45 protein-coding genes and 1 other RNA gene (2 of these 46 only partly in view) are annotated in these 57,671 nt (G+C 68.0%); 22 read left to right on the top strand and 24 right to left on the bottom strand.

Features of this window, described 5'->3' with window-relative positions:
- Nucleotides 1-387: the 3' portion of a Crp/Fnr family transcriptional regulator gene (locus tag PFX98_RS23195; protein WP_285232841.1), read on the top strand. It extends 300 nt beyond the left edge of the window; the window shows 387 of its 687 coding nt (coding positions 301-687); the start codon falls outside the window, past its left edge; its stop codon occupies nt 385-387.
- A gap of 20 nt (nt 388-407) precedes the next feature.
- Here the strand turns inward: PFX98_RS23195 and PFX98_RS23200 are convergent, their stop codons facing one another.
- The 5 genes from PFX98_RS23200 to PFX98_RS23220 all read right to left on the bottom strand — a co-directional run bounded on the left by PFX98_RS23200 (nt 408) and on the right by PFX98_RS23220 (nt 7,651).
- Nucleotides 408-1,949, bottom strand: a complete 1,542-nt coding sequence (locus tag PFX98_RS23200; protein ID WP_285232842.1) for an ABC transporter substrate-binding protein — start codon at nt 1,947-1,949, stop codon at nt 408-410.
- A 32-nt stretch (nt 1,950-1,981) separates the two neighbouring features.
- A complete protein-coding gene (locus tag PFX98_RS23205; protein WP_285232843.1) occupies nt 1,982-5,041 on the bottom strand; it encodes an efflux RND transporter permease subunit in 3,060 nt (1,019 codons plus the stop codon).
- 12 nt (nt 5,042-5,053) lie between these two features.
- Nucleotides 5,054-6,214, bottom strand: a complete 1,161-nt coding sequence (locus PFX98_RS23210) for an efflux RND transporter periplasmic adaptor subunit (protein WP_285232844.1) — start codon at nt 6,212-6,214, stop codon at nt 5,054-5,056.
- A gap of 133 nt (nt 6,215-6,347) precedes the next feature.
- Nucleotides 6,348-6,821, bottom strand: coding sequence for a ribonuclease HI (rnhA, locus tag PFX98_RS23215; protein ID WP_285232845.1), 474 nt, complete (start codon nt 6,819-6,821; stop codon nt 6,348-6,350).
- Complete coding sequence (locus PFX98_RS23220) at nt 6,818-7,651, bottom strand: class I SAM-dependent methyltransferase (RefSeq protein WP_285232846.1); 834 nt, start codon at nt 7,649-7,651, stop codon at nt 6,818-6,820. The genes rnhA and PFX98_RS23220 overlap by 4 nt, the downstream gene beginning before the upstream one ends.
- A gap of 46 nt (nt 7,652-7,697) precedes the next feature.
- Between PFX98_RS23220 and gloB the strand changes: the two genes are divergently transcribed.
- Complete coding sequence (gloB, locus tag PFX98_RS23225; RefSeq protein ID WP_285235680.1) at nt 7,698-8,498, top strand: hydroxyacylglutathione hydrolase; 801 nt, start codon at nt 7,698-7,700, stop codon at nt 8,496-8,498.
- Nucleotides 8,495-10,126: a transglycosylase SLT domain-containing protein gene (locus PFX98_RS23230; RefSeq protein ID WP_285232847.1), complete on the top strand. Its 1,632-nt coding sequence runs from the start codon at nt 8,495-8,497 to the stop codon at nt 10,124-10,126. Before gloB ends, PFX98_RS23230 begins: the two co-directional genes overlap by 4 nt.
- On the opposite strand, the gene PFX98_RS23235 is transcribed toward PFX98_RS23230, so the two are convergent.
- Genes PFX98_RS23235 through dnaX form a run of 4 tightly spaced genes read right to left on the bottom strand, consistent with a single transcriptional unit; the run spans nt 10,110 to nt 13,417 of the window.
- Nucleotides 10,110-10,508, bottom strand: coding sequence for an MAPEG family protein (locus PFX98_RS23235; RefSeq protein WP_285232848.1), 399 nt, complete (start codon nt 10,506-10,508; stop codon nt 10,110-10,112). The two genes, PFX98_RS23230 and PFX98_RS23235, sit on opposite strands and share 17 nt — an antisense overlap.
- Nucleotides 10,509-10,529: 21 nt before the next feature.
- The gene (recR, locus tag PFX98_RS23240) at nt 10,530-11,111 is read right to left on the bottom strand and encodes a recombination mediator RecR (RefSeq protein WP_285232849.1); all 582 of its coding nucleotides are present in this window, start codon (nt 11,109-11,111) and stop codon (nt 10,530-10,532) included.
- 7 nt (nt 11,112-11,118) lie between these two features.
- Nucleotides 11,119-11,445 carry a YbaB/EbfC family nucleoid-associated protein gene (locus tag PFX98_RS23245; protein WP_285232850.1) on the bottom strand — a complete coding sequence of 109 codons (327 nt, stop codon included), beginning with the start codon at nt 11,443-11,445 and terminating at the stop codon, nt 11,119-11,121.
- Between the two features lie 19 nt (nt 11,446-11,464).
- Nucleotides 11,465-13,417, bottom strand: coding sequence for a DNA polymerase III subunit gamma/tau (gene dnaX / locus PFX98_RS23250; RefSeq protein ID WP_285232851.1), 1,953 nt, complete (start codon nt 13,415-13,417; stop codon nt 11,465-11,467).
- A gap of 76 nt (nt 13,418-13,493) precedes the next feature.
- On the opposite strand from dnaX, the gene PFX98_RS23255 reads away from it, so the two are divergent.
- The gene (locus PFX98_RS23255) at nt 13,494-14,618 is read left to right on the top strand and encodes an AIR synthase-related protein (RefSeq protein WP_285232852.1); all 1,125 of its coding nucleotides are present in this window, start codon (nt 13,494-13,496) and stop codon (nt 14,616-14,618) included.
- Between the two features lie 32 nt (nt 14,619-14,650).
- Nucleotides 14,651-14,748: signal recognition particle sRNA small type (gene ffs, locus PFX98_RS23260), an RNA gene on the top strand.
- 26 nt (nt 14,749-14,774) lie between these two features.
- Here ffs and PFX98_RS23265 read toward each other — a convergent pair.
- The 4 genes from PFX98_RS23265 to PFX98_RS23280 form a co-directional block, all read right to left on the bottom strand.
- Nucleotides 14,775-17,189 (bottom strand): serine/threonine protein kinase, encoded by a 2,415-nt coding sequence (locus PFX98_RS23265; protein WP_285232853.1) that lies wholly within the window; start codon nt 17,187-17,189, stop codon nt 14,775-14,777.
- A 47-nt stretch (nt 17,190-17,236) separates the two neighbouring features.
- Nucleotides 17,237-19,096 (bottom strand): serine/threonine protein kinase, encoded by a 1,860-nt coding sequence (locus PFX98_RS23270; protein ID WP_285232854.1) that lies wholly within the window; start codon nt 19,094-19,096, stop codon nt 17,237-17,239.
- A gap of 267 nt (nt 19,097-19,363) precedes the next feature.
- Nucleotides 19,364-23,182, bottom strand: coding sequence for an ATP-dependent RNA helicase HrpA (gene hrpA, locus PFX98_RS23275; RefSeq protein ID WP_285235681.1), 3,819 nt, complete (start codon nt 23,180-23,182; stop codon nt 19,364-19,366).
- Between the two features lie 127 nt (nt 23,183-23,309).
- On the bottom strand, nt 23,310-23,699 hold the full coding sequence (locus PFX98_RS23280) for a VOC family protein (protein ID WP_285232855.1): 390 nt from the start codon (nt 23,697-23,699) through the stop codon (nt 23,310-23,312).
- A 95-nt stretch (nt 23,700-23,794) separates the two neighbouring features.
- Between PFX98_RS23280 and argA the strand changes: the two genes are divergently transcribed.
- From argA to hemH, 9 genes are all read left to right on the top strand, one after another.
- The gene (gene argA / locus PFX98_RS23285) at nt 23,795-25,135 is read left to right on the top strand and encodes an amino-acid N-acetyltransferase (RefSeq protein ID WP_285232856.1); all 1,341 of its coding nucleotides are present in this window, start codon (nt 23,795-23,797) and stop codon (nt 25,133-25,135) included.
- A 79-nt stretch (nt 25,136-25,214) separates the two neighbouring features.
- A complete protein-coding gene (locus PFX98_RS23290) occupies nt 25,215-25,487 on the top strand; it encodes an oxidative damage protection protein (protein WP_285232857.1) in 273 nt (90 codons plus the stop codon).
- A gap of 144 nt (nt 25,488-25,631) precedes the next feature.
- Complete coding sequence (locus tag PFX98_RS23295) at nt 25,632-26,633, top strand: extracellular solute-binding protein (protein WP_285232858.1); 1,002 nt, start codon at nt 25,632-25,634, stop codon at nt 26,631-26,633.
- Between the two features lie 164 nt (nt 26,634-26,797).
- Nucleotides 26,798-27,094, top strand: coding sequence for an H-NS histone family protein (locus PFX98_RS23300; protein WP_285232859.1), 297 nt, complete (start codon nt 26,798-26,800; stop codon nt 27,092-27,094).
- 215 nt (nt 27,095-27,309) lie between these two features.
- Nucleotides 27,310-30,324, top strand: a complete 3,015-nt coding sequence (locus PFX98_RS23305; protein ID WP_285232860.1) for a bifunctional diguanylate cyclase/phosphodiesterase — start codon at nt 27,310-27,312, stop codon at nt 30,322-30,324.
- Nucleotides 30,325-30,333: 9 nt separating this feature from the next.
- Nucleotides 30,334-32,283 (top strand): DNA primase, encoded by a 1,950-nt coding sequence (gene dnaG, locus PFX98_RS23310; protein WP_285232861.1) that lies wholly within the window; start codon nt 30,334-30,336, stop codon nt 32,281-32,283.
- 350 nt (nt 32,284-32,633) lie between these two features.
- Entirely contained in the window at nt 32,634-34,859 is a 2,226-nt protein-coding gene (rpoD, locus tag PFX98_RS23315) for an RNA polymerase sigma factor RpoD (protein ID WP_285232862.1), read from the top strand.
- A 145-nt stretch (nt 34,860-35,004) separates the two neighbouring features.
- Nucleotides 35,005-35,970, top strand: coding sequence for an adenylate/guanylate cyclase domain-containing protein (locus PFX98_RS23320; RefSeq protein ID WP_285232863.1), 966 nt, complete (start codon nt 35,005-35,007; stop codon nt 35,968-35,970).
- Between the two features lie 12 nt (nt 35,971-35,982).
- On the top strand, nt 35,983-37,074 hold the full coding sequence (gene hemH, locus PFX98_RS23325; RefSeq protein WP_285232864.1) for a ferrochelatase: 1,092 nt from the start codon (nt 35,983-35,985) through the stop codon (nt 37,072-37,074).
- 3 nt (nt 37,075-37,077) lie between these two features.
- On the opposite strand, the gene PFX98_RS23330 is transcribed toward hemH, so the two are convergent.
- From PFX98_RS23330 to PFX98_RS23345, 4 genes are read right to left on the bottom strand one after another with little or no spacing between them, the layout of a single operon-like run.
- Nucleotides 37,078-38,571, bottom strand: a complete 1,494-nt coding sequence (locus tag PFX98_RS23330; protein ID WP_285232865.1) for a tripartite tricarboxylate transporter permease — start codon at nt 38,569-38,571, stop codon at nt 37,078-37,080.
- Between the two features lie 15 nt (nt 38,572-38,586).
- Nucleotides 38,587-39,114 carry a tripartite tricarboxylate transporter TctB family protein gene (locus tag PFX98_RS23335; RefSeq protein WP_285232866.1) on the bottom strand — a complete coding sequence of 176 codons (528 nt, stop codon included), beginning with the start codon at nt 39,112-39,114 and terminating at the stop codon, nt 38,587-38,589.
- Between the two features lie 10 nt (nt 39,115-39,124).
- Nucleotides 39,125-40,087, bottom strand: coding sequence for a Bug family tripartite tricarboxylate transporter substrate binding protein (locus tag PFX98_RS23340; protein WP_285232867.1), 963 nt, complete (start codon nt 40,085-40,087; stop codon nt 39,125-39,127).
- Nucleotides 40,088-40,120: 33 nt separating this feature from the next.
- Nucleotides 40,121-41,149, bottom strand: coding sequence for a porin (locus tag PFX98_RS23345; RefSeq protein WP_285232868.1), 1,029 nt, complete (start codon nt 41,147-41,149; stop codon nt 40,121-40,123).
- 137 nt (nt 41,150-41,286) lie between these two features.
- On the opposite strand from PFX98_RS23345, the gene PFX98_RS23350 reads away from it, so the two are divergent.
- From PFX98_RS23350 to PFX98_RS23385, 8 genes are all read left to right on the top strand, one after another.
- Nucleotides 41,287-41,961, top strand: a complete 675-nt coding sequence (locus PFX98_RS23350; protein WP_285232869.1) for a response regulator transcription factor — start codon at nt 41,287-41,289, stop codon at nt 41,959-41,961.
- Nucleotides 41,958-43,388, top strand: a complete 1,431-nt coding sequence (locus PFX98_RS23355; protein ID WP_285232870.1) for a sensor histidine kinase — start codon at nt 41,958-41,960, stop codon at nt 43,386-43,388. Before PFX98_RS23350 ends, PFX98_RS23355 begins: the two co-directional genes overlap by 4 nt.
- A 26-nt stretch (nt 43,389-43,414) precedes the next feature.
- Nucleotides 43,415-43,828, top strand: coding sequence for an RNA-binding S4 domain-containing protein (locus PFX98_RS23360; RefSeq protein WP_285232871.1), 414 nt, complete (start codon nt 43,415-43,417; stop codon nt 43,826-43,828).
- Between the two features lie 143 nt (nt 43,829-43,971).
- Entirely contained in the window at nt 43,972-44,502 is a 531-nt protein-coding gene (grpE, locus tag PFX98_RS23365) for a nucleotide exchange factor GrpE (RefSeq protein ID WP_285232872.1), read from the top strand.
- A gap of 79 nt (nt 44,503-44,581) precedes the next feature.
- Nucleotides 44,582-46,543 (top strand): molecular chaperone DnaK, encoded by a 1,962-nt coding sequence (gene dnaK, locus PFX98_RS23370; RefSeq protein ID WP_285232873.1) that lies wholly within the window; start codon nt 44,582-44,584, stop codon nt 46,541-46,543.
- A 102-nt stretch (nt 46,544-46,645) separates the two neighbouring features.
- Nucleotides 46,646-47,791: a molecular chaperone DnaJ gene (dnaJ, locus tag PFX98_RS23375; protein WP_285232874.1), complete on the top strand. Its 1,146-nt coding sequence runs from the start codon at nt 46,646-46,648 to the stop codon at nt 47,789-47,791.
- A 128-nt stretch (nt 47,792-47,919) separates the two neighbouring features.
- The gene (locus tag PFX98_RS23380; RefSeq protein ID WP_285232875.1) at nt 47,920-49,545 is read left to right on the top strand and encodes a response regulator; all 1,626 of its coding nucleotides are present in this window, start codon (nt 47,920-47,922) and stop codon (nt 49,543-49,545) included.
- 36 nt (nt 49,546-49,581) lie between these two features.
- Entirely contained in the window at nt 49,582-51,246 is a 1,665-nt protein-coding gene (locus tag PFX98_RS23385; protein ID WP_285232876.1) for a phosphoethanolamine transferase, read from the top strand.
- A gap of 2 nt (nt 51,247-51,248) precedes the next feature.
- Here the strand turns inward: PFX98_RS23385 and PFX98_RS23390 are convergent, their stop codons facing one another.
- From PFX98_RS23390 to PFX98_RS23420, 7 genes are all read right to left on the bottom strand, one after another.
- The gene (locus PFX98_RS23390) at nt 51,249-52,346 is read right to left on the bottom strand and encodes a PA0069 family radical SAM protein (protein ID WP_285232877.1); all 1,098 of its coding nucleotides are present in this window, start codon (nt 52,344-52,346) and stop codon (nt 51,249-51,251) included.
- A 47-nt stretch (nt 52,347-52,393) separates the two neighbouring features.
- Entirely contained in the window at nt 52,394-53,815 is a 1,422-nt protein-coding gene (dnaB, locus tag PFX98_RS23395; protein ID WP_285232878.1) for a replicative DNA helicase, read from the bottom strand.
- A gap of 168 nt (nt 53,816-53,983) precedes the next feature.
- Nucleotides 53,984-54,436, bottom strand: coding sequence for a 50S ribosomal protein L9 (gene rplI / locus PFX98_RS23400; protein ID WP_285232879.1), 453 nt, complete (start codon nt 54,434-54,436; stop codon nt 53,984-53,986).
- A 13-nt stretch (nt 54,437-54,449) separates the two neighbouring features.
- On the bottom strand, nt 54,450-54,740 hold the full coding sequence (gene rpsR, locus PFX98_RS23405) for a 30S ribosomal protein S18 (protein WP_285232880.1): 291 nt from the start codon (nt 54,738-54,740) through the stop codon (nt 54,450-54,452).
- Nucleotides 54,741-54,751: 11 nt separating this feature from the next.
- Nucleotides 54,752-55,084: a primosomal replication protein N gene (gene priB, locus PFX98_RS23410; protein WP_285232881.1), complete on the bottom strand. Its 333-nt coding sequence runs from the start codon at nt 55,082-55,084 to the stop codon at nt 54,752-54,754.
- Between the two features lie 42 nt (nt 55,085-55,126).
- Nucleotides 55,127-55,489 carry a 30S ribosomal protein S6 gene (rpsF, locus tag PFX98_RS23415; protein WP_285235683.1) on the bottom strand — a complete coding sequence of 121 codons (363 nt, stop codon included), beginning with the start codon at nt 55,487-55,489 and terminating at the stop codon, nt 55,127-55,129.
- A 168-nt stretch (nt 55,490-55,657) separates the two neighbouring features.
- Nucleotides 55,658-57,671 carry the 3' portion of a sodium:solute symporter family protein gene (locus PFX98_RS23420; protein WP_285232882.1) on the bottom strand. 68 nt of this gene lie beyond the right edge of the window, so 2,014 of the gene's 2,082 nt are visible here — the last part of the coding sequence; its start codon lies off the right edge, out of view — the gene reads right to left on this strand; the stop codon is at nt 55,658-55,660.

Here is a 57,671-nt window from a genome sequence, read left to right on the forward strand (position 1 = left end):
CTGCGCGATTGCCGCATCGCCCTGATGCCGCGCGAGACCTTCGAATGGCTGCGCGCCACCAGCCTGCCCTTCAACCACTATCTGCAGCAGCTGATGAGCGCGCGCATGGGCAGCTTCATCGCCCGGCTCAGCCACGACCGCCTGCTCAACTCCACCGAACGGGTGGCGCGCTGCCTGGCCAGCTTCTTCAACCCCGAGCTCTATCCGGAGCCGGGCCAGTTCCTGGAACTGAGCCAGTCCGAGCTGGGCCAACTGGCCGGCGTGTCGCGCCAGCGCGCCAACATCGCCCTGCACCAGCTGGAGGAAGCCGGCCTGCTCAGCACCGAGCGGCGCGGCATCAAGGTGCTGCATCTCGACGGCCTGCGCAGCTACACCTCGCCGGCCTGAGCCGCTTTCTTCAGTTCAGCTCAGCGCAGCGTCACACCGTCGAAGCGCATGCGGCCATCAGGCCCCAGCTTGAAGCCCTGCACGTTCTTGCGCACCGCCACGGTCAGCTCGCCATGGGCGATCACGCTCCAGGGCAGCTGGGCCATCGCGATGCGCTGCGCCTTGGCATAGAGCTGCTGGCGCTGGCCCTGGTCGAGCGTCTGCCTGGCCTGCTGGATCGCCTCGTCATAGGCCTTGTCGCAGAAGAAGCTGGCGCTGGCGGCGCCGCAGGCCAGCTGGCCGGCGGTGTCGGCCGGCTCGGTATCGCCGTTCCAGCCCAGCAGCGCGGTGTCGTGCTCGCCGGCATCGACGCGCTTCAGGTACTCGCCCCATTCATAGCTGACGATGCGCGCCTGCACGCCGATCTTGGCCCAGTCGGCCTGGATCATCTGCGCCATCAGCTGCGCATTCGGGTTGTAGAAGCGCTGCACCGGCATGGCCCAGAGCGTCACATTCAGGCCGCTGACACCGGCGCGCTTGAGCAACTCGCGCGCCTGCTCGGGCGCATAGGGCACGGGCTTGAGCGTGGCGTCATGCGCCCAGCTGGCGCGCGGCATGGTCGAGACCGCCAGCTCGCCGGCCGGGCCGAACACCGTCTTCAACAGCGTGGGCTTGTCGATCGCCATGTCCAGCGCCTGCCGCACCGCCAGCTTGTCCAACGGCGGCTTCTTCAGATTGAAGGCCAGGAAGCCCACGTTCAGGCCCGGCGCGCTGGCAAAGCCGATCGCCGCGTCCTTGGCCAGCTCCTGCACATCGGCGGCGCTGGTGAGCGCGGCGATGTCGCATTCATTGCGGCGCAGGCGCTGGGTGCGCACATTGCGGTCCACCGTGATCGCATAGACGAGCTGGTCGACCAGCGCGGTATCGCGGCGGAAATAGTCGGGGTGGCGCGTGTAGCGCAGCACGCTGTCGGACTGGAAGCTCTTGAACACGAAGGGTCCGGTGCCCACCGGCAGCTGCGCGATCTGCGCGGCCTTGCCGGCCTTCAGCAGCTGGGCGCCGTATTCGGCCGACTGCATGGCGGCGAAGGCAAAGCTCAGCATGCTGAGGAAGGAGGCGTCGACGCTGCTGAGCGTGATCGCCACCTCGTCGTCGGCCAGCCGCTCCACCTTGCTGATCAGCTTGCTCCAGCCCAGCGAGAGCACATAGGGCGAGATGGTCGGATAGGCCTGCTGGAAGGGATGCTTGGGGTCGAGCAGACGGCCGAAGGTGAACAGCACGTCGTCGGCATTGAAGTCGCGCGTGGGCGTGAACCACGGCGTGCGATGGAACTTCACGCCATGGCGCAGCTTGAAGCGCAGCTGGCGCCCATCGGCGCTGATGTGCCAGCTTTCGGCCAGGCCCGGGATCAGCTTGCCACTGCCGCGCTCGGCCTCCAGCAGGCCGTCGAAGACCGGCTGGGTCGCCACATGGTCGATGCCCGAATCGGTGTTGGCCGGATCAAAGGTCTTGGGGCTGCCGCTGGCGCAGAAGCGCAGCGTGCTGGCCTGGGCCAGCGTGGTGGCGAGGAGAGAAACCAGCAACAGCTTGCAAATCCGCGCCATCACAGCTCCTGTCAATGTTGCAGGGCCGGCACGGTGATCTCGCCCGGCACCGCCTTGCGTGCAAACAAGGTGTACATGGTGGGCACCACGAAGATCGTCAACAGCGTGCCCAGGCTCATGCCACCGACGATCACCCAGCCGATCTGCTGCCGGCTCTCGGCGCCGGCGCCGGAGGCCAGCGCCAGCGGCAGCGCGCCCAGCACCATCGCGCCGGTGGTCATCAGGATCGGGCGCAGGCGCAGCGCCGCGGCCTCCACCACCGCATCCATGGTAGCGCGGCCCTGCTGGCGCAGCTGGTTGCTGAACTCGACGATCAGGATGCCGTGCTTGGTGATCAGCCCCACCAGCGTGATCAGGCCGATCTGCGAATAGACGTTGAGCGTGCCACCCGACCATTGCAGCGCCAGCAGCGCGCCCACCATCGACAGCGGCACCGAGAGCAGGATCACGAAGGGGTCGACAAAGCTCTCGAACTGCGCCGACAGCACCAGGAAGATGAACAGCAGGGCCAGCACGAACACCAGGCCCAGCGCGCCCGAGGAGGACTTGTACTCGCGCGACACGCCGTTCAGCTCGGTGGCATAGCCCACCGGCAGCTGCTGCTGCGCGATCTCATCCATCTTCACCAGCGCCTCGCCCAGCGCATAGCCGGGCGCCAGGCCCGCGGTGATGGAGACCGAGCGGCGCTGGTTGAAATGGTTCAGTTCCTTGGGGCTGACCGCCTCGCTGACCTTCACCAGCGACGACAGCGGCACCAGCGCATCGCCCTTGCCGCGCACGAACAGGCGCTCGATCTGCTGCGGCGTGCTGCGGTGCTGCGACTCGGTCTGCACCAGCACGTCGTACTGCTCGGCATCGCGCTTGTAGCGCGTCACCGCGCGGCTGCCCAGCATGGTCTCGACGGTGCGCGCCACCTGGTCCACCTGCACGCCCAGGTCGGCGGCGCGCTCGCGGTCCACCTCCAGATAGATCTCGGGCTTGTTGAGGCGCAGGTCGTTGTCGATCTGCACAAAGCCCGGGTACTTGCCCATCTCGGCGGTGAACTGGGCCGCCACCTTGGCGAGGTTCTGGTAGCTGTCGCCGGTGACGATGACGAAGTTGATGGGCCGCGAGTTGAAGCCCTGCCCCAGGCTGGGCGGCGTGATCGGGAAGGCGTTCACGCCCGGCAGCTGGCTGACCTGCGGGATCAGGCTGCGCGCCAGCTGCTGCGTGCTCTTCTTGCGCTCGTCCCAGTCCACGGTGCGCAGGATGGCGATGCCCTGCGACACGGTGGCGCCGCCGGCGAACACGAAGCGCTTGTCGAACTCGGGGTACTGCGCGCCGATGCGCTCGACCGCATCGAGGTAGCGCGCGGTGAATTCCATGGTGGCGCCATCCGGCGCGGTGATGGGCATCACCACCACGCCGCGGTCCTCCATCGGCGAGAGCTCGGACTTGGCGTTGACGAACAGCCACCAGCTGCCCGCACCCGAGGCCAGCATCAGCATCACCACCAGCCAACGCTGGCGCAGCGCCAGGCGCAGCAGGGCGGCGTAGCGCTCGCTGATCCACACCAGCACGCGCTCCATGCCGGCGTCGAAACGCGTCGGCCGGGCGTTGTGGCGCAGCAGCTTGGAGCACATCATGGGCGTGAGCGTGAGCGCCACGAAGCCCGACACCAGCACCGCGCCGGCCAGCGTGAGCGCGAACTCGACGAACAGGCGCCCGGTGCGGCCGGGCGTGAAGGCCAGCGGCGCGAACACCGCCACCAGGGTCAGCGTCATCGCCACCACCGCGAAACCGATCTCGCGCGCGCCCTGGAAGGCGGCCTGCAGCGGCGCCAGGCCCTCCTCGATATGGCGGAAGATGTTCTCCAGCACCACGATGGCATCGTCCACCACCAGGCCGATCGCCAGCACCAGGGCCAGCAGCGTCATGGTGTTCACGGTGAAGCCGGCCGCCGCCATGATGGCGAAGGAGCCGATCAGGCTGACCGGAATCGTCACCAGCGGGATGATGGAGGCGCGCAGGGTGCGCAGGAACACGAACACCACCAGGGCCACCAGCACCACCGCCTCGGCAATGGTGTGGTAGACCGACTGGATCGAGCGGTCGATGAAGATGGCGTTGTCGCTGGCCGGGCGCACCACGATGCCCGCCGGCAGGTCCTGCTGCAGGCGCGGCAGCATCGCGTTGACGGCCGCCGAGACCTCCAGCGGATTGGCGGTGGCCTGCTTGATCACCCCCACCGAGACCGCGGGCAGGCCGTTCAGGCGCACGCGCGAGCGCTCGCTGGCGGCGGCCTCGGCGATGCGCGCCACGTCCTTGAGGCGGATCACGCTGCCGTTCACCTGGCGCAGCGCGACCTCGGCAAACTCGGCCGCGCTGTTGAGATCGGTGCGCGCGGTAACGTTGAACTCGCGCTGCTGGCTCTCGATGCGGCCGGCCGGCACCTCCAGGTTCTGGCGGCGCAGCGCGTCCTCCACGTCCTGCACGGTGAGCTTGTAGGCGGCCAGGCGGTCGGCGTCGAGCCAGACGCGCATCGCATAGCGGCGGTCGCCGCCGGTCTCCACATCGGCCACGCCGGGGATGGTCTGCAGGCGCGGCTTGACGATGCGGTTCACCACATCGGTGACCTGCAGCGGGTCCAGGGTCTCGCTGGTGAACACCATGCGCAGCGTCGGCTGGGCATCGGCCTCGACCTTGGCGATCACCGGCTCGTCCACCGCGGTGGGCAGGCGAAAGCGCACGCGCGCGACGCGATCGCGCACATCGGCGGCGGCGTTGTCGGGGTTCTTCTCGAGCTTGAAGCGCACCGTGATCTGGCTCGACTCGGAGCGCGAGATCGAGGTCACGATATCGACGCCCTCGATGCCGGAGATCGAATCCTCCAGCGGCTTGGTGACCTGGCTCTCGATCACCTCCGAGGAGGCGCCGGTGAGGCGGGTGCTGACCGTCACCACCGGCTCGTCGATGCGCGGGTATTCGCGCAGCGAGAGCTTGCTGAAGGAGACAAAGCCCACCAGCACCAGCAGCAGTGACATCACCGTCGCGAAGACGGGGCGGCGGATCGCAATTTCGGACAAGCGCATGCGATCTGCCCCTTAGCGGCTGGCTGCAGAGGCCGCGGCTGGATTCACGGCATTGGCGGCGGCGCCGCCCTGCTTGTCCACATCGACCAGCTTGACCGCCTGCTGCTCGCCGCGCGTCAGGCGCGACTGGCCGGCGGTGACCACCCAGTCGCCGGCCTTGAAGCCGTCCAGCACCTCGACCTTGCCCGGCACGCGCAGGCCCAGGCGCGCCTCCAGCCGCTGCGCCTGCTTGCCGCCCGCGCCATCCACCAGCTTGAACAGATATTGCTTGCCGCCCAGCGGCACCAGCGCCTCCTCGGGCACCACCAGGGCCTGGGCACGCGTGGCGAACACCACGCGCACGCGGGCGAACAGGCCCGAGCGCAGCTCGCTGCCGGGTTTGTCCAGGCGCGCGCGCACCAGCATGGCGCGGCCGCCGGCATCCAGCTGGGTATCGAGCGCCTCGACCTTGGCCGTGAAGCTGCGGCCCGGCAGCGCATCCAGCAAGAGCTCCACCGGCTGGCCGAGCCTCAAGCTGGGCACATAGCGCTCGGGCAGGCGGAAGTCCACCCACATCGAGGAGGCGTCCTCCACGCTCACCAGTTCGGCGCCGTCCTTGACGTACTCGCCGAGGTTGACATTGCGGATGCCGGCCACGCCGTCAAACGGCGCCAGCACCTGCATGCGGCCGAGCTGGGCGCGGCTCAGCGCCACCTGGGCCTCGGCCACCTGCAGCGCCGCCACGGCCTGATCCACCACGCTGGCGGAGACGAAGTTCTGCGCCAGCAGCTCGCGATTGCGCTGCAGCTGGGTGCGGGCGATGCCGGCCTGGGCCTCGGCCTGCTGCAACTGCGCGGCCTGCAAGGCATCGTCCAGCTGTATCAAGACCTGACCCCGGCGCACGCGCTGGCCATCGGTAAAGCCGAGCTTGACGACGCGGCCGCTGACCTCGGGCTTGAGCACCACCGACTGGCGCGCGCGCAGGCTGCCCACCGCCTGGGCGTCGTCGGTGAGCGTCAGCAGTTCGACGGCGCGGCCCTCCACCAGGGCGGGGCCGCTGGCGCCCGCGGCCTTGGGCGCAATGGCGGCAGCCGCGCTGCCCTCGGGGCGGTGTTGCCACCAATAGGCCAGGCCACTCAGGCCCGCCAGGGCAAGCAGGGCTACAACGGTGTGGGTCTTCTTGATCAAGCTCATGCGCGCGGGTCTCCGAGCGCGCACTGTAGCGGCGAATGGCGGATTTCAGCGCCCGGCCCGGGCACCGCTGCGACCGGAGCCGGTTTTCTGGGTGCCAGTTGGGCGCACCGGGCGCCCTGCGCACGCGCGCGGCTCAGCGGCCCACTGAGGCCGCGCCCTTGTTGGCGAGCGCGTCGGCGCGCTCGTTGCCCGGATCGCCGGCATGGCCCTTGACCCAGCGCCACTCCACCTGGTGCAGCTTGCGCAGCGCGTCCAGGCGCTGCCAGAGCTCGACGTTCTTCACCGGCTTGCCGTCGGCGGTCTTCCAGCCGCGGCGCTGCCAACCGGCAATCCATTCGGTCATGCCCTTGCGCACGTATTCGCTGTCGGTGTAGATGACGATCTGGCAGCTGCGCTTGAGCGAGGCCAGTGCCTCGATCACGGCGGTGAGTTCCATGCGGTTGTTGGTGGTGTTGGCCTCGCCGCCGCACATTTCCTTCTCGTGGCCGCCGGCGCTCAACCAGGCACCCCAGCCGCCCGGGCCGGGGTTGCCCTTGCAAGCACCATCGGTGTAGATGACGACGCTGGGCTTGGCAATCTGGGCCGCGGCCGCTTTGGGTTCTGTCATGGATCTCGTATCGAAGAGGAAGAAGAAGAAAACTGATGCGGGTGCGAATTCAGGGCCACCGCCGAGGCGCCGCGCGCCTGCCGGCGCTGCTGCCGCGCCAAGCCGACCAGGCGCATGCCATGCACGCGCTTGACCGCCACCACGAAGTAGACCGCGCCCAGCACGGTCCACCAGCGAGGCCCCAGGCGTTCCAGCCATTGCCAGCGCGCCAGCCAGGCGGCGCTGCGCAGCGGCGGCCGGTAGCAGCCGAACTGCGCCTGCTCGACCTCGAAGCTCAGCAGGCGCAGCCAATCGCGCAAGCGCCAGTAGCCGATGAAATCACCGGCGCGCGGCAGGAACAGGGGTGGCTCGCCGCGCAGGCGGAAACGGCTGCGCAAGCGCCCCAGATTCTGCCTCAAGCCCCACAGGCTGGCCGGGTTCAGGCCCAGGATCACCAGCCGCCCCTCCGGCCGCAGCACGCGCTCGACCTCGCGCAGCGTCAGGTGCGGGTCCAGCGCCAGCTCCAGCGCATGCGGCAGCACCACCAGGTCCAGGCTGTTGGACTCGAAGGGCAAGGCATCGAACTCGCAGTGCAGCGACACCGCCGCCGGGCGCTCGTCCAGGGGCCAGTCGAGCAGGGGCTGCTCGAGCGAATCGAGCGCCAGCCAGCGGTGCGGCATGCGGTTGCTGCGCAGGCCCTGCAGCTCGGGCAGGCCCAGCTGCAGGGCGTGAAAGCCGAACAGATCGGCCACCGCCTCGTCCAGCCGCGCCTGCTCCCAGGCCAGCAGATAGCGCCCGGGCGGCGTCTGCAGCCAGGCGGCGAGCTCTACAATTTGGGATTCGCGTGTCATCGCCCTCGCCGCACTAACTCTTGCTCACTGCATGAATCTGGTCGCCCTGCATCTGGTCGCCATCAGCGCCTTCAACGACAACTACATCTGGATGCTGCATGACGGCGTTCAAGCCCTGGTGGTTGATCCAGGCGATGCCGCGCCGGTGCTGCAGACCTTGCGCTCCTTGTCGCTGCGCCTCGCGGGCATTCTAGTGACCCATCACCACGCCGATCACGTGGGCGGCCTGGCCGAGCTGCGCCCGGTGCTGCAGGGCCAGGTCTGGGGCCCGGCCGGCGAGGCCATCCCGGGCCCCTATGAACCGCTCAGCGGCGGCGCTAGCCTGACGCTGCTGGGCCAGCGCCTGCGCGTGCTGGACGTGCCCGGCCACACCGCCGGCCATATCGCCTTCGTGCTGGACGCGCCCAGCGACGGCTCGGCACCGCTGCTGTTCTGCGGCGACACCCTGTTCTCCGGCGGCTGCGGCCGGCTGTTCGAGGGCAGCCCGGCGCAGATGCTGGCCTCGCTGCAGCAGCTGGCGGCGCTGCCGGGCGACACGCGGGTTTGCTGCGCGCATGAATACACCTTGTCTAATCTGCGCTTTGCGCGGACCATAGAGCCCGCCAACCAGGCCCTGCAGCAGTACCAGGCCTGGTGCGAGGCGCAGCGTGCGGCCGGCCTGCCCACCCTGCCCTCCAGCCTGGCACGCGAACTTGAGATCAACCCGTTCCTGCGTTGCACGGCCGCCGACGTGATCGCGTCGGCGATGCAGTGGCGCAGCGAACACCAGCAGGTCCCCATCGCCGCCGACGGTTCGCCGCTCGCGGTATTCGCCAGCTTGCGGCAATGGAAGAACGACTATCGATGAGCATGCATTTGAGCCCCCCCAGGCAAGTCCTGACCCTCGCGAGCCTGGCGGCCGCCCTGCTGCTGGGCGCCTGCGCCACCACCGCCCCCGATGCGGGCCCGCCGCCCGCCGCCGCCCCGCTCGAACGCGAGGCCGCGGCCCCGCCGCCCAAGACCACCGACACCGCGCAGCAGGGCTTCCGCCAGGCCGAGAGCGAATCGATGGCCCTGCTGGAAGACAGCCTCAACCCCGGCGCCAAGATCGACCTCAACGACGCCGCCGCCCAGGCCGACCTGTGGGCGCGCATCCGCCGCGGCTTTGCCATGCCCGAGCTCGACAACGAGGGCGTGCGCCGCGCCGAGGCCTGGTACAGCGCCCGCCCGGACTATGTGCAGCGCATGACCGAGCGCGGCAGCCGCTATCTGTTCCACATCGTCGAGGAAGTTGAAAAGCGCGGCATGCCCACCGAGCTGGCCCTGCTGCCCTTCGTCGAAAGCGCCTTCGTCACCGACGCCACCTCGCGCGTCAAGGCCTCCGGCATGTGGCAGTTCATGCCCGCCACCGGCCGCGATTTCGCGCTCAAGCAGAACGTCTTTCGCGACGACCGGCGCGACGTGCTGGCCTCCACGCGCGCCGCGCTCGACTATCTCGGCCGCCTCGGCAAGATGTTCGATGGCGACTGGCAGCTGGCGCTGGCCGCCTACAACTGGGGCCAGGGCAATGTGAGCAAGGCGATCGCGCGCAACCAGAAGGCCGGCCTGCCGACCGACTACGACAGCATCAAGATGCCGGACGAGACGCGCTACTACCTGCCCAAGCTGCAGGCGGTAAAGAACATCGTGCTACGCCCGGACGCCTATGCCCTGAGCCTGCCGCCGGTGGCCAACCACCCCTACTTCCTGTCGGTGAAGATCGAGCGCGACATGGACGTGGCCCTGGCCGCCAATCTGGCCGGCATGAGCGAGGAGCATTTCCGCCAGTTCAACCCGCAGATGAACCAGCCGGTGATCCTGGCCAAGGCCGGCGGCGAGGCTGGGGGCCAGGTCTTGCTGCCCTACGACAACGCCGCCGTCTTCATCGGCCAGCTGGCCGCGCACCAGGCCGTCAACCGCGGCCCGCTGGCGAGCTGGACCGCCTGGGTGGTGCCCAAGACCATGAAGCCGGCCGAGGCGGCCAAGCAGCTGGGCATGAGCGAGGCGCAGCTGCGCGAGCTCAACAAGATCCCGGCGCGCATGCTGGTCAAGCAGGGCTCGACCCTGCTGGTGCCGCGCACCGCGCACCGCGACCAGGATGTCTCCGAGCACCTGGCCGACAACGCCAGCATGAGCCTGGCGCCCGATGTGCCGCCGCTGCGGCGCGTCGCGCTCAAGGCCGGCAAGGGCGATACGGTGGCCTCGCTGGCCAAGCGCTGGCGCGTCAGCGCCGGCCAGGTGGCGCAGTGGAACAAGGTGGGCGTGAAGGCGAGCTTCAAGCCCGGCCAGCCGCTGGTGATCTACACCGCCCAGGCCGAGCCGGCCCCCACGCGCGTGGCGCAGGCTGGCAAGCCCAGGCCCGCCAGCAAGCCGGCGGCCCGCGTGGGCGGCCGCACCGTCACCGCCATGAACAACAGCGCGCCGGTGCTGTCGCGTCAGCTCACGCAGCGCCGCTGAAGAACAGCGCGATGCTGAAGCCCATGCCGACGAACCAGGTGATGGAGCGCGCCGAGGCCTTGTCGCTCACATAGAGCGCGATGTAGACGACGCGGGCGGCGATGAAGCCCAGCGCCAGCAGGTCCACGCGCTCCTGCGGCGCATGCATCTGCTGCGCCGCCAGCACGCCGGCAATGAACAGCGGCAGGGCCTCGAAGCTGTTGGACTGCGCCGCATTGGCGCGCGCCTGCCGGCCGGTGAGCTGGGCCAGCCAGGCACGCGGCTGGTGGTTGTCATAGCCGCCGGCGCTGCGCCGCTTGCCGATGCCGGGCGACTTGGCGATGCCGGCACAGACGATGGGCAGCAGGGCCGCGATGATGATGCAGTAGTTGGCAAAGGTCATGAGACAAGAGGCCCCGCGGGTTCAACGTCGATCCACCAGGGCATGCGCGATGGTGCCCAGGTCCACATACTCGAGTTCGCTGCCCACCGGCACGCCGCGCGCCAGGCGGGTGGAACGCAGGCCGCGCGCGCGCAGCACCTCGCCCACCACATGGGCGGTGGCCTCGCCCTCGGCGGTGAAGCTGGTGGCGAGGATGACCTCCTCCACCAGGCCGTCGGACGCCCGCTCCAGCAGCTCGGCCACGCCGATGTCCTTGGTGCTGATGCCGTCCAATGGGCTGACGCGCCCCTGCAGCACGAAGTAATAGCCGCGGTAGGAGCCGGTGCGCTCCAGCGCCGCCTGGTCGGCCGGCGTCTCCACCACGCACAGCAGCTTGGCGTCGCGCGTGGCATCCAGGCAGACCGGGCACAGCGCCGCCTCGCTGAAGGTATGGCAGCGCTGGCAATGCTGCACCTGCTGGGCCGCCGCGGCGAGCGCGGCGGACAGGCGCTGCGCACCCTCGCGGTCATGCTGCAGCAGGTGGTAGGCCATGCGCTGCGCCGACTTCTGACCCACGCCGGGCAGGCGCCGCAGCGCCTCGATCAATTGCTCAAGCGCGCTCAACGGCCGCTCAGAACGGGAACTTCATGCCGGGAGGCAGCGGCATGCCGGCCGTCAGCTTGCCCATCTTCTCCTGGCTCACCGCCTCGGCACGGCGCAGGCCGTCGTTGAAGGCGGCGGCCACCAGGTCCTCCAGCATGTCCTTGTCGTCCGCCAGCAGGCTGGGGTCGATGCTGACGCGCTTGACATCGTGCTTGCAGGTCATCGTGACCTTCACCAGGCCGGCGCCCGACTGGCCCTCGACCTCGATGGTGCCGAGCTCGTCCTGCGCCTTCTTCAGGTTGTCCTGCATCGCCTGGGCCTGCTTCATCAGACCGGCCAGTTGACCCTTCATCATGGTGTGTTCTCCGTATGGTTCAGTGTGGTTTGATGGACCCGGGCACGATGCGTGCCGTCCGGAACTGCGTCAGCAGTTGCTGGACGAAGGGGTCCTCGAGAATGATTTGCTCGGCGCGGCGCTGGCGCGCGCGCACCTCGGTGGCGTCGCGCAGCGCGGGCGAGTCCTGGGCCAGGCCGGGCTCCAGCTCGATCACGGCGGCGGCCTGCAAATGCGCGGCGAGCGCCGCCTCCAGCTTGTCTTTCAAGGCCGGCTGGCGCAACGACTCGCGCTCCACGCGCAAGCGCCAGACCTGCGGCTGGGCCTGCGCGTCGATGCCGACGCATTCGGCCTGCATGCCCAGTTCGCGCACCAGGGCGGTGACGCCCAGTTGCCGGATCAGGCCGGCCCAGCGCTCGCCCAGGGGGGTGGGCACGAGCGGAATCTCGGCCCCAGCGGTGGAGGCATAGCCGCCCTCGCCGCCGGGCGCAGCGGCAGCGCCCGCGCTATCGCTAGGCATATCGCCGACATCCAACGAGGCCTCCGCCAGCGCCACACCGTCGTCATCGGCGGGCGGCACATCCAGCCAGGGCGGCGGCTCGTCGCCGAGCTCGGGCTCGGGCGCACGCTCCACCGGCTTGGGGCGCAGGCGCGCGCTCATGGGGCTGTCGGCGCTGGGGCGCTCGCGGCTCGCCTGCACCGGCGCGGGGGCCGGAGCCGGCGGCGCGGGCTTGGACGCCGGCTCGCTGGCCACCGTGGCCACCGGCTTCACGGCCATGCTGGGCGCCGCGGTGCGCAGCAGCGGCGCGGCGGCAGCAGGCGCGGCCGACGCCACGGGGGCAGGTCTTGCCAGCGGCCTGGCCGCCGGTGCTACGCCGCGTTCCCCGCCCGCCGCGGCGGGGCGAAAGCTGAGCATGCGCAGCAGCACCATCACCAGGCCGGCGTAGTCGTCCGGCGCCAGCGAGAGTTCGGCGCGGCCGTGCAGGGCCATGCTGTACATCACCTGCACCTCGTCGGCGGGCAGCAGGGCCGCCAGGCGTTGCGCCTCGGCGGTCTCGGGGTCCTGCTCGTCCAGCGCGCCCGGTGCGGCCTGGGCCACCGCCATCTGCTGCAGGGTGCTGGCCAGGTCTTCCAGCGTCCCCGCGGCCGACAGGCCCAGGTTGCGCAGGCCATCGGCCTGGGCCACCACGGCCGGGCCGTCGCTGGCAATGAGGGCATCGAGGATGGCGATCACATGACCGCGATCCACCGTGCCCAGCATCTGGCGTACGCCGGCCTCCTGCAGTTGGCCGGCGCCGAAGGCGATCGCCTGGTCGGTGAGCGAGAGCGCGTCGCGCATCGAGCCGCGCGCGGCGCGCGCGAGCAGGCGCAGCGCGCCGGGCTCGGCCGGCACCTGCTCGGCCTGCAACACCTGGGTCAGGTGCGAGAGCACGTTCTGCGGCGCCATCGGGCGCAGATTGAACTGCAGGCAGCGCGACAGCACCGTCACCGGCACCTTCTGCGGGTCGGTGGTGGCGAGCACGAACTTGAGGTAGTCGGGCGGCTCCTCCAGTGTCTTCAGCATGGCGTTGAAGGCGGTGTTGGAGAGCATGTGCACTTCGTCGATCATGTAGACCTTGAAGCGCCCCACCACCGGCTTGTAGACCGATTGGTCCAGCAGCTGCGAGATCTCCTCGACGCCGCGGTTGGAGGCCGCGTCGAGCTCCACATAGTCCACGAAGCGGCCGGCATCGATGTCGCGGCAGGCGTCGCAGACGCCGCAGGGCGTGGCGGTGATGGTGCCATTGCCGTCCGGGCCGGTGCAGTTCAGGCTCTTGGCGAGGATGCGCGAGACCGTGGTCTTGCCCACGCCACGCGTGCCGGTGAACAGATAGGCATGGTGCAGGCGCTGCTGGGTGAGTGCATTGGCCAGGGCCTGCACCACATGCTCCTGGCCCACCAGCTCTTCGAAGCTGTGGGGGCGATATTTGCGCGCGAGGACCTGGTAACTCATGGCCGGCATTCTATGGGCGCTTGCCCCGTCGCCCCAGCGGCGTCGGCCAAGGCAGGGTGAACGATAATGCCACCCCATGAGCACGCATGCCCCCTCCTCCCCGGACACCCTGAGCTACGAGCAAGCCGGGGTCAATTACGACCTGATCGACCCCCTCAAGGTGAGCGCCCAGCGCGCTGCCGCCGCCACCGCCGTCCATATGGGCGAGCATGGTTTCAGCGAGGTCAAGGCCTCGCGCGGCGAATCCGCCTATGTGCTGGACGTGGGGCCTTTCTACCTCGCCTCCATCGTCGAATGCCTGGGTTCCAAGACCCTGGTGGCCGACGAGATGAACAAGCTCACCGGCAAGAACTATTACGACGGCATCGCCCAGGACACCATCGCGATGGCGGTGAACGACCTCATCACGGTGGGCGCCACGCCGCTGGTGGTGCAGGCCTACTGGGCCGCCGGCGGCTCCGACTGGTTCGGCAATGCCGAGCGCGCCCAGACCCTGGTGGCCGGCTGGAAGAAGGCCTGCGACATCTGCCAGGTTTCATGGGGCGGCGGTGAGACCCCGGCGCTGGCCGGCATCGTCGAGGAGGGCCGCATCGACCTGGCGGCCTCCTGCACCGGCATCATCAATCCCAAGAGCCGCCTCTCGGTGGGTGACGCGCTGGCCGCCGGCGACGCCATCGTGCTGCTGGCCTCCAGTGGCATCCATGCCAACGGCCTGTCGCTCGCGCGCAAGCTGGTGGAGCGCCTGCCCCAGGGCTACCTCACCGAGGTGGAGCCCGGCCTCAGCTACGGCGAGGCGCTGCTGGCGCCCACGGTGCTGTACTCGCCCGTCACCGAGGCGCTCTTCAAGGCCGGCATCCAGCCGCATTACTGCGCCAACATCACCGGCCATGGCTGGCGCAAGCTGCTGCGCCATCCGGCCCAGTTCACCTACCGCATCCACACGGTGCCGCCGGTGACGCCGGTGCTGAAGTTCATGCAGGAACACGCCAAGCAGGACGACCGCGAAGCCTATTCGACGCTGAACATGGGGGCAGGTTTCGCCATCTTCGTGGCGGCCGAGGACGCCGAGCGCACCGTGGCCGTGGCCAAGGCCTGCGGCATCGAGGCCTGGGTGGCGGGCGCGCTGGAGGAAGGCCCCAAGCAGCTGCTGATCGAGCCGCTCAACATCCGCTTCAGCGACGACGACCTGCAGCTTCGCTGAGGGCCGCGCAATCCTCGCTTACAATCCGCGCTGACGGGCCTCCTCGCATGGAAGCGCGGCCAACCGGGTCAGGTGGGGAACCAAGCAGCCCTAGTCGTTGTGACCAGTGCCGGGGGTAAGGCTCGTCAACCCCCCTCTTTTTTCTGATCGGTGTTCTCAGCTCGCCTGCTTGAACGCCATCACCGCCTGGTTGCGCAGCGTGCGCAACAGCGACAGCTCCTTCTCCCCCAGATCGATGCCGCCCGGCGTGGCCTTGTCGGCATAGATCATCGCGAAGGGCGCGCCCTTCATGGCCATCGGCAGGATCAGGAAGCTGGGGGCCTTGGGCGCCCCCATGAACCAGGCCGGCAGGCGCTCGGCAATCTTGGCCACGGTGGCGTCGGCAATCAAGGTGTCGACCCCCTTCTGACAGACCGCGGCGAACAGATCGACATGCGCCCCGGGCGCATGCCGCAGCGGCACACGGAACAGCGGCGCCACCAGTTCCACGCCCTCGCCCAGGCCAAAGCGCCCGGTGAGCGTTTCGGTCTTGGGGTCGCGCAGGCAGAACACCACGCGCCGGAAACCCAGGCCGCGGTAAATCGTCTCCAGGATCATGCGCAACACTTCGTTGAGCTTGAAGTTCTCCACCATCGCGTTGGTGATGTCCTGGATGCCCGCGGCCAGGGTCTCGGACGCCTGTTCCAGCGAGACCTGGCGCTCGTCCAGCACCATGGTGGGCTCGTACATCACGGTGGTGGCGTGCAGCTCGTGCGGCGACAGGCTGTCGCCCGGCGCGGGCGTCAGCGGTGCCAGCAGGCGCTGGCCGGGCGAGCTCTTGGGCAGGCGGATCTCCATCGCCTCGGCCATCTGCGAGAGGTTGCGGCGCGCCAGGTCGGCGGCGGTATCGAAGTCCTGCGCGGAAATGCCCAGCGCGCGCGAGTAGCGCTGCGCCATCGCCTTGACCTTGGCATGGGCCTCGCTCGGGTCGGAATGCAGGATCACGTCGGCCACGTCGTTGGCGGCACGCGCCAGCCAGCGCTGGCGCTCGGCCGGCGCATCCACCGCCCGGTTCGGCGCCTCGCCGTCGGGGCGGCGCATGGCGCGTTGCAACTGCTCGGGCAGGCCCCATTGCCGCGCCACTCCCAGGCCCATCTGCTCGTAGCTCAGGCCCAGCACCTGGGCCGATGCGGCGGCCTCGCTGAGCGGGGCCGCGGCGCCCTCGCGGCGCTCCGGCCGGGTGATGCGGCGCACCTGCTCCGCTTCCTCGGGAAAGTAGAACTCGGTCAGCAAGCGCCCCAGGTTCTGCAGCATGGCGGAGAGGAAGGCCTCCTCGTTCTCGCGCGTGGCGCTGCAGAGTTCGCGCGCCAGCGAGCCCGCCATCAGCGAGCGCAGAAACTCCACCCGCAGCTGCTGCGCATGCGCCTTGTTCTCCATGCGTTCGAGCAGGATCAGCGACATGGCCAGATTGCGTATGCCCGCAAAGCCGATCAGGGCCGCGGCGCGCGACACGGTGGTGATGCCGCCGCCCCCGGCATGGCTGAACTGGGCCGTGTTCACCAAGCGCAGCAGCTTGTGGGTGAGCGCCACGTCCTTGAGGATTTCGTTCGAAATGCTGGCCAGGCTCTCGTTCTCCGACTGCGTGAGCCGCTGGATGCGGCCCATCGCGTCGGACATGGCCGGGAAGTCGGTCTTGTGCCGCATGCGGCGCAGCAGGAATTCCAGCGTCGCGTTCTCGGTGGCATCCACCGGCTCGGCCTGCACCGTCGGGTGCAGCCATTCGGCCAGCGCGTCGTGGAACTCGCGCGCGGTATGCCAGCGCTGCGCGGGGTCGCGCGCGAGGCCTCGCTGGATGGTGGCGCGCAGCTTGTCGTCCACATCGGTGCCGAGGCCATGGGGCAGCAGCAGATCCTGCTCGATGACGCGGCGCACCGCCGCCCAGGGGTCGGGGTGGTAGTTGAGGCGCTGGCCCGAAAGCATCTCGGCCAGCATCACGGCGGACGCAAACACGTCCATCTGCGGGCTGGGCGCCAGGCCCTTGGCCGCCTCGGGCGAGATATAGCCGGGCGTACCCACCACGCGCTGCGGCCGCCCGGCGTCCGAAATCCAGGCGGCGATGCCGAAGTCCATCACGCGGGCGCGCCCCTTGGCGTCGATCATGATGTTGGAGGGCTTCAGGTCACGGTGCACCACGCCGGCGGCGTGCGCGGCACCCAGCCCGTCGAGCACGCCCAGCATCAGCTCTACGGCATCGCGGGCACGCCCATAGGGGCCCGCGCGCAGCTTGTCGGCCAGCGTGCCGCCGCTCACATACTCGAACACCATATAGGCCTGGCCGTCCTGCATATCGGCCTCGAACACCGGCACGATATTCGGATGGGTGAGCCGCGCCACGGCGCGCGCCTCGTGCAGCCAGGCGTCGACGCTGCTGGGCTCGGCGCCCTTGTGCAGCACCTTCAGCGCCACCTCGCGGTCCAGCCGCGGGTCATGGGCCAGCCACACGGTGGCCTGCGCGCCTTCGCCAAGCTGTTTGATCGGACGGAACCGCCCCATGGCCGCGGGCGGCTGCGAGACGGGAGGCAGAGACGACATGGTGGACCTTTGAACTCTGGCCTGACGCAGGCTGCTGAACGACGAACTCAGGAAGTCTCCTCGGGAGGTTTGCCGCCCAGTTTCGCTCTGAGCGTCGAGGCCTTGGGTAGCGGGGCGGCACCGTCGCGCGGCGCCATCGATTCTGCATCGCCATCGAGCGTGCCGGGCTCGGTGGGCAGCGGCGCACTGAAACTGGCCTCGGCGATGGCCACTCCGGCCGACCGGAACGGGGCATCACCGTCCTGCCGTGCCTGCTCGGGATGCAGGGCCTGCAACACATCGCGCAGCCCCAGGCCCAGCACGCGCGCATAGCGCCGTGTCGCCAGCTCGATGGCCGGCTGGCGCTTGGCCTCGGGCAGCAGTTGCGCGTCGATCAGCTCGTTGGCCAGGCTGCAGGTCAGGCGCAGCAGTTCGGCATCGCCCTCGGCGCTGCGCACCGGCGCATCGGGCGCCTGGCGATGCATCATGTGCATCACCTCTTCGCCCAGCGCCCAGTAGCGCGCCACCGCCAGGGCCAGCGCATTCAGGTCGCAGCCCAGCACCGCGTAGGCGGCGGCGACCTCGCTCATGCCCTGCGGATTGGGGTTGTCTTCGGTGGCCTCGCCCGGCTGCATGAGCTGGCGGATCTGCTGCGCATCGTCGGCAAAGTGGTACTGCAGCAGCAGGCGGCCGAGGTTCTGCAGCACCGTGATGAGGTAGACCACCTCGCCGTCATAGCCGGCCGGACGCAGCGCCTGGGCCACCATGCCGGCCCGATGCACCCGCGTCATCAGGCTGCGCAGCAGCGCCGCCTGCACCTCGCCGAGCGGCCCCGGCCAGGGCTTGAGCGAGCGCGCCGCCTGCTGCAGGCCGTTCAGCCCCAGCATGGCGATGGCGCGCTGCATGTTCAGCACCGTGCCGCCGCTGGTAACGCCCTGCTGCTTGAGCGCGTTGTTGACGCGGCGCAGCAGCTCCAGGCTCAGGCCCATGTCCTGCAGCACCAGGCTGGAGAGCTCGCTGGCATGCTGACCCTCCAGCGAGGAGGACTGGCCGATGCGGTGCAGCTTGCCCGAGCTGGCCGGCAGATGGCCGATGCGCTGCAGCTTGTCCATCAGCAGCGCGATCGGCCCGCCCTGGTCGTAGGCGGCGGCGGTGCGCCAGCCGTCCAGCGCGCGCAGGAAGCTGCGCGCCAGGTGGTAGCGCTGGCGCGCCTGGCGGTCGGTGGCGCGGTTGGCGATGGCGCGCAGCGGCTCGGGGATCGGATGCGGCGTCTCCCAGCCCAGGCGCACCAGCTCCTTGCCCAGCGGCTGCATCTGCTGCACCGCGGCCTGCAGATCCTGCTGCTCCAGCACCGCGCGGCCACTCAGCAGGCGGTGCAGGAGCAGGCCGACGCACAGCACATCCTCCTCGGCCGACTCGCGCACCGCGCGGCGCGTGACGGTGTTGAAGTCCACGCCGGCGGGGAACACCTCCTGCGCCAATTCCAGGCCAGCCAGGCGCACCTTGTTGGCGGCGTCGATCAACAGGTAGCTGCTTTGCAGATCGCGATGCGCATGGCCGGCCTCGTGCGCGAAGGCCAGGCCCTCGAGCAGCTGGCAGACCCAGTCGGCGGCCTCCAGCGGCGTGGGCGCTGGCTGGCGCGCCAGGCGCTCGTCCAGGGTTTCGCCCAGCGCGCGGTCGTAGGCCACGAAGGGCCATTGCTCGACCCGCCCGACCTCGATCACATGGGCCAGGTTCGGGTGCTGCACGCGTGCGCCGGCATGGGCGGTCTTGAGCCAATGGGCCATCGCCGCCTCGCTATTGGGCGCCTGGCGCGGCATCGCCAGCAGCATCTCCTGGCCGTGGCGCGAGTCATGCACCAGCCACAGCATGCTGCGCGTGCTCTTGTTGAGCAGGGCGCGCAGCTCGAAGCGCCCGAAGCGGCGCATCGGCGCGGCCGAGGGGGAGGCTGGGGCGGCTGGGGTGGTAGCGGTTGGTGCGGGCTGGGCGTCGGACACGGCGGGGCTGGCCCTCCACGGCCAGTTTCATTTGTAAGCATTTGACCCAAAACAGCCCGCCTGCGGTAGCGGGAACTGGCGGGTTTTGTCGTTCTTTTCGCGACCGGCCTCAGTTGCTGAGCTGCGCCCAGACCTTGTGGCTTCGACATGACATGCGCCCAAGGGCGCAAATGTCAGTCTGCACCGCAAGGCCCGGCCTCAGCTATTCAGCTGAGCCCAGACCTTGTCCAGACGCTTCACGCTGACCGGTTGGGGGGTGCGCAGTTCCTGTGCAAACAGGCTGATGCGCAACTCCTCCAGCTGCCAGCGGAAGTCCACCAGGCGCGCATCCTGCGTGCCCTTGAGCTCGGCCACGCGGCGCAGATAGCGCTGCTCCAGCGGGCGCAGCTCGGCCAGGCGCTGGGCATCGCGGGCCGGGTCGGCGCGCAGCTTGTCCAGGCGCGCGGTGATGCCCTTGAGGTAGCGCGGCAGATGCTGGGCCTGGGCCCAGGGGGTCAGCGCGACGAACTGCTTGGGCATCAGGCGCTGCAGCTGCGCGGCGATATCGTCGGCCACCTCCTTGGGCGCGCGCGCATCCTTGAGCTTGCGCGTGGCGGCCTGGTACTCGATCAGGATCACCCCGGTCAGGCGCGCCACCTCCTGCGCGATCAGGTTCAGGCGCGTGCGCCCCTCTTCCAGCCGCTGCTTGAAGGCGAACTCGTCCGCCGGCAGCGGCTCGGCCAGGAAGGCGCGGTCCACCGCCACGCCGATGATCTGGTCGCGCAGCTCCTCGGCCGTGCCCAGGCCCATGTAGAACACCGACATCTTCTGCAGATCGGGGATGTTCTTCTCCAGGTATTTGAGCGGCTCCTTGAGCTGCAAGGCCACCAGCCGGCGCAGACCCAGGCGGTGCTTGGCGGCGGCCACCTCGGGCTCGTCGAAAACCTCGATCTCCACCTGCGTGCCGCGATCGATCAGGGCCGGGAAGCCGATCAGGGTCTGCGCGCCGCGCTGGATTTCCATCAGCTCGGGCAGCTCGCCAAAGGTCCAGGCGGTGTAGGCCTGGCTGGCCTGGGTGGCCTCGCGCGCCTTGGGCTTCTGAAGCACTTCGGCCCGCACGCCGCCCTGGGCGAGCGGTGCCGGTGCGGGCGCCGCCGGCGGCGTGGCCAGCTTGAGCTGGGCCAGGGCCTGGAAGGCCGAACGCGCCTGCGCACCGAGCTCGGCCTTGAGGGCCGCGAGATTGCGGCCCATGCCCAGCTGGCGGCCATGCTCGTCCACCACGCGATAGTTCATGAACAGATGCGGCTGCAGCTGCTCGAGCTTGAAGTCATTGCGCTGCACGGCGATCTGGCTGCGCTCCTTCACCGCCTTCAGCAGCACCTCGACCAGGCTGCCCTGGGCAAAGGGGTTGAGCTCGATGAACTCGGCCACAAAGTCCGGCAGCGGCACCAGGCGCGCGCGCGGCTTCTGGTGCAGGCTCTTGAGCAGGGCCATGATCTTGGCCTCCAGCATGCCCGGCACCAGCCATTCGCAGCGCTCCTCGCTGACCTGGTTGAGCGCATAGATGGGCACGCTGACGGTCAGGCCATCGCGCTGGTCGCCGGGCTCGTGCAGATAGCTGGCCGTGCAATCCACCCCGCCCAGGCGGATGGTCTTGGGGAAGGCATTGCTGGTGATGCCGGCCGCCTCATGGCGCATCAGCTCGTCGCGGCTGAGGTGCAGCAGGCGCGGATTGGCGCGGCTGGCTTCGCGGACCCACTTCTCCAGCGTGGCGCCCGAGCAGACCTCGCGCGGCAGCTGCTGGTCGTAATAGTTGTAGATCAGCTCGTCGTCCACCAGCACGTCCTGGCGGCGCGACTTGTGCTCCAGTTCCTCGACCTTGGCGATCTGCTTCTGGTTGTGCACCAGGAAGGGCAGGCGGCGCATCATGTCGTCAGGCAACTCGCCATTCACCAGCGCCTCGCGGATGAAGATCTCGCGCGCCGCCGGCAGGTCGACGCGGCCGAAGTTCACGCGCCGGTTGTTGTAGATGACGATGCCGTAGAGCGTGGCGCGCTCCAGCGCGATCACCTCGGCGGCCTTCTTCTCCCAATGCGGCTCCAGCAGCTGGGTCTTGAGCAGGTGGCCGGCCAGCGGCGCGATCCATTGCACATCGATGTTCGCGATGCCGCGGCCGAACAGGCGCGTGGTGTCCACCAGCTCGGCGGCGATGATCCAGCGCCCCGGTTTCTTGCTCAGGTGCGCGCCGGGGTGGCGCCAGAACTTGATGCCGCGCGCGCCCAGGTACCAGTCGTCCTCGTCGCTCTTGCAGCCGATATTGCCCAGGAGGCCGGCCAGCATCGAGAGATGCACCTGCTCGTAGGTGGCCGCGCTGCCGTTGAGGCGCCAGCCATGCTCGGCCACCACGGTGTGCAGCTGCGAGTAGATGTCACGCCATTCGCGCACGCGGCGCGGCGAGACGAAGTTGTCGCGCAGCAGCTGCTCGTGGCGGCGGTTGGAAAGTTTGTGCTCGCCCTGCCCGCCCCTGGACTCCTCCAGCCATTTCCAGAGCTTGAGATAGCCCATGAACTCCGAGCGCTCGTCGTCGAACTTCTTGTGCTTCTCGTCGGCCTGCTGCTGTTGCTCCATCGGCCGGTCGCGCACATCCTGGCCCGACAGCGCGCTGGCGATGATGAGCACCTCGGCCAGCGCCTCGCGGCTCTTGGCCTCCAGAATCATGCGGCCCACACGCGGGTCCAGCGGCAGCTTGGAGAGCTCGCGGCCGATCGTCGTGAGCTCGTTGCCCTCGTCCACCGCGCCCAGCTCGGCCAGCAGCTGGTAGCCGTCGGCGATCGCCTTGCGCGGCGGCGGCTCGATGAAGGGGAAGTCGTCGACCTGGCCCAGGTGCAGGGCCTTCATGCGCAGGATCACACCGGCCAGCGACGAACGCAGGATCTCGGGGTCGGTGAAGCGCGGCCGCTCGTTGAAGCTCTTCTCGTCGTAGAGACGGATGCAGATGCCGTTCGAGACCCGCCCGCAACGGCCGGCGCGCTGGTTCGCCGCCGCCTGGCTGATCGGCTCGATCTGCAGCTGCTCGACCTTGTTGCGGTAGCTGTAGCGCTTCACCCGCGCCTGGCCGGGGTCGATCACATAGCGGATGCCGGGCACCGTCAGCGAGGTCTCGGCCACATTGGTGGCCAGCACGATGCGGCGCTGGCCATGCGGCTCAAACACGCGGTCCTGCTCCTGCTGCGACAGGCGCGCAAACAGCGGCAGGATCTCCACGCCGGGCGGATGGTGCTTGCGCAGCGCCTCGGCGGCCTCGCGGATCTCGCGCTCGCCGGGCAGGAACACCAGCACATCGCCGCCGCCCTCGCGCCAGAGCTCATCGACGGCGTCGGTGATGGCGTTGTTGAGGTCGTACTCGCGTGATTCCTCGAAGGGCCGGTAGCGCTGCTCCACCGGGAAGGTGCGGCCCGAGACCATCACCACCGGCGCGGGGCCCTTGGCAGATTCGAAATGCTTGGCAAAGCGCTCGGCATCGATGGTCGCCGAGGTCACCACCACCTTCAGATCCGGCCGGCGCGGCAGCACCTCGCGCAGATAGCCGAGCAGGAAATCGATGTTGAGGCTGCGCTCATGCGCCTCGTCGATGATCAGGGTGTCGTAGGCTTTCAGCAGCGGGTCGGTCTGGGTCTCAGCCAGCAAGATGCCGTCGGTCATCAGCTTGACCGAGGCACCGGGCTGCAGCCGGTCCTGGAAGCGCACCTTGTAGCCAACGATCTCGCCCAGCGGCGTGTTCAGTTCCTCGGCAATGCGCTTGGCCACGCTGGAAGCGGCAATGCGGCGCGGCTGGGTGTGGCCGATCAGCTTGCCGGTGTTGGCGCGGCCGCGGCCCAGCGCCAGGGCGATCTTGGGCAGCTGGGTGGTCTTGCCCGAGCCGGTCTCGCCGCAGACGATGATGACCTGGTGCTCGTTGAAGAGGCGCGCAATTTCCTCGCGCCGGGCCGAGACCGGCAGCGATTCGGGGAAGCTGATGGGCGGCAGCGGATTGGCGATCGGCGCCGGCTGGGCAGGCCGAGCGGGGCGCGGCGGACGCTTCGCGGCGGCGGCCTGGCTGCCAGGATGGGGGGGGAGCTTTTCGTTCACGAGGCGCGGATTATCCGCGCCCCGCGCGGCCGGCCGCTCAGGCGGGCCTGGGCTCGTAAGTGATGATGTTGATGGCGGCCCCTTGCGGGTCGCGGATGCAGGCCATGCGGCCCACCGTGGGAACGTTCATCGCCGGCATCAGCACCGCGCCGCCCAGGGCCGTGCACTTGGCGATGGTGGCGTCGACATCGTCCACCGTCACATAGCAACCCCAGGCCGGCGGCAGCTGGCTGCTCGGGTCGGGGCAGCTCATCATGCCGGCAATGGCGGTATCGCCGATCTTGGCCACGTGGTACTTGCCGGTGGGCATGTCCATGGACTCGATGGCCCAGCCGAACAGGCTGCCATAGAACTCGGAAGCGGCCGCGGGGTTGGGCGTCATCAGCTCGGACCAGCTGAACGCGCCATGGGTCTTGAATGCATCCATCTCGGGCTCCTCGGTAGTGAGGGGCCCATGCTCCATCCGGGCGGGCGCGCGCGCAAGTGTCTTTGCGCAGGCGCCGCTGCGGCACAATTCGTACCATGAGCCTGGTCTTCCCCCACACCTTCGTCCCCTGGTTTCGCTCCGTCGCGCCCTATATCCACGCCTACCGAGGTGAAACCTTTGTGATCGGCATGGCCGGGGAGCTGATCGCCGCCGGCAAGCTCAACGCCTTTGTGCAGGACCTCTCCATCCTGCACGCGATGGGCATCAAGATCGTGCTGGTGCATGGTTTCCGCCCCCAGGTGAATGAACAGCTGGCCGCCAAGGGCCATGCCTCGCAATACAGCCATGGCCTGCGCATCACCGATGCGGTGGCGCTGGACTGTGCCCAGGAAGCCGCCGGCCAGCTGCGCTTCGAGATCGAGGCGGCGTTCTCGCAAGGCCTGCCCAACACGCCGATGGCCAATGCCACGGTGCGGGTGGTGTCCGGCAACTTCCTCACCGCGCGGCCCGTGGGCATCGTGGACGGCGTGGACTTCCAGCACAGCGGCGTGGTGCGCAAGGTGGATGCGGCGGCGATCCAGCGCGCCATGGACACCGGCGCGGTGGTGCTGCTCTCGCCCTTTGGCTTCTCGCCCACCGGCGAGGCCTTCAACCTGACCATGGAAGACGTGGCCACCGGCACCGCCATCGCGCTGCAGGCCGACAAGCTGCTGTTCGTGGGCGAGGTGGCCGGGGTGCGCGAGAACCCCGAGGACCTGGACAGCCCGATCGACACCGAGCTGGCCCTGGCCGACGCCGAGCGCCTGCTGGCGCGCCTGCCCGAAGCGACCGAACCCACCGATGTGGCCTTCTACCTGCGCCACTGCGTGCGCGCCTGCCAGGCCGGCGTGGAGCGCTCGCACATCGTGCCCTTTGCGGTTGATGGCGCGATCCTGCAGGAGGTCTACACCCATGACGGCATCGGCACCATGGTGGTGGACGAGAAGCTCGAGAGCCTGCGCGAGGCCAGCTCCGACGACGTGGCCGGCATCATTGCGCTGATCGAGCCCTTCGAGCGCGACGGCACCCTGGTCAAGCGCGACCGCACCGAGATCGAGCGCGACGTCGAGCTCTACACCGTGATCGAGCATGATGGCGTGATCTTCGGCTGCGCCGCGCTCTACCCCTATGTGGAAGCGCGCACCGCCGAAATGGCGGCGCTGACCGTCTCGCCCGCCGTGCAGGGCCAGGGCGACGGCGACCGCATCTTGAAGCGCGTGGAACAGCGCGCCAAGGCCATGGGTCTGGCCAGCATCTTCGTGCTCACCACCCGCACCATGCACTGGTTCATCAAGCGCGGCTTCGTGCAGGTGGACCCCGACTGGCTGCCCGAGGAACGCAAGCGCAAGTACAACTGGGACCGCCGCTCGCAGGTGCTGGTGAAGAAGCTGCCCTGACCCTGCGCAGCGCCCGCCTATGCCAGGCGCGCTACAGTGCGCGCCATCCCCCTTATCGATTGAATTACCGAGGTTGACTATGGCCCGCACCGTGCAATGCATCTATCTGAAGAAGGAAGGCGACGGCCTGGACTTCGCGCCCTACCCCGGCGAATTGGGCAAGCGCATCTATGAAAACGTCAGCAAGGAAGCCTGGCAAGCCTGGATGAAGCACCAGACCATGCTGGTGAACGAGAACCGCCTGAACCTGGCGGACCAGCGCGCGCGCCAATACCTGGCAAGGCAGATGGAGCAGTTCTTCTTCGGCGGCGGCGCCGAGCAGCCGGCGGGCTACGTCCCGCCGACGGTTTGAGTCATCTCAAACAAGAATCATTCTCGTTTGAGTTAGACTCCTGAGCATCGGGCGCCACGCCCCTGTTCAGGAGTTGATATGCGTTTCTTGCAGATTCGGCGCGCCCGCGCCGCCTTTCTCCCGGCCATCGCCACGCTGGCCGGCATGCTGCTGGCACCCGCCGCGGCACAGGCCCAGGAACAGGTGCTGAACCTGTACTCGGCGCGCCACTATCAAACCGATGAGGCGCTCTACAGCAATTTCACCAAGGCCACCGGTATCCGCATCAACCGTGTCGATACCGATGATGCGGGTTTGCTGGCAAGACTGAAAAGCGAGGGCAGCTCCAGCCCGGCCGACGTGATTCTGCTGGTGGATGCCGCCAGGCTCTGGCAGGCCGAAGAAGACGGCCTGTTCCAACCTATCAAGTCCACCCTGCTTGAGCAGCGCATCCCGGCGCAATTGCACGCCAGGAATACCGCCCAGGGCGTCTCCTGGTTTGGCCTGTCCACCCGCGCCCGCCTCGTGGTCTATAACAAGCTGACCGTCAAGAAGGACGACGTTCTCAACTATCAGGACCTGGCGGATCCGAAAAACAAGGGGCGCGTTTGCACGCGCTCCGGCTCGCACCCCTATAACCTCTCGCTGTTCGGCGCCCTGTACGAACATATGGGAGCGGAGCGCACCGAGCAATGGCTCAAGGGCATGGTCGCGAATATGGCGCGCGCCCCCAAGGGCGGTGATACCGACCAGATCAAGGCGGTGGCGAGCGGCGAATGCGGCGTGGCCCTCACCAATAGCTATTACCTGGCCCGCATGATGCGCTCGGACAAACCCGAAGATCGCGCCGCGGTGGAGAAGATCGGCATGGTGTTCCCCAATCAGGCCAGCTGGGGCACGCACCTGAATATCGCCGGCGGTGCGGTGGCTAAATATGCCAAGAATCGCGATAACGCCATCAAGTTCCTAGAGTACCTCGCCTCGCCTGAGGCGCAGATCTACTTTGCCAACGGCAACAACGAATGGCCGGCGGTGAGCGGCGTGCGCGCCAGCAATCCGGCACTCGAAGCGATGGGGCAATTCAAGGCCGAAACCATCCCGGTATCGGTGGTGGGTGCCAATCTGCCCAAGGTGCAACAGATTCTGGATCGGGTCGGCTACAAGTAAGTAGGGCGGTGGCGGCACTGGAATGGGTGTCGTGAATATCACCCACTTTCGGTGCCCCCTATTTCACAAGATCTGAAAATCCATTATCGTTAGGTTTCAGCGCCCCCCAATAATTGCAGCACCGGGCGGGGACGACGAAAGAAACCTTGCGAGGATTTGCAAAGATGGCATCGCTGAAAGACCTCCTGGCCCAGAGGGCCGCGCTTGATCAACAAATTGCCGAAACCAAGGACCGCGAGCGTTCCGATGCGATCGCCAAGGTGCGTTCCTTGATGTCCGAGTATGGTCTGAGCGTGGCCGATCTGAGTGCCAAGGTACCCAAGGCGGTCAAGACCTCCAAGGTGGCGGTGAAATATCGCAACCAGGCGACCGGCGAAACCTGGAGCGGACGGGGCCTGCAACCCAAATGGCTGAAGGCGGCGATTGGCGCCGGTGCCAAATTGGACGATTTCCACGTCTGACATTCCGCGCGGGCGGCCGCGGCCGCCGCGATGCAAGCCTGCATATGGAGCCACCTCTCGGGGTGGCTTTTTTCTTTGCGCGGCGGGATATTCAACAAGGGGAATACACCACCACCTATTCGCAGGGTGCGTCGGTCCAGGGCACATGTGACGCACGGCACCCCTGCTAGCATCAGCGCCCCGGCTTTACAGATAAATCCAACCAGGGCCGCCACTTGGATAAATCGCCACTGACGCGTATCGCCCTGGTGGGTGTGGCCAGCATGGCTTGCGCCTGGCTGGGCCTGCTCACACCCGCGCTCGGTGCCTTCGTGAGCCTGTTCTGGCCGCCGGCCGGACTGGCGCTGGCCAGCCTGCTGCGCTGGCATTGGCCGGCCGCCATCGGCGTGCTGACCGGGGTGGCGGCGATCGCCATCTTGCAGGGCGCTTCGCCCGCGCTGGCCTGCAGTCTCGCGGCGGCCAACCTCATCGGCCCCTCGATCGCGGCCTGGGGCCTGCGCCGTCTCCATTTCAGGCCCGATATGGCCCGCCGCCGCGATCTCGCCAGCTTTGTGCTGCTGGGCGTCGCGCTGGGCCCGGGCATCAGCGCGCTCGCCGGCGCCTTGATTCTGCTGGGCTTCGGCCACATCGTGCCTGCGGAAATGCCCCGTGCCCTGCTCTCCTGGTGGGGCGGCGACGCGCTGGGCGTGCTGAGCCTGGGCGTGCCCCTGCTGGTGCTGCCCGGCCTGCCGACGCGGCCGCGCACCGAGCCAGGCACCCCGGCCAGGCGCACCGCCTGGCTGGCAAGCGGCTTGCTGGCCTTCGCGACCTTGGCCAGCGCGGCGCTGGTGTTCGGCCTGGGTGGACAGAATGCCGTGATGCTCAGCCCCTGGTTGTTTGCGCCACATCTGCTGCTCAGCTGGCTGACCCTGCGTGATGGCCTGACCCTGGCCTCGGTAACCGCCGCGCTGCTCACCCTGCTGGCCGCGCTGAGCACCGGCGTCGAGCTGGGCCCGTTTGCCGCCATCCCGCTGCCGGAGCGACTGGCCACGCTATGGGCCTACACGGCAAGCGCCGCCGCCGTCCCCTTGCTGGCCAATGCCGTGCTCGGCGAGATGCACCAGGAGCATTCGCGCTGGCGCCACGCGCTGGAGGCCGCTGGCATGGGCATCGCCAGCTGGGACCTGGTCACGGGCGAGCATCGCGCCTCGCCGGCCTGGCAGGGCTTCGTGGGCACGCCCGCACTGCAGCCCGCCGCCGCGCCGACGGCCTGGCTGGAGGCCGTGCATGCGATGGACCGGGTGCGGCTGCTGCCCCTGCTCACCGAGTTGCTCGCGCCCCATGGGCAAGCCCATATCAGCGAGACGCTGAGGCTGCGCCGCGAGGGTGGCGACTGGCTCTGGTTTGAGCTGCGCATGCATGTCGAGGAACGCGACGCCCGGGGCCTCGCCCAGCGCCTGGTGGCCACACTGGCCGATGTAACCTGGAAGCGCACCGCCGAGGAACGCGAGCGCATGAGCGTCAGCCTGTTCCAGCATTTGCACGAGGGCCTGCTCATCACCGACACCGATGGCGTGGTGCTGGACGCCAATCCCAGCTATTGCCGCATCATGGCTCAGGCGCGGGAGGCCTTGCTGGGCCAGCGGGCAACGCCGCTGCTGCTCGAGCACTTGCGCCGATCCGGGCACAGCCCAGAACAGCTGCAGCAGGCCCTGCAGGCGCAGGGCCATTGGCAGGGCCTGGTCAGCTGCACGCGCCACGACGGCAGCACCTGCGAGCTGCAGCTGACCGTGTCCACCATGCCCGAGCCCGAGGGTCCGGCGCGTTTCCAGGTGATCGCCGTCAGCGACATGACCGAGCAGCTGCGGCGCCAGGCCTTGCTGGAGCGGCAGCGCCAGTTCGACGAGTTGACCGGGCTGCCCAATCGCAGCGAGTTCCTGCGCCGGCTCGAGCTGGCGCTGGCGAGCAGCGAGCAGCAGCGCTTCATGCTGTGCGTCTGCCACCTGGACCTGGACAATTTTGCCCAGTTGGCCGAGGCCGAGGGCGAGGCACGCGCCAACGCGGCGCTGCGCGCGCTGTCGCAGTCCTTGCACGGCGCGCTGCGCAGCGCGGAGCAATGGTCGGACCAGCTCGCGCGCATCGGCGGCGATGAGTTCGCGCTGCTGCTGCGCTGCGACAGCCTGGCCGAAGCCCGCCTGGCCACCGAGCGCATGCTGAATGTGCTGCGCCTGCCCATCTACCTGGATGAGCACAGTGCACCGCTGACGCTGACCGCCAGCCTGGGCGCCAGCCTGTTCCCGCTGGACCGCTCCAGCGCCGAGACCTTGATGCGCCACGCTGGTCACGCGCTCTACCGCGTGAAGCGCGCTGGCCGCAATGCCTGCGAGTTCTTCGACACCGAGAAACGCCTGCGCAAGCATGCCGATGGCATCGCCCTGGGCCGCATGCAGGAAGCACTGGACGGCGGTGAGCTGCAGCTGCATTACCAGCCCAAGGTGGACATGCGGCGTGGCCGCGTGCTGGGCTTCGAAGCCCTGCTGCGCTGGCAGCATCCCGAGCGCGGGCTGCTGATGCCAGGCCTGTTCCTGCCCCTGGTGGAGCGCACCGGCCTGGGCGTGCAGATCGGCGACTGGGTGCTGGAGCAGGCGATGCGCCAGTCGGCGCAATGGCTGGCCCAGGGCCTGCAGCTGCGCGTCAGCGTGAATGTCACGGCACGGCACCTGCAGACCCTGGACTTCACCCAGCGCCTGCGTGAGCTGCTGGCCCGGCACCCGGAACCGATTGCCAGGCATCTGATGCTGGAGGTGCTTGAATCAGCGGCGCTGGCCGACGTCGATGCCACCCACCGCCTGATCCAGGACTGCAAGGCCCTGGGCGTGAGCTTCGCGCTGGACGACTTCGGCACCGGCTATTCCACCCTCACCTACCTGAAACGCCTGCCGGTGGACGCGCTCAAGATCGACCGCTCCTTCGTGCAGAACATGCTGATCGATCCGCATGACCAGGCCCTGGTGGAGGGCGTGATCGGCCTGGCCAAGACCTTCGGCTGCAGCGTGGTGGCCGAGGGTGTGGAATCCGACGCCCATGCGCGCGCCCTGCTGGCCGCTGGCTGCGAGCTCGGCCAGGGCAGCGGCATCGCCCATGCCATGCCGGCGGAGCGCGTGCCCGAGTGGGTGGCTGCCTTCGAGCAGGCGCCCAGCTTCGGCGGACGTCGCGCGGCCGCGGGCGCGACGAAAATGGGCATCGCTTAGACTCGGCCGGTGATCCCACCCGGCTTTATCCAGGACCTGCTTTCCCGTGTCGACATCGTCGAGGTCGTCGGCCGCCATGTCGAGCTCAAGAAGGCGGGCATCAACCACAAGGGCCTGTGCCCCTTCCATGGCGAGAAGTCGCCCAGCTTCATCGTCAGCCCGACGCGCCAGACCTACCACTGCTTCGGCTGCGGCGTGCACGGCAATGCGATCGGCTTCCTGATGGAGCACACCGGCGCCGGCTTTGTCGAGGCGGTCGAGGACCTGGCCCAGCAGACCGGCATGCAGGTGCCGCAGGACGAGCGCAGCGCCGAGGAGCGCGAACGCGCGCAGGCGCAGAAGCAGCGGCAGGCCAGCCTGACCGACGTGCTCGCCAGGGCCGGCGAGCATTACCGCGTGCAGCTGAAGAAAAGCCCGCGCGCCATCAACTACCTGAAACAGCGCGGCCTCACCGGCCAGATCGCGGCCCAGTTCGGGCTGGGCTATGCGCCCGAGGGCTGGCGTGCGCTGGCAAGCGCCTTCCCGGCCTACGACGACCCGCTGCTGGCCGAGTCCGGCATGGTCATCACGTCCGGCGACGAGGGCGAGGAGCAAAAGCGCTACGACCGCTTCCGCGACCGCATCATGTTCCCGATCCGCAATGTGCAGGGCGAGGTGATCGGATTCGGCGGCCGTGTGCTCGACAAGGGCGAGCCCAAATACCTCAACTCGCCCGAGACCCCGGTGTTCAGCAAGGGGCGCGAACTCTACGGCCTGTACGAGGGCCGCCAAGGCCTGCGCCAGCGCGGCTATGCGCTGGTGGTGGAAGGCTATATGGACGTGGTGGCGCTGGCCCAGCACGGCTTCAACAACGCCGTCGCCACACTGGGCACGGCCTGCACGGCCGAGCATGTGCAGAAGCTGTTCCGCTTCACCGAATCGGTGGTGTTCAGCTTCGACGGCGACGCCGCCGGCCGGCGCGCCGCCGGCCGGGCGCTGGAGGCCGCCCTGCCCCATGCCACCGATGTGCGCAGCGTCAAGTTCCTGTTCCTGCCCAGCGAGCACGACCCCGACTCCTATGTGCGCGAGCTCGGCGCGGAGGCGTTCGAGCGCTGCGTCGCCGAGGCCATCCCGCTCTCGCGCCAGTTGCTGGAGTCCTGCTCCGAGGGGCTCGACCTGGGCAGCGCCGAGGGCCGCGCGCGCATGCTGGCGCAGGCCAAGCCCTTGTGGGAGGCCCTGCCGCAGGGGCTGCTGCGCCGCCAACTGCTGGGCGACCTGGCGCGGCGCGCCCAACTGCCCGATCAGGAATTGATGGATCTGTGGCAGACCCGTGCGCCGCAGCCCACGCGCGCGGCCAGCCATGAACAGGGCCATCCGCCCGACGACTACTGGGCGCCGCCCCCCGAGCATTACGACGATCTGGGCGCACCCGCCGCGCCGGCCGCGCCCACGACCCCGCGCCGCCGCCCCGAGCAGGCCGGCGGCGAACGCAAGCCCTGGAAGAAGGACTGGAAGCGCCGCGGTCAGGATGACGACCCGACCCTGGGCACACCGCGCCAGCAGCCCGCCGCGCCCATGGACCATGCGCTGCGCATGCTGCTTCTGCACAGCGCCTGGTGGGAGCGCCTGAGCGACCAGGACCATCAGCTGCTGCACGAACTGCCCGGCGTGCATGGCGACCTGGTGGCATGGCTGGAGCGCTTCCTGGTCAACCACGGCGCCTGCGCCTGGTCCGTGCTGCAGGTCAGCCTGGCCGAGGAAGGCCAGTTGGAGGCCGCACGCCGCGCCTGCGGCGGCCGGCTCGATGCCATGGAAGAGGAGGAGTTGCAGTTCGAGGATCTGCAGCAACTCCTGCGCAAGCTCTGGCTGGACCGGCTCAGGGGCGAGGCCAGCCAGTTGGCTAGCGCGCCAGTCGGCCCGGACACCCTGGTCAGGCTGAAGGAATTGCACGAACAGATCCGGCTGCTGAGCGCGGCCTGACGTCAAATTTTTTGACGGACCCGCGTTCTTGGCAGATAATTAAGGGTTTTCGCGCGTCAAGAGTGACGGCAGCACCTTCCGGAACCGGCCACCCACTGACCCTGGGCACCTACATAGAGGTATCAGGCCACCTTTATCCGCTTAAGGGCTGCGTTCTCAAACGTTCACGCTAGCCTTGCACGCGCAAAGCCTTGTGGCCTGGCCAGATGCCCGCATCTATCCAGGCTGCGAGGCCCATGTTTTTGCCGCCTGGGCATGATCGCGCCGCATCACTCCTTCGGAGTTTTCGCGCTGAGCTCTCAGGTGGCCGCTTGCATTGCGCCGCCCAAATACCCCATCCGAGGAACTGCATGACTGCCAAGAAGACCGCGCCAAAGGCTGAGAAACAGGCTGACACTCTGGTCGAAGAGACCAAGAAACCTGCCAAGGCCACCAAGGCCAGCAAGGCAGCCGCCGCTGCACCTGCTGCGGCCACGGCCGAAGACAAGCCCAAGCGCGGTCGCAAGCCCAAGGCAGCCACCGAGACCAAGAAGGCCGGCGCCAAGGCCAAGCCGATCGAAGAGGAAGTGGACCTCTCCGACCTGGAAGCCGATCTGGAAGGCGAGCCCGAAGCGGATGCCGAGGTGGAAGAAGCGGCCGAGGACAAGCCCAAGGCCAAGCCTCTGCGCATGAAGGTCAGCCGCGCCAAGGAGCGCGCGCTGATGCGCGAGTTCGGCCTGGACGAAACGGCGCTGACGGAAGAAGAAGTCGCCAAGCGCCGCCAGGAGCTCAAGACCCTGATCAAGATGGGCAAGACGCGTGGTTTCCTGACGCATCAGGAAATCAACGATCACCTGCCCGAAAAGCTCATCAACGAGGAAATCCTCGAGGCCATCGTGTCCATGTTGAACGACATGGGCATCGCGGTGTACGAGCAGGCACCCGACGCCGCCACCCTGCTGATCCAGGGCAGCACCTCGCCCACCGCCACCGAGGAAGAAGCCGAAGAAGCCGCGGAAGCTGCGCTGTCGACGGTGGACTCCGAGTTCGGCCGCACCACCGACCCGGTGCGCATGTATATGCGCGAAATGGGCACGGTGGAGCTGCTCACGCGTGAGGGCGAAATCGAAATCGCCAAGCGCATCGAAGGTGGCCTGCAGGCCATGATGCTGGCCATCTCGGCCTCGCCCACCACCATCGCCGAGATCCTCTCGATCGCCGCCAAGATCCGCGCCGGCGAGATGCAGATCTCCGAATCGGTGGACGGTTTCGTCTCCGACGACGAGGCCGACGACTATGTGGCCGAGGAAGACTTCGACGAGTTCGACGAAGAGGACGACGACGACGGCAACGGCGGCTCCAAGGCCCTGACCAAGAAGCTCGAGGAGCTGAAGAACGCCGCGCTGGTGAAGTTCGACAACCTGTCGACCAACTTCGACAAGATGCGCAAGGCCTTCGAGAAGGACGGCTACCGTTCGGCCTCCTACGACAAGGCTCAGCATGCCATCAGCGCCGAGCTGATGACGATCCGCTTCACCGTCAAGACCATCGAGCGCCTGTGCGACATCCTGCGCTCGCAAGTGGACGATGTGCGCCGCTACGAGCGCGAACTGCGCAAGATCGTGGTGGACAAGTGCGGCATGCCGCAGGAGCACTTCATCAAGGTGTTCCCGCCCAATGCACTGAACCTGCAATGGGCCGAGAAGGAAGTGTCTGCCGGCAAGCCCTACAGCACCGTGCTGTCGCGCAACCTGCCGCCGGTGCAGGAACTGCAGCAGAAGCTGATCGACATCCAGGCCCGCGCGGTGGTGCCGCTCGATGATCTGAAAGAGATCAACAAGCGCATGAACGAGGGCGAGAAGGCCTCGCGCGACGCCAAGAAGGAAATGATCGAGGCCAACCTGCGCCTGGTGATCTCGATCGCGAAGAAGTACACCAACCGCGGCCTGCAGTTCCTGGACCTGATCCAGGAAGGCAATATCGGCCTGATGAAGGCGGTGGACAAGTTCGAATACCGTCGCGGCTACAAGTTCTCGACCTACGCCACCTGGTGGATCCGCCAGGCCATCACGCGTTCGATCGCCGACCAGGCCCGCACCATCCGTATCCCGGTGCACATGATCGAGACGATCAACAAGATGAACCGCATCTCGCGCCAGCACTTGCAGGAATTCGGCTTCGAGCCGGATGCGCCGACACTGGCCGAGAAGATGGAGATCCCGGAAGACAAGATCCGCAAGATCATGAAGATCGCCAAGGAGCCGATCTCGATGGAAACCCCCATCGGCGACGACGACGACAGCCATCTGGGCGACTTCATCGAGGACACCAACAACACCGCGCCGATCGAGGCCGCCATGCAGGCCGGCCTGCGCGATGTGGTGAAGGACATCCTCGACTCGCTGACCCCGCGCGAAGCCAAGGTGCTACGCATGCGCTTCGGCATCGAGATGAGCACGGACCACACGCTGGAAGAAGTCGGCAAGCAGTTCGACGTCACGCGCGAGCGCATCCGCCAGATCGAGGCCAAGGCGATCCGCAAGCTCAAGCACCCCAGCCGTTCGGACAAGCTGCGCACCTACCTCGACAATCTCTGAGCGGTACCAACTGCCCAGCAAAGGCCGGCCACGCGCCGGCCTTTTCCTTTGCTGCGCAGTACTTCGCGTTTTCGCTGCAATGGCCGTCACGGAGGCCGGGCTACACTGAGACTTAGTTCACAGCCGCCACCTCGACCACCCGCCCATGACCCAGATACGGGATCGCACCGTCTTGTTTGCCGACCTGCGCGGCAGCACCGGCTTGTTCGAGACCCTGGGCAACGCCGAAGCGACCTCGGTGGTGACGCATACGGTGAGCCTGATCGGCCAGGCCGTCGATGGTTGCGGCGGCCGCCTGGTGAAGACCCTGGGCGACGGCCTGATGGCGGTGTTCGACACCCCCCGCGATGGCGTCAAGTCAGCCATCCAGATGCATGAGCTGCTGAAGAAGGTGGTGTCGCGCGGCCGCCAGCACGGCGCCTCGCCGGGGCTGCGGGCCCTGCGCCTGCAGGTGGCCCTGGCGCGCGGCGAGGTGGTCGAGATGGGCGGCGATTGCTTTGGCGACGCCGTCAACGTGGCCGCGCGCCTGCTGGATCACGCGGGCGATAACGAGATCCTCATCACCGCCGAGGTGCTGCAGGGCGTGGCCAGCAATACCAAGTCGCGCTTTCGCAGCCTGGACCGCATCGCGGTGCGCGGCCGCGCCGAGCCGGTGCATGTCTATGTGCTGGACGGCGCGCCCTCCAGCGATGCGGCCGCCACCCAGTTCGGCGAGGTGGTGCATTCGATGGATCCGGATGGCATCCGCCTGGTCTGGCTGGACCTGGACCGCGTCTTCGACATCGACAGCATGCCCATCGTGCTGGGCCGCAGCACCCAGGCCACCTACTGCATCACCGATGGCCGCGTGTCGCGTTCGCATGCCCGCATCGACTGGCATGGCGGCAGCTTCTCGCTCACCGACCTCAGCTACAACGGCACATTTGTGCGCTTTGGCAGCGACGGTGAAATCGTCAGCCTGCGGCGCGGCTCCTGCACCCTGCATGGCAGCGGCGTGATCGGCCTGGGCAGCGCACCGCTGGACGCCACCTCGCCGACGGTGCGCTTCGAGGTGCTGCACTTTGCCGACACCGAACCCCTGCCCCTGGGCACCTCACGCCTGAAGGGCTGAACCTTCTTCTCCATGAGCTTCCAGTCCGAACCTGCCTTTAGCCACGGCAGCGCGCCCAAGATCGGCGTGCTGTTCTGCAACCTCGGCACGCCCGAGGCCGCCACCGCGCCGGCCTTGCGCCGTTACCTGGCGCAGTTCCTCGGCGACCCGCGCGTGGTGGAGATTCCGCGCCTGGTCTGGCTGGCCATCCTGCACGGCATCATCCTGCGCGTGCGGCCGGCCAAGTCGGCCGCCAAGTACGCCAGCGTCTGGACGCCCGAGGGCTCGCCGCTGAAGGTCTGGACCGAGAAGCAGGCCAAGCTCCTGCAAGGCCAGCTGGGCCAGCGCGGGCACCATCTGGTGGTGCGCTACGCCATGCGTTACGGCCAGCCCGCCATCGCCGCCCAGCTCGATGCCCTGCGGGCCGAAGGCGTGACGCGCGTGCTGGTGCTGCCCGCCTATCCCCAGTATTCCGCCGCCACCACCGCCAGCGTGGTGGACGACGTGGCGCGCTGGGCACTCAAGACCCGGCACCTGCCCGAGCTGCGGTTCATCAACCGCTACCACGACGACCCGGCCTATATCGCCGCCTTGGCCGAGAGCGTGCGCAGCCACTGGCAGCGCGAGGGCCGCGGCGACAAGCTGCTGATGAGCTTTCACGGCATGCCCGCCCGCACCCTCGCCCTGGGCGACCCCTATCACTGCGAATGCCTGAAGACCGGCCGCCTGCTGGCCGAGGCCCTGGGCCTGGGCAAGGAGCAGTACCTGGTGACCTTCCAGAGCCGCTTCGGCAAGGCCAAGTGGCTGGAGCCCTATACCGAACCCAGCCTGATCCAGCTGGCCCGGCAAGGCCTGAAATCGGTGGACGTGATCTGCCCGGGCTTCAGCGCCGACTGCCTGGAAACGTTGGAAGAAATCGCCCAGGAAGCGCAGCAGGCCTTCAAGAACGCGGGCGGCCAACGCTTCAGCTACATCCCCTGCCTGAACGACAGCCCGGCCGGCATGCGTGCCCTGGCCGAGCTGGCCGAGCGCCACTTGCAGGGCTGGCCCAGCAAGACGCCGAGCGCCGCCGCCGAGCTGCAGCAGCAGCGCCAGCGCGCCTTGGACGCCGGCGCCAGCCGCTGAGCCTCAGCGGCGCCGCGCCCGCGCGCGCCAGCGCAGAAAGCGCGGCAGCAGCAACACCACCGCCACCAGCACCAGCAGGCCCAGCGAGAGCGGCCGCTCGACGAACACCGTCCAGTGCCCGCCGCCGATCGCCACCGCATTGCGCAGATGGGCCTCGGCGAGCGGGCCCAGGATCATGCCCACCACCACCGGCGCGGTGGGGAAGTCGAAGCGCCGCATCACGACGCCGAGCAGGCCGATGGCCAGCATCAGGTAGAGGTCGAAGGCGCTCTGGCGCATGCCGTACACACCCACGGTGGCGAAGATCAGGATGCCGGCATAGAGCTGCGGCTTGGGAATCTTCAGCAGCTTGACCCACAGGCCCACCATCGGCAGGTTCAGTACCAGCAGCATCACGTTGCCAATGTAGAGCGAGGCGATCAGCGCCCACACCAGCGTCGACGAGGTCTGGAACAGCTGCGGGCCGGCCTGGATGCCGTAGTTCTGCAGGGCACTGAGCAGGATGGCGGCGGTCACCGAGGTCGGGATGCCGAGGGTCAGCAGCGGCACCAGGGTGGCCGTCACCGCCGCATTGTTGGCCGCCTCCGGCCCCGCCACGCCCTCGATGGCGCCGGTGCTGCCAAACTCTTCCTTGTGCTGCGACAGCTTGCGCTCGGTGGCATAGCTCAGAAAGGTCGGGATCTCGGAGCCGCCGGCCGGGATGGTGCCGAAGGGAAAACCGATGAAGGTGCCGCGCAGCCAGGCGGGCCAGGAGCGCTTCCACTCGCTGCGCGTCATGTGCACGCTGCTCAGCTTGTTGAGGTTCTGCTCCTCGCGGCCCTCGTAGAGCGCGTTGTAGAGCGTCTCCCCGACCGCGAACAGGCCCACCGCCACCAGCACCACCTCGATGCCGTCCATGAACTCGGGCACGCCCGCGGTGTAGCGCACCTGGCCGGTGATCTGGTCCAGGCCCACCAGACCCATGGCCAGGCCGATGAACAGCGCCGTCATGCCGCGCAAGGTGCTGGCGCCCAGCACCGCGCTGACGGTGGTGAAGGCCAGCAGCATCAGGCAGAAATACTCCGGCGGGCCCAGCGTGACGGCAAAGTCCGACACCACCGGCGCGAACAGCGTCACCAGCACGGTCGCGATCGTGCCGGCCACGAAGGAACCGATCGCCGAGGTGGCCAGCGCCGCACCGGCGCGGCCGTTCTTGGCCATCTTGAAGCCCTCCAGCGCCGTCACCATGGTGCCGGTCTCGCCCGGGGTGTTGAGCAGGATGGAGGTGGTGGAGCCGCCGTACATGGCACCGTAATAGATGCCGGCAAAGAAAATCATCGAGGCGGTGGGCTCCACCTGCGAGGTGATCGGCAGCAGCATCGCCACCGTCACCGCCGGGCCCAGGCCCGGCAGCACGCCGATGGCCGTGCCGATGGCGCAGCCCAGAAAGGCCCATAACAGGTTGATGGGTGTGCCGGCAGTGGCAAAGCCGCCCAGCAATTGGTTCCAGAGTTCCATATCGGCTCGCTATCCTCAGATCCAGCCGCCGCTGGTGACGCCCGGCAGGTTGATGGCCAGCAGCTTGGTGAACATCCAGAACACCGGCGCGGCGATCAGCAGCCCGGTCACGCCGTCGATCAGGGTCTGGCGCGCGTCGCCGGCGCCCCTGCCCTCGGCCACGCGCATGCCGCGCACCGCCAATGCGAAGCACAGGCTGCAGGCCAGCACGAAACCGATCTGGGTGATGAGCGCGGCATTCGCGACGATGCCGGCCACCACCCAGCTGACGGCGCGCCAGTCGGCACGCTCGCCCCCGGAGGGTTTCTGCATGACGCGATAGCCACCGCTGCGCGCCTCCCAGATCAGCCAGGCGCCGCACAGCAGCAGCACCGCCGACACCAGCCAGGGCAAGGCGTTGGGGCCCACGCCCGCATAGCCGGCCTCGGCCGAGACAAAGCTGGCGCCATAGGCCATCACGGCGCCCACCAGCAGGGCGCCCACGCCGACCAGGGTCTGGTGCAGCACCTGGGTGGGAGAGAGAGGAGCAGCGGTTTCCGACACGGCAGCGCCCTCAGATCATGCCGGACTTGGCCATGATGGCGCGCAGCATCGCGAACTCCTGGTCCACGAAGTCGGCGAAGGCCTTGCCGGTCAGCAGGGCCGGCGTCCAGCTGTTCTTCTCCAGCGCCTCGATCCAGGCCTTGTTCCTGAACACCGCCGTCACCATGTCGGTGAGCGCCTTGTGCTGCTCGGGCGTGATGCCAGGTGCCGCGTAGACGCCGCGCCAGTTGCCGATCTCGACATTGATGCCCTGCTCCTTCAGCGTCGGCACGTTGACGCCCTTGAGCCGCGTCGGCGAGGTCACCGCCAGGGCGCGCATCTTGCCGCTGTCGATGTACTGCGAGAACTCGGAATAGCCGCTGCCGCCGACGGTGACGTTGCCGCCCAGGATCGCGGCCGTGGCCTCGCCGCCGCCGCGGAAGGGCACATAGTTGATCTTGGACGCGTCCACGCCCACCTCGCGCGCGATCATCGCCGCGGCGATGTGTTCGGTGGAGCCGCGCGAGCCGCCGCCCCATTTGACGCTGGAGGGATCCTTCTTCATCTGCTCGACCACGTCCTTGATGGTCTTGAGCGGCGAGGCCGCATGCACGACGAAGACGTTGTACTCGCTGGTCAGGCGGGCCACCGGCGTGGCCTGGCTCAGGTTCACCGGCGGCTTGCCGGTGATGATGCCGCCCAGCATCACCGCGCCCATCACCATCAGCGCGTTCGGGTCGCTCTTGGCCGCATTGACGAACTGCGCCAGACCGATCGCACCCGCGGCGCCGCCCTTGTTCTCGTACTGCACCGAGGCCGCCAGGCCGGCGTCCTGCAGGGCCTTGCCCAGCGCGCGGCCGGTGGTGTCCCAGCCGCCGCCCGGGTTGGCGGGGATCATCATCTTGAGGTTGGCCCCCGCGGCCTGAGCCCCCAGAGGCAGGGTGCCGGTGGCGGCCAGGGCCGCCAGGGATTTCAGAAATTGGTCTCGACGCATGGCTGTCTCCTGTTCTTTGTGCAGACCGGACGATCAGAACGAGTGATAGATGCCGAGCTCGGTACCGCGCGATCCCTGGCCGGCCGCCACGGACGAGCCACCGGGGATCAGGTACTTGCCCGTGGCGCTATTGCTCACCCGAGACATCGTGCCATACAAGGAGGTGCGCTTGGACAGGGCATATACGTAACCAAGGGCAAGCTGCTGACCCTTGTAGTCGGTGGCCGGCGCCGCATTCGTCAGATGCGCGCTGACATAGCTGGCGCGCAGCGTGCCCTTGCCGATCGCGTACGTCGCACCCAGCACCCAGTTCGACTGCTTCTTGCTGGCCTGTTTGCTGGTGTGCAGCAAGCCGAACAGCTTCAGCTCGTTGAGCGCGTAGCTGGCGCCCAGGCTGGCCACCTTGAACTTGTCGCCGGCGGCGGTGTTGGTGGTGTCGGAGACCGACACCGCCACATCCAGCGGGCCGCTCGCGTAGCCCAGGCGCATGCCTAGGTACTTGCCGGTGGACCCCTCGCCCGCGGCCGCCATCGCCTGGCCATAGACCCCGCCCAGGCCGCCGGGCAGGAAGTAGCCCACCGAGTTGTCTGAACGCACCACCGTCTTGGCGCTGCCGGACGCGCCATCGAAGCCGTAGACCAGATTGCTGGCCGCACCCACGCCGTTGGTGCCGAAGGGGTTGAAGCGGCTGATGTTCCAGAAGGTGGGCGTGTAGTCGCGGCCGAGGCGAACTTCGCCGGCGGTCGTGCTGGCCAGGCTCACCGTGGCGCGGCGGCGCCAATCGCCGCCGGCACCGGTATCGGGGCCGATCGCGCCCTCCAGATGGAAGCTGGCGCTGAGGCCGCCGCCCAGGTCCTCGGTGCCGCGGAAGCCGAGCCGGCTGGTCTGCATGCCGTCGATGCTCAGCAGCGACACCGACTTGCTGCCGTTCGTGAGGCGCTGCACGCCCAGGTCGAGCACGCCGAACACGGTCACGCTGGACTGGGCCAACGCCGCGCCGGTGCAGGCGCCCATCAGCGTCAGGGCCAGGGGGGCGCGGCGGAAGAGTTTCGTCGGTGTCATCGGTTTGTCTCCGTGGTTTGTAGGAATGCACCACGATGGTGGCCAGCCAAGCTGTCAAACCGCTGTCCGCGGCGCCCGGGAAAACCACAAGGGCCGGCCCGCTGCGGCGCCGGCCGCCGCGCTGTTAAGGTGGCGGCATGAAGTTGCTGCTGATCGAAGACAACCCGAGCATGCTGACCACCTTGCAGCGCTCCTTCGAGCGGCGCGGCATGCTGGTGCAGACCTGCACCGACGGCGAGCGCGCGCTGGCGCGCTGGCAGGCGGCCCTGCCCGACGTGGTGCTGCTGGACCTCAGCCTGCCCGGCCGCGATGGCCTGGACGTGCTGGCCGCCGCACGCGCCGAGGGCCTGCGCACGCCGGTGCTGGTGATCACCGCGCGCGCCACCGTGGGCGACCGCATCCTGGGCCTCAATACCGGCGCCGATGACTACCTGACCAAGCCCTTCGACCTCGACGAGCTGGAGGCGAGAGTGCGCGCCCTGGCGCGGCGCGGCGCGGCCGCCGGCAGCGAGCGCGACACCGAGGGCTTTTGCGGCCTGCGCGTCGATGCCGAGAGCGGCGCCGTCTACCACCAGGGCCGGGCGCTGGAGCTGCCGCCGCGCGAGCACGCGCTGCTGCGCGCCGTGCTGGCGCGCCCCGGCCAGGCCGTCACCAAGGAGCGCCTGTCGGAGCTGGTGTTTCCGGACGAGTCCAGCGTGCAGCCCGATGCCATCGAGGTGGTGGCCTATCGGCTGCGCAAGCGCCTGGCCGGCACCGCCGCGCGCCTGGTGACCCTGCGCGGCCTGGGCTATCTGCTCAAGGCCGAATCATGAGGCTGGCGGCGCGGCTGCAGCGCCTGTCCATGCGCAGCCGCCTGCTGCTGGGCATCCTGATCCCGGTGGGCCTGCTGGTGATGGTGAACGCCGCCAGCCTGTACCAGCAGGCCCTCGACGCCGCCGACACCGCCTACGACCGCACCCTGCTGGCCTCGGCCAAGGCGATCGCCGAACTGCTGGAGGTCAAGGGCACGGTGGAGGCGCCGCGCCTGCAGGCCAACCTGCCCTACTCGGCGCTGGAGGCCTTCGAGGCCGACAACCGCAGCCGCATGTTCTTCAAGATCAGCGGCTTCCAGGGCGAGATGGTGGGTGGCTTTGCCGACCTGCCCGGCTGGCACGGCACCCTGCCCCTGCGCGGCAACTACGCCGCGCTGGTGGACTTCTACGACGACGTCTACCAGGGCCAGGCGGTGCGCGTGGCGGTGCTGCTGCAGCCGGTGGCCGGACTGACCGGCCAAGGCCTGGCCACCATCCAGGTGGCCGAGACCCTGGAGCTGCGCGAGGCCCTGGCGCGCCAGCTGCTGCTGGACACCTTGTGGCGCCAGGCGGCCCTGCTGGCGGTGATTGCCGCGGTGGTGTGGTGGGTGGTGGCGGCGGCGACGCGGCCGGTGCGCAAGCTCAGCGACGCCATCCTGGCGCGCGACGCCCAGGACCTCTCGCCCATCGAGCTGCCCCAGGCGCCGCGCGAGCTGATGCCGCTGATTGCCGCCACCAACGACGCGCTGGGTCGCCAAGCCCTGCTGCTGGCGCACCAGAAGCGCTTTGTGCGCGACGCCTCGCACCAGCTGCGCACGCCGCTGGCGGTGCTGAAGGCGCAGGTGCAGTCGGCGCAGCGCGGCGACGTGGCGGCCGCGCAAGCGCTGCGCGAGATCGAGCAGACGGTGGACGGCGCCACCCGGCTGGCCAACCAGATGCTGGCCCTGGCCAAGGTGGAGCAGCTGCGCCAGTCGGCCGAGCCCCTGCCCGTGCAGGACTGGGCCGAGCTGATACGCGCGGTGGCGCTGGATCTGGCACCGCTGATCGCCGAGCAGCAGCTGGACTTCGAGATCGCCACCGACCCCGCCGCCGTGGCCGGCCACGAATGGGCCTTGCGCGAGCTGACGCGCAATCTGCTGCACAACGCCATCAGCTACACGCCGGTGGCGGGGCGCCTGGGCATCACGCTGCGCTGCGAGCAGGGGCGGGCCGAACTGCTCGTCGCCGACAGCGGGCCGGGGCTGTCGCCGGCCCAGCAAGCCCAGCTCTTCCTGCCCTTCGCCGCCGGCCAGCCGGGTCGCGGCACCGGCCTGGGCCTGGCGATCTGCCAGGAGATCGTGCGCTCGCTGGGCGGGCAGATCCGGCTTGAGAACCGCGTTGAGAATCACCTGAAGGACGGGCAGATCACCGGCATGGATGCGCGCGTGAGCCTGCCCCTGGCCGGCTGAGGGCCTCCATCGGCGACAATCGCGCCATGAAGAAAGATGCTGCAGCGAGCGGCCTGCGCCTGGACAAATGGCTCTGGGCCGCGCGCTTCTACAAGACCCGCGCCCTCGCGGTGGAGGAAATCGTGAAAGGCCGGGTCACCGTCAACGGCCAGTCCGCGAAGGCCTCGCGCGAGGTCCGGCTGGGCGACCGCATCCACCTGCGCCAGGGCGTCATCGAGCGCGAGCTGCTGGTGCGCGGCCTCAGCCACATCCGCGGCCCGGCGCCACAGGCCCAGGCCCTCTATGAAGAAACGCCGGACAGCATCGACGCGCGCGAGCGCGCCGCCGAGGCGCGCCGCCTGGCACCCGAGCCGGCCGCCAGCATCGTGCAGGGCCGCCCTACCAAGCAGGACCGGCGCGCCCTGGCGGACTGGGACCGCTGGTCGGCCCAGATCGATTGATCAGGGTTAGTACCCGGCGATTTCCCGAAAATCCCCCTCTTGAAAGCCCGGGCTCTCGCCCCATATGGGCGCGGTTACCCCGAAAGCCTTAATCGCGCGGGGGCCCAGCCAGCATCACACAGACCATGACGATCGAGCCATCCATGTCCCAGGAACCCAACGCCGCAAGCACCGCCGAGGCGGCCCAGACCGAAGGCAGCGCCACCGCCGCCGAGCCCAGCATCGAGGCCAAGCTGGCCGAAGCCGAGGCCCGTCTGGCCGAGATGTCCGACGCCTATCTGCGCGCCAAGGCCGAGACCGAGAACATCCGCCGCCGCTCCGAGGACGAAATGTCCAAGGCCCGCAAGTACGCGGTGGAGGCCTTTGCCGAAGCCATGCTGCCGGTGATGGACAGCATGGAAGCGGCCATCGCGACGCCCGACGCCAAGGTCGAAACGGTGCTGGAGGGCGTGCACGCCACCAAGCGCCAGCTGGCCGCCGCACTGGAGCGCAACAAGGTGCTGGAGATCAACCCCGGCGCCGGCGTGAAGTTCGATCCGCACCAGCACCAGGCGATCTCGATGGTGCCCGCCGAGCAGGAAGCCAACACCGTGGTGGCGGTGCTGCAGAAGGGCTATCTGATCGCCGACCGGGTGCTGCGCCCGGCCCTCGTGACGGTCTCGGCACCCAAGTAATTCACAGGCCGCTGCCCCTTGAAAAGCAGCGACTTATCCACAATTCAGAACCATCGCACCACATTCAGGAGTTATAAAAATGGGAAAGATCATCGGCATTGACTTGGGCACCACAAACTCGTGCGTCTCGGTCATGGAAGGCAACACGACGCGCGTGATCGAGAACGCCGAAGGCGCTCGCACCACCCCGTCCATCATTGCCTACCAGGAAGATGGCGAAGTGCTGGTGGGTGCGTCGGCCAAGCGTCAGGCCGTCACCAACCCCAAGAACACCATCTATGCGGTGAAGCGCCTGATCGGCCGCAAGTTCACCGAAAAGGAAGTGCAGAAGGACATCGACCTGATGCCCTACAGCATCGCCGCCGCCGACAACGGCGACGCCTGGGTCGAGGTGCGCGGCAAGAAGCTGGCGCCCCCGCAGGTCTCGGCCGAGATCCTGCGCAAGATGAAGAAGACCGCCGAGGACTACCTGGGCGAGGAAGTCACCGAGGCCGTGATCACGGTGCCGGCCTACTTCAACGACGCCCAGCGTCAGGCCACCAAGGACGCCGGCCGCATCGCCGGTCTGGACGTCAAGCGCATCATCAACGAGCCCACCGCCGCGGCCCTGGCCTTCGGCCTGGACAAGCATGGCAAGGGCGACCGCAAGATCGCCGTGTATGACCTCGGCGGCGGCACCTTCGACGTGTCCATCATCGAGATCGCCGACGTCGATGGCGAGATGCAGTTCGAAGTGCTGTCGACCAATGGCGACACCTTCCTGGGCGGCGAAGATTTCGACCAGCGCATCATTGACTACATCGTCACCGAGTTCAAGAAGGAACAAGGCGTCGACCTGACCAAGGATGTGCTGGCCCTGCAGCGCCTCAAGGAAGCCGCCGAGAAGGCCAAGATCGAGCTGTCGAACAGCTCGCAGACCGACGTCAACCTGCCCTACATCACCGCCGATGCCTCGGGCCCGAAGCACCTGAACATCAAGCTGACCCGCGCCAAGCTGGAGTCGCTGGTGGAAGAGCTGATCGAGCGCACCATCGCCCCCTGCCGCACCGCCATCAAGGATGCCGGCGTGGCCGTGGGTGCGATCGACGACGTGATCCTGGTCGGCGGCATGACCCGCATGCCCAAGGTGCAGGACAAGGTCAAGGAGTTCTTCGGCAAGGAGCCGCGCAAGGACGTCAACCCCGATGAGGCCGTGGCCGTGGGCGCGGCCATCCAGGGCCAGGTGCTGGGCGGCGAGCGCAAGGACGTGCTGCTGCTGGACGTGACGCCGCTGTCGCTGGGCATCGAGACCCTGGGCGGCGTGATGACCAAGATGATCGCCAAGAACACGACCATCCCGACCAAGTTCAGCCAGACCTTCTCGACCGCCGACGACAACCAGCCGGCCGTGACCATCAAGGTCTACCAGGGCGAGCGCGAGCTGGCCTCGGGCAACAAGAGCCTGGGCGAGTTCAACCTCGAAGGCATCCCGCCGGCACCGCGCGGCACGCCGCAGATCGAGGTGAGCTTCGACATCGACGCCAACGGCATCCTGCACGTGGGCGCCAAGGACAAGGGCACCGGCAAGGAAAACAAGATCACCATCAAGGCGAACTCGGGCCTCTCCGAAGCCGAGATCGAGAAGATGGTGAAGGACGCCGAGGCCAACGCCGTCGAGGACAAGAAGAAGGTCGAGCTCGTGCAGGCCAAGAACCAGGCCGATGGCATGGTGCACAGCGTGCGCAAATCCCTCACCGAGCATGGCGACAAGCTGGATGCCGGCGAGAAGGACAAGATCGAGGCCGCCATCAAGGACCTGGAAGAAGCCATCAAGGGCGATGACAAGGCCGCCATCGAGGGCAAGACCGAAGAGCTGATGAAGGCCAGCCAGAAGCTGGGCGAGAAGATCTACGCCGAGTCGCAAGCCGCCGCCGGTGCGGGTGCCGCAGGTGCCGGGGCCGAGCAGCCCCAAGCACATTCGCACGAGCAGCAAGCCAGCGCCAAGCCGGCCGACGACAACGTGGTCGACGCCGAGTTCAAGGAAGTCAAGGACAGCAAGTAAGACGCGTGCGCGCCGGCCTGCGGGTCGCTTGCACCAAGCCGCCGCGCAAGCCCGAAAGGCTTGACGCGGCGCACCTTTTTTCTACGCCCCGGATGCTCCCCCATGGCAAAGCGTGACTATTACGAGATCCTCGGCCTGGCCAAGAACGCCAGCGAGGAAGAGATCAAGAAGGCCTATCGCAAGCTGGCCATGAAGTTCCACCCCGACCGCAATCAGGGTGACGGGGCCAAGAAGGCCGAAGAGCAGTTCAAGGAGGCCAAGGAGGCCTACGAGATGCTCTCGGATGCGCAAAAGCGCGCCGCCTACGACCAGTACGGCCATGCCGGCGTGGACCCCAATATGGGCGGCCGCGGCGGCCCGGGGGCCGAGGGCTTTGGCGGCTTCGCCGAGGCCTTTGGCGACATCTTCGGCGACATCTTCGGTGGCGCCGGCGGTGCCGGCCGGCGTGGTGGGGGCCAGCAGGTCTACCGCGGCAGCGATCTCAGCTACGCGATGGAGATCACGCTGGAAGAGGCCGCACGCGGCAAGGAAACGCAGATCCGCATCCCCTCCTGGGAAAGCTGCGAGACCTGCAGCGGCACCGGGGCAAAACCTGGCACCAGCGCCAAGAGCTGCGGCTCCTGCAACGGCAGCGGCACGGTGCATATGCGCCAGGGCTTCTTCTCGATCCAGCAGACCTGCCCGCATTGCCACGGCAGCGGCAAGATCATCCCCGACCCCTGCACCGTCTGCAGCGGCCAGGGCAAGCTCAAGAAGAGCAAGACCCTGGAGGTCAAGATCCCGGCCGGCATCAACGAGGGCATGCGCATCCGCTCGGCCGGCAATGGCGAGCCGGGCGTGAACGGCGGCCCGGCCGGCGACCTCTATATCGAGATCCGCATCAAGCAGCATGAGCTGTTCGAGCGCGATGGCGACGACCTGCACTGCACCATGCCGGTGGCCATGACCACCGCCGCGCTGGGCGGCAGCATCGAGGTGCCAACCCTGGGCGGCAAGGCCGAGATCGATCTGCCCGAAGGCACCCAGCATGGCAAGACCTTCCGCCTGCGCGGCAAGGGCATCAAGGGCGTGCGTTCCAGCTATCCGGGTGATCTGTACTGCCACATCAGCGTGGAGACGCCGGTCAAGCTCACCGAGCACCAGCGCAAGCTGCTCAAGGAGCTGGACAAGAGCTTCAAGGACGGCGGCGAGCGCCACTCGCCCAATGCCAAGAGCTGGACCGACCGCGTCAAGGACCTGTTCAAGTAGACCGAGGCCGCCAAGTGGGCGTGCGCGCGACTTGCGTCACGGCGTGGCGCTCAAGTCGCGCATGATCCGGCCGAAGAGACCGGGGTGAGCAAGCCCGTCTCCATACGCAGCGCTGCGCCTGCCCGGCCATGCAGCTGATCGACAGCAGCATCCAGGACGCCAGCGCCCTGGTCATCGACAGCAATGCCACCTCGCGCAGCCTGATGGCGGCGCAGCTGCGCGAGCTGGGCGTGGGCATGGTGCGTCAGGCCACCCGCATCAGCGATGCACGCGTGATCCTGGAGCACAAGGCCTACGACATCGTGCTGTGCGACTACCACTTCGACGGCAGCGAGATGTCCGGCCAGGACCTGCTGGACGAATTGCGCCGCGAGCAGCTGCTGCCCCACTCCACCGTCTTCATCATGGTCACCGGCGAGGCCTCCTACGCCAAGGTGGCCGAGGCCGCCGAGGCCGCGCTCGACGCCTACCTGATCAAGCCCTACACCAGCGCCTCGCTGGCCGAACGCCTCACCCACGCCAGGCACCGCAAGCGCGTGCTGAAGGACATCTTCGAGGCGCTGGAGGCACAGAACTACGAGGCCGCGGCCGCGCATTGCCTGCGGCGCTTCCAGGCCCGCGAGCAGTTCTGGCTCTACGCCGCCCGCATCGGTGCCGAGCTGCTGCTGCGCCTGGAGCGGCATGACGATGCCCGCAAGCTCTACGACGCCATCATCGAGGCCCGCACCGTGCCCTGGGCTCGCCTGGGCGTGGCGCGCAGCGAGCTGGCCTCCGGCAACCCAGCGGCCGCGCGCCGCACGCTGGAGACCCTGATCGGCGAGCTGCCCGGCCATGCCGACTCCTACGACGTGATGGGCCGGGTGCAGATGGAACAGGGCGAGATTGCGCAGGCCATGGCCACCTACCGCACCGCCGCCAACCTGACGCCGGGCTGCCTGCTGCGCCAGCAGCGCGCCGGCACGCTGGCCTTTTATGTGGGCCAGCGCGACGAGGCGCTCAAGCAGCTGGAGCGCACCATTGCCACCGGCCTGCGCTCCAAGCTCTTCGACATGCTGACCCTGGTGCTGGTGGCGCTGATGCGCTTTGACAGCAAGGACACGCGCGGCCTCAAGCAGATGCACGAGGCCATGCAGCGCGAGCTGGAGCGCGCCCCCAAGTCGACCCGCCTACAGCGCTTCGCCACCGTCGTCAACGGCCTGCGCCTGCTGCAGGAGCGCCGCGTGGCCGACGCCCTGCAGGTCGCCCGCGATTTCAGTCTGGAGCTGAACCGCGAGAACTTCGACCTGGAGGCGGCCAGCCTGCTGGTGGCGCTGTGGATGCGTTTTGCCGGCCAGGAGATCCAGCTGGAGGAAATGACCGCCCTGCTGACCCGCATCGGCCTGCGCTACTGCACCACCAAGTCGGCCACCGAGGTGCTGATCGCGATGGCCGAGAACAACGAGATGGCCGTGCAGGAGCTGCGCGATTGCCATGCGCGCATCTTCGCTATCGCCGAGACGGCGATGCGCCACTCCATGCGCGGCACCGCCAAGGTGGGCGTGGAGCTGCTGATACAGCAGGGCGCGGAGACGCGCAACGCCAAGCTCATCGACATGGCCAACCTGGTGCTCAAGCGCCACGAGGAGAAGATCGACAACGCGGCCGAGCTGCGCGAGCAGATCGGCGAGCTGCACCGCCGCTTCGTCCAGCCCCTGGGCGGCGGCGCGGGTGTACGGCAGGCGCGCAGCGCGGGCGGGCTGGCATTGCGCGGCTGAGCCACAATCCGGGGCTTTGCTCCCACGCCCCACCCCATGCGCCTGCCCGGCTTTCTGCGCCCCCGCCTGAATTCACCCCTCAGCCTGACCTGGCTGGCCGCCCTGTGGATGGGCCTGCTGTGCAATTGGCCGCTGTGGCAGCGCATGCTGGACCTGCCCGAGCTGGGCGACGCCGCCGGCCGCCTGTTCGTGCTGGTGTTCGCCGGCATGGTGGTGAGCCTCACCGCCGGCCTGCTGAGCCTGCTGTGCTGGCGCGGGCTGATCAAGCCGGTGCTGGCGCTGTGCCTGCTCACCGCGGCCGCGCTGACCCATTTCATGAGCAGCTACGGCATCGTGGTGGACCCCACCATGATCGTCAACGTGCTGCACACCGATGCGCGCGAGACGCGCGATCTGCTGAGTCTGCGCCTGTTCCTCACGCTAGCATTGCTGGGCGGCCTGCCCAGCTGGTGGCTGTGGCGTCGCCCGCTGGCGCACCGCAAGCTGCTGCCCAGCCTGGGCCTGAATCTAATGAGCTTTGTGCTGGGCATGGCGCTGGCGGTGGCCCTGGCCATGAGCAGCTTTGCCGAGCTGGCCTCGACGATGCGCAACTACAAGGAGTTGCGCTACATGATCAACCCGATGACGGCCTTCTGGTCGCTCGGCACGGTGGCCGTCGAATCGCAGCAGGCGCCGCATGGCCCCGCGCAGGTGCTGGGCGCGGATGCGCGGCTGACGCCGCGCGCCGCCGGCAGCAAGCCGCCGCTGTTCATGCTGGTGGTGGGCGAGACCGCGCGCGCCGCCAACTTTTCGCTGAACGGCTATGCCCGCAACACCAACCCCGAGCTGGCCAAGCTCGAGGTGCTGAGCTTCCGCGCCGTGAGCGCCTGCGGCACCAGCACCGCCGCCTCCCTGCCCTGCATGTTCTCGCCGCTGGGCCGCGAGGCCTTCGGCAGTCAGAAGGGTGCACAGGAAAACTTGCTGGACGTGCTGCAGCGTGCCGGCCTCGCGGTGCTGTGGCTGGACAACCAGTCGGGCTGCAAGGGCCTGTGCGAGCGTATCCCCAACAGCATGGCCGGCACCCCGGCCGCCGGCGCCGCGCCGCTGCCCGACGGGCTGTGCGATGGCGAGGAATGCGTGGACGCCGCCCTGCTGCATGGCCTGGATCAGCGCATCGCCGCGCTCGACCCGGCGCGCGTGGCGCGCGGCGTGGTGCTGGTGCTGCACCAGATGGGCAGCCACGGGCCGGCCTATTTCAAGCGCTCGCCGGCCGCGGCCAAGCCCTTCCAGCCCGAATGCCGCAGCAATGCCCTGCAGCAATGCCCGCGCGAGCAGGTGCTGAACGCCTACGACAACACCATCGCCTACACCGACCATGTGCTGGCCGGCCTGATTGCCTGGCTCAAGACCCAGCAGGCGCGCTTTGACACCAGCCTGCTCTATGTCTCCGACCATGGCGAGTCGCTGGGCGAGAACAAGCTCTACCTGCACGGCATGCCCTATGCCGTGGCGCCGCAGGAGCAGAAGCAGGTGCCGCTGATCCTGTGGTTGCCCGAGCCCAGCGCGCAGGCGGCCGGCGTGTCGCGCGCATGCCTGGCCCAGCACCTGGACCAACCGCTCTCGCACGACCACCTCTTCCACACCACCCTGGGCCTGATGGGCGTGCAGACCCAGGTGCGGCGCAGCGACTGGGATCTGCTGGCGCCCTGCCGCCAGCCCTGATTTCAAAACAGCTCGGCCTGTGCCCCGCCCGGCGAGGCCGGTGGCCGGAACTGGCTCAGGTCCAGCGGTATGCGTTCACGATTGAGCCCCAGGCGCGCACAGGCCTTGCGCATGCGCTGCTGCAGCAGCTGGGCCCAGATGCCCTCGCCCCGCATACGCGAGCCGAAGCGCGGATCGTTGTCGGCACCGCCGCGCATCTCGCGCACCCGCGCCATCACGCGCGCGGCCTTGTCGGGCACATGCTGCTGCAACCAGTCTTGGAACAGCGGCGCCACCTCCCAGGGCAGGCGCAGCGGGATGCTGAAGGCCTTGCTGGCGCCCGCCTCGGCGGCCGCGGTCAGGATCTGCTCCAGCTCGGGCTCGTTCAGAAAGGGAATGATGGGCGAGACGCTCACACCCACCGGCACGCCCGCCTCGGCCAGGGTCTTGAGCGTGCGCAGGCGCCGCTGCGGCGCGGCCGCGCGCGGCTCGAGGATGCGCGCCAGTGTCGGGTCCAGCGTGGTGATGGACACATAGACGCCCACCTGGCGCCTGGCGGCCATCGACGCCAGCAGGTCCAGATCGCGCTCCACGCCCGCGGACTTGGTGACGATGGAGAACGGGTGCTGGCAGGCCGCCATCAGCTCCACCAGGCCGCGCGTGATGCATAGCTTGCGCTCGATGGGCTGGTAGGCGTCGGTGGCTGTGCCCAGGCACAGCAGCTTAGGGCTATAGGCGCGCGACGCGAAGGCCGCATGCAGACGCTCGACGGCGTTGACCTTGGCAATGATGCGGGTCTCGAAATCCAGGCCCGGCGAGAGGTTCAGGTAGCTGTGCGTGGGCCGCGCGAAGCAGTAGATACAACCATGCTCGCAACCGCGGTAGGGGTTGATCGAGAGGTCGAAGCTGATGTCGGGCGACTGGTTGCTCGAAATGATGCTCTTGGCATGCTCCTCGATGATCTGCGTGCTGGGCGGCAGCTGCTCTTCGGCGGCCTCCTGCTCAAGCGTGCCCCAGCCGTCGTCAAAGCATTCGCGGGCCTGGCGCTCGAAGCGATGCGCGATGGCCCAGTCGCTGCCGCGCCCCTTGAGGGGAATGGGAGGCTTGATGGTGGAAGGCATACTGTATTTTCATACAGTATTCCATTCATTGCCAGCGCCAGGGCTATTCAGTACTCGTCGCCGCCGCCGCTGTAGCCGGGTGCCAGGTTCTCGAACTTGGTGTGCATGCGCTGGAAGGCCAGCTTCACCGTGCCCACCGGGCCGTTACGCTGCTTGGCGATGATGATCTCGGCCACACCCGGCTCCTTGCACTCGTCCTTGGTGTAGTACTCGTCGCGGTAGATGAACATGATGATGTCGGCATCCTGCTCGATGGCGCCGGATTCGCGCAGGTCGGACATCATGGGGCGCTTGTCGGGCCGCGTTTCCACCGAACGGTTGAGCTGCGAGAGCGCGATCACCGGGCATTGCAGCTCCTTGGCCAGGGCCTTGAGTCCGCGCGAGATTTCGCCGATCACGGTAGCACGGTTTTCCTCGTTGCCACCGTTGCCGCTCATCAGCTGCAAATAGTCGATCACGATCAGGCCCAGCTTGCCGCAGATGCGGGCCTGGCGGCGCGCACGCGCGCGCACCTCGCTGGGCGAGAGGCCGGGGCTCTCGTCGATGAAGATACTGGACTTGCCGAGCTTGTCCACCGCCTCGGAGAGCCGGCTCCATTCATCATCGGCCAGGCGGCCGGTGCGCAGATGGCCCTGATCGATGCGGCCGATCGAGCCCACCATACGCAGTGCCAGCTGGGCCGCGCCCATTTCCATCGAGTAGATGACCACCGGCAGGCCTTCGTTGATGGCCACGTTCTCGGCGATATTGACGGCGAACGCCGTCTTGCCCATCGAGGGGCGCGCCGCCAGCACGATCAGGTCGCCGGGCTGCAGGCCGGCGGTCATGCGGTCCAGGTCGAAGAAGCCGGTGCGCACGCCGGTCACGTCCTCGGCGCCGTTCTCGGCCAGTTCGTTGACGCGATCGATCAGCTGCACCACCAGGTTGTCCATGCTCTGGAAGCCCTGGCGGCTGCGCGAGCCCTCTTCGCCGATGCGGAAGATCTTGCCCTCGGCCTCGTCGAGGATCTGGGTCACCGCGCGGCCCTGCGGCGCGAGCGCCGCGGTGGCGATCTCGTCACTGGCGCTGACCAGCTTGCGGAGGATGGCGCGCTCGCGCACGATCTCGGCATAACGACGCAGATTCGCGGCACTTGGCACGCTCTGCGCCAGGTCGTTGAGGTATTTGAGGCCGCCGCAATCGGCCGCCTTGCCCAGCGAGGTCAGCTCCTCGAACACCGTCACCACGTCGGCGGGCTTGCCGGCGTTGATGAGCTTGCCCACCGCGGCAAAGATCTGCTTGTGCTCGAAGCGGTAGAAATCGCTGTCGGACAGCAGATCGCCGGCCCGATCCCAGGCGCTGTTGTCGATCAGCAGGCCGCCCAGCACGCTTTGCTCGGCTTCCACCGAGTGCGGCGGCACGCGCAGGCGCGACACCTCGTCATCGCTGCGATCGGGGGATCCGGGATTGGGGGAAATGATCGCTGACATGGTCTCGAGTTCCAAACGCCGCTGTGGACAAGTCTGTGGAGAATCTGTTCAGGGCCTGGGGGCGGAGCTGTATAACTCGTCCCCCAGAAGGCAAAAAAGCCGAGGGCTTGGCAGCCTCCGGCTTTTCTGATGATTGCAGCCCTTCGGGGCCGCAAACACTATCGGTACTTACTCGACGTCGGCGACGACCTGAACGGAGATCTCCACCACCACATCGGTGTGTGCAGCCACGCTCACGGCGAACTCGCCCACGGCCTTCAGCGGACCATTCGGCAGACGGATCTGCGACTTGGCCACAGCGAAGCCCATCTTGGTCAGGCCTTCGGCGATGTCGGCGTTGGTCACCGAACCGAACAGACGGCCGTCCACGCCAGCCTTCTGGCTGATGCGCACGGTCTTGCCGGACAGGCTGTCGCCCAGGGCTTGAGCGGCGGCCAGCTTCTCGGCGGCAGCCTTCTCGAGCTCGGCGCGCTTGGCTTCGAATTCCTTGATCGCGGCGGCCGTGGCACGGCGTGCCTGGCGGGTCGGGATCAGGAAGTTGCGTGCGTAGCCGTCCTTGACCTTGACGACGTCGCCCAGGTTGCCGAGGTTCGCGACCTTTTCAAGCAGGATGATTTGCATGTTGGGTTACTCCTCAGACCTTGTGCTGGTCGCTGTAGGGCAGCATGGCCAGGAAACGGGCGCGCTTGATGGCAACCGTCAGCTGACGCTGGAAGAAGGCGCGCGTGCCGGTCAGGCGAGCGGGCGTGATCTTGCCGTTTTCGCTGATGAAGTCGCGCAGCGTGTCGATGTCCTTGTAGTCGATCTGTTCGACACCGGTGACGGTGAAGCGGCAGAAACGCTTGCGGCGGAACAGCAGCGACTGTTGATTGCGCTTGGGCTTGCGGTCCTTGGAGAACCGACCTTTACCACGTGCTGGGGGCATAGTGTGACCTCTTAACTTTTCAATCCGGATACAGATTCAGGTGCGCGAGTTGCTGCCTCTTGCGCTGTCAGTTCGGTGATGTGGAAGATGATTCCACGACCGTTGCGTTGGGCTGCCAGAAAGCCGCCGAAGCGGGCATGTCCACCAACACCAAGCGCCTGAACGCGTTTGGCCGTCTCTCCGATTGCCACCGTTTTGAGCTCCATGGAGACCTTGCGGGGGCCGCCTGCTTCTTGCACCGTGGAATCATGCTTGAGCACGATGTCCAGGGCCGGCAATCCGGCGGGCGTGTATCTGAGTAGACCGAGTTCCTGTATCTGCGCGAGCAATAGAAGCTGATTCACAGCCGTACGCGCTTCACAAGAACACTCGCTTGATCACCCAACTTAGGCAGTAGCTTCCTGAGGAGCCTTGCGAGCTTCCTCACGCTCCACAGCCTTCATCATCACGGAAGGCGTGGTCTCGGCCTTGGGCTTGACCACCGTCAGGTGGCGCAGCACGGCGTCGTTGAAGCGGAAGCCGGTCTCGAGCTCAGCCAGGACTTCCTTGCTGCACTCGATGTTCAGGCACAGGTAGTGCGCCTTGGCCAGCTTCTGGATCAGGTAAGCCAGTTGACGGCGGCCCCAATCTTCAACACGGTGGACCACACCACCGCCAGCGGTGATCAGGCCCTTGTAGCGCTCCAGCATGGCCGGAACTTGTTCGCTTTGATCCGGATGGATCAGCAGAACGATCTCATAGTGACGCATAAACACTCCTTGTGGATTCCAGCCCAGGATGATTCCTGCACTGTGGAAGCCGGACCCCAGCGTCAAACTCATGGGTACGGCAAGGGAAAGCCCGCGATTGTAGCGCGAAATGCCGGAAGGCCCAAATGGGCGCTGACTGGCGTGCCGCTCAGCGCGGTTCAGCGCGTTTCAACGCGGATCTGGCGCACGCAAACGGGCCAACAGGGCCCTCGCCGACGCCGGTGGTGCGGGCGTCAGCAGGCTCACCAGCACCAGGGCTACCGTGCCCGCCGGTATGCCGAACAGGCCGGCCGAGATCGGATGGATGCCCCACCACAGCTCGACGGCGCCGGGAATGCCCAGGCTGCGCCGCAGGCCCGGATCGGCGCTGACCATGTAGTAGGCGCACACCGCCAGCCCGGTCAGCATGCCGGCCAGCGCGCCCTGCTTGTTGGCCCGCTGCCAGAAGATGCCCAGCACCAGCACCGGCACAAAGGTCGAGCCGGCGAGCGAGAACGCCGCCGAGACCAGCAGCACGATATCGGCCGGCCGCTGCGCCGCCACCGCGGCCGCGCTCAATGCCGTGGCCAGCAGCAGCGCCTTGGACAGCGTGACACGGCGGGTGCTGCTGGCGCTGGGGTTGACGATGCGGTAATAGATGTCGTGCGAGAGCGAGGCCGAGATCGTCAGCAGCAGGCCATCTGCGGTCGATAGCGCCGCAGCTAGGCCCCCCGCCGCCACCATGCCCGAGACCACATAGGGCAGCCCGGCCAGTTCGGGCGCCAGCAGCATGATGATGTCGCTGCCCAGGTGCAGCTCGCCCAGTTGCAGGATGCCGTCGCCGTTCACGTCGTTGATCGACAGCAGGCCCGCGTCCACCCGCATCCACTGCCCCACCCAGGCGGGCAGATCGGCGATGGGCGTGCCCACCAGGCCATTGAAGACCTCGAACTTGAGCATCACCGCCAGCGCCGGCGCGGTGATGTAGAGCAGGCCGATGAAGCCCAGCGACCAGGCCACCGAGGCGCGCGCCTCGCCCACCGAGGGCGTCGTGTAGTAGCGCACCAGGATGTGCGGCAGGCCCGCCGTGCCGAGCATCAGGCAGAACACCAGGGCCAGGAAGTTGCGGCGCGAGACGTCGAAGCTTTCCTGCTGGCCGGCGTCGCCCTCCGGGTCGCCCGCAAACGGCTGGGTATGGGCCGGCATGCCGGAGAGGGGCCGCGCGCGCTGCTCGTCCTGGGCCTTGGCGCGGCGCCACTGGCTTTCGGCCTCGGCCACCGTCTTGGGCAGGGCCGCGCGGCGCTTTTCGGCGGCCTGGATCTCGGCCAGCGGCGCATCGCCGGCCTTGAGCTTGGCGATATGCCGCGACGCCTGGGTGCGCTCCGCTGCCAAGGCGGTGGGCACGTCCTGCAATTTCTGCCCGTACTCGATGGCGCGCTGGGCGTAGAACTGCCGCACCTGCAACTCGGCCGGGTCCTTGATCAACTCCTGCTCGCGCGCGCTGATCTTCTGCACCTGGTAGCCGTACACGGCCTGCGGCACCGGCACGCCGGTCTGCTTGATCGAGAGCCACACCACCGGTACCAGGTAGGCGGCAATCAGGATGATGTATTGCGCCACCTGGGTCCAGGTGACGGCGCGCATGCCGCCCAGAAAGGAGCACACCAGCACCCCGCCCAGACCGACGAACACGCCGATCTCGAAGGTCAGGCCGGTGAGCCGGGTGGTGATCAGGCCGATGCCATAGATCTGCGCCACCACATAGATGAAGGAGATCAGGATGGCGGCCAGCGCACCCAGCAGACGCAGCGTCTGGCTGTCATAGCGTTCGGCCAGGAAATCGGGGATGGTGAAGCGGCCAAAGCGGCGCAGATAGGGCGTCAGCAGCAGGGCCACCAGGCAGAAGCCGCCGGTCCAGCCCAGCACGAAGGCCAGCCCGCCATAACCGGCCAGATACAGGGTGCCCGCCAGGCCGATGAAGGAGGCGGCGCTCATCCAGTCGGCGCCGGCGGCCATGCCGTTGTAGAAGGCAGGCACGCGGCGGCCGGCCACGTAGTACTCGTCGGGGTCGGTGGTACGGGTGAAGATGCCGATGCCGGCATACACACCCACCGTCACGGCCAGGAAGCAAAAGCCTATCCAGGTCTTGGGCATGCCCCAATGCTCGAGCACGGCCAGCACCAGCACCAGCATGCAGAAGCCC

Origin of the sequence: Paucibacter sediminis, assembly GCF_030254645.1 — a bacterium.
GTDB classification, from domain to species: Bacteria; Pseudomonadota; Gammaproteobacteria; order Burkholderiales; family Burkholderiaceae_C; genus Paucibacter_B; species Paucibacter_B sediminis.

Bases quoted from the DNA above. Each gene is read 5' to 3' on its own strand.
- PFX98_RS23270 (WP_285232854.1), bottom strand. From the start codon at position 19,096: ATGCGCCGCTTCGGGCGCTTCGAGCTGCGCGCCCTGCTCAACAAGAGC.
- rplI (WP_285232879.1), bottom strand. From the start codon at position 54,436: ATGCAAATCATCCTGCTTGAAAAGGTCGCGAACCTCGGCAACCTGGGC.
- PFX98_RS23235 (WP_285232848.1), bottom strand. From the start codon at position 10,508: ATGACCTTTGCCAACTACTGCATCATCATCGCGGCCCTGCTGCCCATC.
- PFX98_RS23330 (WP_285232865.1), bottom strand. From the start codon at position 38,571: ATGGAACTCTGGAACCAATTGCTGGGCGGCTTTGCCACTGCCGGCACA.
- grpE (WP_285232872.1), top strand. From the start codon at position 43,972: ATGTCCCAGGAACCCAACGCCGCAAGCACCGCCGAGGCGGCCCAGACC.
- dnaJ (WP_285232874.1), top strand. From the start codon at position 46,646: ATGGCAAAGCGTGACTATTACGAGATCCTCGGCCTGGCCAAGAACGCC.
- PFX98_RS23280 (WP_285232855.1), bottom strand. From the start codon at position 23,699: ATGGATGCATTCAAGACCCATGGCGCGTTCAGCTGGTCCGAGCTGATG.
- PFX98_RS23345 (WP_285232868.1), bottom strand. From the start codon at position 41,149: ATGACACCGACGAAACTCTTCCGCCGCGCCCCCCTGGCCCTGACGCTG.
- dnaK (WP_285232873.1), top strand. From the start codon at position 44,582: ATGGGAAAGATCATCGGCATTGACTTGGGCACCACAAACTCGTGCGTC.
- dnaX (WP_285232851.1), bottom strand. From the start codon at position 13,417: ATGAGTTACCAGGTCCTCGCGCGCAAATATCGCCCCCACAGCTTCGAA.
- PFX98_RS23255 (WP_285232852.1), top strand. From the start codon at position 13,494: ATGAGCACGCATGCCCCCTCCTCCCCGGACACCCTGAGCTACGAGCAA.
- PFX98_RS23230 (WP_285232847.1), top strand. From the start codon at position 8,495: ATGAGCATGCATTTGAGCCCCCCCAGGCAAGTCCTGACCCTCGCGAGC.
- PFX98_RS23380 (WP_285232875.1), top strand. From the start codon at position 47,920: ATGCAGCTGATCGACAGCAGCATCCAGGACGCCAGCGCCCTGGTCATC.
- PFX98_RS23220 (WP_285232846.1), bottom strand. From the start codon at position 7,651: ATGACACGCGAATCCCAAATTGTAGAGCTCGCCGCCTGGCTGCAGACG.
- rpsF (WP_285235683.1), bottom strand. From the start codon at position 55,489: ATGCGTCACTATGAGATCGTTCTGCTGATCCATCCGGATCAAAGCGAA.
- PFX98_RS23355 (WP_285232870.1), top strand. From the start codon at position 41,958: ATGAGGCTGGCGGCGCGGCTGCAGCGCCTGTCCATGCGCAGCCGCCTG.
- hemH (WP_285232864.1), top strand. From the start codon at position 35,983: ATGAGCTTCCAGTCCGAACCTGCCTTTAGCCACGGCAGCGCGCCCAAG.
- PFX98_RS23350 (WP_285232869.1), top strand. From the start codon at position 41,287: ATGAAGTTGCTGCTGATCGAAGACAACCCGAGCATGCTGACCACCTTG.
- PFX98_RS23385 (WP_285232876.1), top strand. From the start codon at position 49,582: ATGCGCCTGCCCGGCTTTCTGCGCCCCCGCCTGAATTCACCCCTCAGC.
- PFX98_RS23300 (WP_285232859.1), top strand. From the start codon at position 26,798: ATGGCATCGCTGAAAGACCTCCTGGCCCAGAGGGCCGCGCTTGATCAA.
- PFX98_RS23290 (WP_285232857.1), top strand. From the start codon at position 25,215: ATGGCCCGCACCGTGCAATGCATCTATCTGAAGAAGGAAGGCGACGGC.
- dnaB (WP_285232878.1), bottom strand. From the start codon at position 53,815: ATGTCAGCGATCATTTCCCCCAATCCCGGATCCCCCGATCGCAGCGAT.
- argA (WP_285232856.1), top strand. From the start codon at position 23,795: ATGAGCCTGGTCTTCCCCCACACCTTCGTCCCCTGGTTTCGCTCCGTC.
- PFX98_RS23245 (WP_285232850.1), bottom strand. From the start codon at position 11,445: ATGATGAAGGGTCAACTGGCCGGTCTGATGAAGCAGGCCCAGGCGATG.
- PFX98_RS23265 (WP_285232853.1), bottom strand. From the start codon at position 17,189: ATGTCGTCTCTGCCTCCCGTCTCGCAGCCGCCCGCGGCCATGGGGCGG.
- PFX98_RS23295 (WP_285232858.1), top strand. From the start codon at position 25,632: ATGCTGCTGGCACCCGCCGCGGCACAGGCCCAGGAACAGGTGCTGAAC.
- PFX98_RS23210 (WP_285232844.1), bottom strand. From the start codon at position 6,214: ATGAGCTTGATCAAGAAGACCCACACCGTTGTAGCCCTGCTTGCCCTG.
- PFX98_RS23205 (WP_285232843.1), bottom strand. From the start codon at position 5,041: ATGCGCTTGTCCGAAATTGCGATCCGCCGCCCCGTCTTCGCGACGGTG.
- rnhA (WP_285232845.1), bottom strand. From the start codon at position 6,821: ATGACAGAACCCAAAGCGGCCGCGGCCCAGATTGCCAAGCCCAGCGTC.
- rpoD (WP_285232862.1), top strand. From the start codon at position 32,634: ATGACTGCCAAGAAGACCGCGCCAAAGGCTGAGAAACAGGCTGACACT.
- PFX98_RS23360 (WP_285232871.1), top strand. From the start codon at position 43,415: ATGAAGAAAGATGCTGCAGCGAGCGGCCTGCGCCTGGACAAATGGCTC.
- PFX98_RS23320 (WP_285232863.1), top strand. From the start codon at position 35,005: ATGACCCAGATACGGGATCGCACCGTCTTGTTTGCCGACCTGCGCGGC.
- PFX98_RS23340 (WP_285232867.1), bottom strand. From the start codon at position 40,087: ATGCGTCGAGACCAATTTCTGAAATCCCTGGCGGCCCTGGCCGCCACC.
- PFX98_RS23390 (WP_285232877.1), bottom strand. From the start codon at position 52,346: ATGCCTTCCACCATCAAGCCTCCCATTCCCCTCAAGGGGCGCGGCAGC.
- rpsR (WP_285232880.1), bottom strand. From the start codon at position 54,740: ATGCCCCCAGCACGTGGTAAAGGTCGGTTCTCCAAGGACCGCAAGCCC.